General features: G+C 73.1%; 55 protein-coding genes (1 of these 55 cut by a window edge). 21 read left to right on the top strand and 34 right to left on the bottom strand.

Annotation, left to right across the window (positions count from 1 at the left end; genetic code table 11):
- Positions 1-797: 797 nt before the first annotated feature.
- Entirely contained in the window at positions 798-2,630 is a 1,833-nt protein-coding gene (locus SNR22_RS15545; RefSeq protein WP_320067468.1) for a chromosome partitioning protein, read from the top strand.
- A 58-nt stretch (positions 2,631-2,688) separates the two neighbouring features.
- On the opposite strand, the gene SNR22_RS15540 is transcribed toward SNR22_RS15545, so the two are convergent.
- A complete protein-coding gene (locus SNR22_RS15540) occupies positions 2,689-3,117 on the bottom strand; it encodes a DUF3151 domain-containing protein (RefSeq protein ID WP_320067284.1) in 429 nt (142 codons plus the stop codon).
- A gap of 280 nt (positions 3,118-3,397) precedes the next feature.
- Here SNR22_RS15540 and SNR22_RS15535 point away from each other — a divergent pair, with 280 nt between their 5' ends.
- A complete protein-coding gene (locus SNR22_RS15535; protein ID WP_320067283.1) occupies positions 3,398-4,606 on the top strand; it encodes a hypothetical protein in 1,209 nt (402 codons plus the stop codon).
- A gap of 63 nt (positions 4,607-4,669) precedes the next feature.
- Here SNR22_RS15535 and fbaA read toward each other — a convergent pair whose 3' ends face one another.
- A complete protein-coding gene (fbaA, locus tag SNR22_RS15530; protein ID WP_320067282.1) occupies positions 4,670-5,692 on the bottom strand; it encodes a class II fructose-bisphosphate aldolase in 1,023 nt (340 codons plus the stop codon).
- A gap of 177 nt (positions 5,693-5,869) precedes the next feature.
- A complete protein-coding gene (locus tag SNR22_RS15525) occupies positions 5,870-6,253 on the bottom strand; it encodes a phage holin family protein (RefSeq protein WP_320067281.1) in 384 nt (127 codons plus the stop codon).
- A 132-nt stretch (positions 6,254-6,385) separates the two neighbouring features.
- Between SNR22_RS15525 and SNR22_RS15520 the strand changes: the two genes are divergently transcribed.
- Complete coding sequence (locus tag SNR22_RS15520) at positions 6,386-6,598, top strand: hypothetical protein (RefSeq protein ID WP_320067280.1); 213 nt, start codon at positions 6,386-6,388, stop codon at positions 6,596-6,598.
- Between the two features lie 42 nt (positions 6,599-6,640).
- On the opposite strand, the gene SNR22_RS15515 is transcribed toward SNR22_RS15520, so the two are convergent.
- Positions 6,641-7,708, bottom strand: coding sequence for an LCP family protein (locus tag SNR22_RS15515; RefSeq protein ID WP_320067279.1), 1,068 nt, complete (start codon positions 7,706-7,708; stop codon positions 6,641-6,643).
- Positions 7,705-8,187, bottom strand: coding sequence for a SigE family RNA polymerase sigma factor (locus SNR22_RS15510; protein WP_320067278.1), 483 nt, complete (start codon positions 8,185-8,187; stop codon positions 7,705-7,707). The genes SNR22_RS15515 and SNR22_RS15510 overlap by 4 nt, the downstream gene beginning before the upstream one ends.
- 411 nt (positions 8,188-8,598) lie before the next feature.
- On the opposite strand from SNR22_RS15510, the gene SNR22_RS15505 reads away from it, so the two are divergent.
- The 3 genes from SNR22_RS15505 to SNR22_RS15495 all read left to right on the top strand — a co-directional run bounded on the left by SNR22_RS15505 (position 8,599) and on the right by SNR22_RS15495 (position 13,599).
- Positions 8,599-10,083 (top strand): 3' terminal RNA ribose 2'-O-methyltransferase Hen1, encoded by a 1,485-nt coding sequence (locus SNR22_RS15505; protein ID WP_320067277.1) that lies wholly within the window; start codon positions 8,599-8,601, stop codon positions 10,081-10,083.
- Complete coding sequence (locus SNR22_RS15500) at positions 10,080-12,602, top strand: polynucleotide kinase-phosphatase (protein ID WP_320067276.1); 2,523 nt, start codon at positions 10,080-10,082, stop codon at positions 12,600-12,602. Before SNR22_RS15505 ends, SNR22_RS15500 begins: the two co-directional genes overlap by 4 nt.
- 97 nt (positions 12,603-12,699) lie before the next feature.
- On the top strand, positions 12,700-13,599 hold the full coding sequence (locus tag SNR22_RS15495) for a DedA family protein (RefSeq protein WP_320067275.1): 900 nt from the start codon (positions 12,700-12,702) through the stop codon (positions 13,597-13,599).
- A 206-nt stretch (positions 13,600-13,805) separates the two neighbouring features.
- On the opposite strand, the gene SNR22_RS15490 is transcribed toward SNR22_RS15495, so the two are convergent.
- From SNR22_RS15490 to SNR22_RS15420, 15 genes are all read right to left on the bottom strand, one after another.
- Positions 13,806-14,183, bottom strand: coding sequence for a metalloregulator ArsR/SmtB family transcription factor (locus tag SNR22_RS15490; RefSeq protein ID WP_320067274.1), 378 nt, complete (start codon positions 14,181-14,183; stop codon positions 13,806-13,808).
- A 57-nt stretch (positions 14,184-14,240) separates the two neighbouring features.
- Positions 14,241-14,780: an orotate phosphoribosyltransferase gene (gene pyrE, locus SNR22_RS15485; RefSeq protein WP_320067273.1), complete on the bottom strand. Its 540-nt coding sequence runs from the start codon at positions 14,778-14,780 to the stop codon at positions 14,241-14,243.
- Between the two features lie 169 nt (positions 14,781-14,949).
- Complete coding sequence (locus SNR22_RS15480) at positions 14,950-15,771, bottom strand: SDR family NAD(P)-dependent oxidoreductase (protein WP_413775643.1); 822 nt, start codon at positions 15,769-15,771, stop codon at positions 14,950-14,952.
- Positions 15,768-16,391 (bottom strand): hypothetical protein, encoded by a 624-nt coding sequence (locus SNR22_RS15475; RefSeq protein ID WP_320067271.1) that lies wholly within the window; start codon positions 16,389-16,391, stop codon positions 15,768-15,770. Before SNR22_RS15475 ends, SNR22_RS15480 begins: the two co-directional genes overlap by 4 nt.
- Positions 16,392-16,520: 129 nt before the next feature.
- A complete protein-coding gene (locus SNR22_RS15470) occupies positions 16,521-17,465 on the bottom strand; it encodes a hypothetical protein (protein ID WP_320067270.1) in 945 nt (314 codons plus the stop codon).
- Between the two features lie 116 nt (positions 17,466-17,581).
- Entirely contained in the window at positions 17,582-19,174 is a 1,593-nt protein-coding gene (locus SNR22_RS15465; RefSeq protein ID WP_320067269.1) for a polyamine aminopropyltransferase, read from the bottom strand.
- Positions 19,171-19,947, bottom strand: a complete 777-nt coding sequence (locus SNR22_RS15460) for a hypothetical protein (protein WP_320067268.1) — start codon at positions 19,945-19,947, stop codon at positions 19,171-19,173. Before SNR22_RS15460 ends, SNR22_RS15465 begins: the two co-directional genes overlap by 4 nt.
- Positions 19,947-20,369, bottom strand: a complete 423-nt coding sequence (locus SNR22_RS15455; protein WP_320067267.1) for a DUF350 domain-containing protein — start codon at positions 20,367-20,369, stop codon at positions 19,947-19,949. The genes SNR22_RS15460 and SNR22_RS15455 overlap by 1 nt, the downstream gene beginning before the upstream one ends.
- 34 nt (positions 20,370-20,403) lie before the next feature.
- Positions 20,404-20,835: a DUF4247 domain-containing protein gene (locus tag SNR22_RS15450; protein WP_320067266.1), complete on the bottom strand. Its 432-nt coding sequence runs from the start codon at positions 20,833-20,835 to the stop codon at positions 20,404-20,406.
- Complete coding sequence (locus SNR22_RS15445; protein ID WP_320067265.1) at positions 20,832-21,395, bottom strand: DUF2617 family protein; 564 nt, start codon at positions 21,393-21,395, stop codon at positions 20,832-20,834. Before SNR22_RS15445 ends, SNR22_RS15450 begins: the two co-directional genes overlap by 4 nt.
- A gap of 3 nt (positions 21,396-21,398) precedes the next feature.
- Positions 21,399-22,028: a DUF4178 domain-containing protein gene (locus SNR22_RS15440; protein ID WP_320067467.1), complete on the bottom strand. Its 630-nt coding sequence runs from the start codon at positions 22,026-22,028 to the stop codon at positions 21,399-21,401.
- Between the two features lie 83 nt (positions 22,029-22,111).
- Positions 22,112-22,498, bottom strand: coding sequence for a hypothetical protein (locus SNR22_RS15435; RefSeq protein WP_320067264.1), 387 nt, complete (start codon positions 22,496-22,498; stop codon positions 22,112-22,114).
- 84 nt (positions 22,499-22,582) lie between these two features.
- On the bottom strand, positions 22,583-25,174 hold the full coding sequence (gene clpB / locus SNR22_RS15430; protein WP_320067263.1) for an ATP-dependent chaperone ClpB: 2,592 nt from the start codon (positions 25,172-25,174) through the stop codon (positions 22,583-22,585).
- A 137-nt stretch (positions 25,175-25,311) separates the two neighbouring features.
- Positions 25,312-25,563 carry a hypothetical protein gene (locus SNR22_RS15425; RefSeq protein WP_320067262.1) on the bottom strand — a complete coding sequence of 84 codons (252 nt, stop codon included), beginning with the start codon at positions 25,561-25,563 and terminating at the stop codon, positions 25,312-25,314.
- Positions 25,560-25,934, bottom strand: coding sequence for a DivIVA domain-containing protein (locus SNR22_RS15420; protein ID WP_320067261.1), 375 nt, complete (start codon positions 25,932-25,934; stop codon positions 25,560-25,562). Before SNR22_RS15420 ends, SNR22_RS15425 begins: the two co-directional genes overlap by 4 nt.
- A gap of 307 nt (positions 25,935-26,241) precedes the next feature.
- Here SNR22_RS15420 and SNR22_RS15415 point away from each other — a divergent pair, with 307 nt between their 5' ends.
- Positions 26,242-26,460, top strand: a complete 219-nt coding sequence (locus SNR22_RS15415; RefSeq protein ID WP_320067260.1) for a winged helix-turn-helix domain-containing protein — start codon at positions 26,242-26,244, stop codon at positions 26,458-26,460.
- 90 nt (positions 26,461-26,550) lie between these two features.
- Here SNR22_RS15415 and SNR22_RS15410 read toward each other — a convergent pair whose 3' ends face one another.
- A complete protein-coding gene (locus SNR22_RS15410; RefSeq protein WP_320067259.1) occupies positions 26,551-27,648 on the bottom strand; it encodes a hypothetical protein in 1,098 nt (365 codons plus the stop codon).
- A gap of 32 nt (positions 27,649-27,680) precedes the next feature.
- Between SNR22_RS15410 and SNR22_RS15405 the strand changes: the two genes are divergently transcribed.
- The 3 genes from SNR22_RS15405 to SNR22_RS15395 all read left to right on the top strand — a co-directional run bounded on the left by SNR22_RS15405 (position 27,681) and on the right by SNR22_RS15395 (position 30,010).
- Entirely contained in the window at positions 27,681-28,181 is a 501-nt protein-coding gene (locus SNR22_RS15405) for a cation:proton antiporter regulatory subunit (RefSeq protein WP_320067258.1), read from the top strand.
- A gap of 7 nt (positions 28,182-28,188) precedes the next feature.
- A complete protein-coding gene (locus SNR22_RS15400; RefSeq protein ID WP_320067257.1) occupies positions 28,189-29,394 on the top strand; it encodes a cation:proton antiporter in 1,206 nt (401 codons plus the stop codon).
- A gap of 184 nt (positions 29,395-29,578) precedes the next feature.
- Positions 29,579-30,010 (top strand): hypothetical protein, encoded by a 432-nt coding sequence (locus SNR22_RS15395; RefSeq protein ID WP_320067256.1) that lies wholly within the window; start codon positions 29,579-29,581, stop codon positions 30,008-30,010.
- A gap of 70 nt (positions 30,011-30,080) precedes the next feature.
- Here the strand turns inward: SNR22_RS15395 and SNR22_RS15390 are convergent, their stop codons facing one another.
- The 5 genes from SNR22_RS15390 to dnaK form a co-directional block, all read right to left on the bottom strand.
- Positions 30,081-30,296, bottom strand: coding sequence for a hypothetical protein (locus SNR22_RS15390; protein WP_320067255.1), 216 nt, complete (start codon positions 30,294-30,296; stop codon positions 30,081-30,083).
- A 157-nt stretch (positions 30,297-30,453) separates the two neighbouring features.
- A complete protein-coding gene (locus tag SNR22_RS15385) occupies positions 30,454-30,888 on the bottom strand; it encodes a heat shock protein transcriptional repressor HspR (RefSeq protein ID WP_320067254.1) in 435 nt (144 codons plus the stop codon).
- A 32-nt stretch (positions 30,889-30,920) separates the two neighbouring features.
- Positions 30,921-32,111: a molecular chaperone DnaJ gene (dnaJ, locus tag SNR22_RS15380; RefSeq protein ID WP_320067253.1), complete on the bottom strand. Its 1,191-nt coding sequence runs from the start codon at positions 32,109-32,111 to the stop codon at positions 30,921-30,923.
- A gap of 79 nt (positions 32,112-32,190) precedes the next feature.
- Positions 32,191-32,958: a nucleotide exchange factor GrpE gene (gene grpE, locus SNR22_RS15375; RefSeq protein WP_320067252.1), complete on the bottom strand. Its 768-nt coding sequence runs from the start codon at positions 32,956-32,958 to the stop codon at positions 32,191-32,193.
- Positions 32,959-33,005: 47 nt separating this feature from the next.
- A complete protein-coding gene (dnaK, locus tag SNR22_RS15370) occupies positions 33,006-34,868 on the bottom strand; it encodes a molecular chaperone DnaK (protein WP_320067251.1) in 1,863 nt (620 codons plus the stop codon).
- Positions 34,869-35,064: 196 nt separating this feature from the next.
- On the opposite strand from dnaK, the gene SNR22_RS15365 reads away from it, so the two are divergent.
- From SNR22_RS15365 to SNR22_RS15355, 3 genes are read left to right on the top strand one after another with little or no spacing between them, the layout of a single operon-like run.
- A complete protein-coding gene (locus tag SNR22_RS15365; RefSeq protein WP_320067250.1) occupies positions 35,065-36,909 on the top strand; it encodes a GTPase domain-containing protein in 1,845 nt (614 codons plus the stop codon).
- The gene (locus SNR22_RS15360) at positions 36,906-38,597 is read left to right on the top strand and encodes a GTPase (protein WP_320067249.1); all 1,692 of its coding nucleotides are present in this window, start codon (positions 36,906-36,908) and stop codon (positions 38,595-38,597) included. Before SNR22_RS15365 ends, SNR22_RS15360 begins: the two co-directional genes overlap by 4 nt.
- A gap of 52 nt (positions 38,598-38,649) precedes the next feature.
- Positions 38,650-39,870, top strand: coding sequence for a hypothetical protein (locus tag SNR22_RS15355; RefSeq protein WP_320067248.1), 1,221 nt, complete (start codon positions 38,650-38,652; stop codon positions 39,868-39,870).
- Positions 39,871-39,955: 85 nt separating this feature from the next.
- Here SNR22_RS15355 and SNR22_RS15350 read toward each other — a convergent pair whose 3' ends face one another.
- Entirely contained in the window at positions 39,956-40,549 is a 594-nt protein-coding gene (locus SNR22_RS15350; protein ID WP_320067247.1) for a phosphoesterase PA-phosphatase, read from the bottom strand.
- 29 nt (positions 40,550-40,578) lie between these two features.
- Positions 40,579-41,301, bottom strand: a complete 723-nt coding sequence (locus SNR22_RS15345; protein ID WP_320067246.1) for a hypothetical protein — start codon at positions 41,299-41,301, stop codon at positions 40,579-40,581.
- Positions 41,302-41,796: 495 nt separating this feature from the next.
- Between SNR22_RS15345 and pdhA the strand changes: the two genes are divergently transcribed.
- The 6 genes from pdhA to SNR22_RS15315 all read left to right on the top strand — a co-directional run bounded on the left by pdhA (position 41,797) and on the right by SNR22_RS15315 (position 51,052).
- Positions 41,797-42,981, top strand: coding sequence for a pyruvate dehydrogenase (acetyl-transferring) E1 component subunit alpha (pdhA, locus tag SNR22_RS15340; protein ID WP_320067245.1), 1,185 nt, complete (start codon positions 41,797-41,799; stop codon positions 42,979-42,981).
- Complete coding sequence (locus tag SNR22_RS15335; protein WP_320067244.1) at positions 42,981-43,970, top strand: alpha-ketoacid dehydrogenase subunit beta; 990 nt, start codon at positions 42,981-42,983, stop codon at positions 43,968-43,970. Before pdhA ends, SNR22_RS15335 begins: the two co-directional genes overlap by 1 nt.
- Positions 43,971-43,975: 5 nt before the next feature.
- The gene (locus SNR22_RS15330; RefSeq protein WP_320067466.1) at positions 43,976-45,469 is read left to right on the top strand and encodes a dihydrolipoamide acetyltransferase family protein; all 1,494 of its coding nucleotides are present in this window, start codon (positions 43,976-43,978) and stop codon (positions 45,467-45,469) included.
- 225 nt (positions 45,470-45,694) lie between these two features.
- Positions 45,695-45,832 carry a hypothetical protein gene (locus SNR22_RS15325; RefSeq protein WP_242795666.1) on the top strand — a complete coding sequence of 46 codons (138 nt, stop codon included), beginning with the start codon at positions 45,695-45,697 and terminating at the stop codon, positions 45,830-45,832.
- Positions 45,833-46,173: 341 nt separating this feature from the next.
- Positions 46,174-49,116: a hypothetical protein gene (locus SNR22_RS15320; RefSeq protein ID WP_320067243.1), complete on the top strand. Its 2,943-nt coding sequence runs from the start codon at positions 46,174-46,176 to the stop codon at positions 49,114-49,116.
- A gap of 103 nt (positions 49,117-49,219) precedes the next feature.
- Positions 49,220-51,052, top strand: a complete 1,833-nt coding sequence (locus tag SNR22_RS15315) for an NHL domain-containing thioredoxin family protein (protein ID WP_320067242.1) — start codon at positions 49,220-49,222, stop codon at positions 51,050-51,052.
- A 63-nt stretch (positions 51,053-51,115) separates the two neighbouring features.
- On the opposite strand, the gene SNR22_RS15310 is transcribed toward SNR22_RS15315, so the two are convergent.
- Genes SNR22_RS15310 through SNR22_RS15300 form a run of 3 tightly spaced genes read right to left on the bottom strand, consistent with a single transcriptional unit; the run spans position 51,116 to position 53,368 of the window.
- The gene (locus tag SNR22_RS15310) at positions 51,116-51,865 is read right to left on the bottom strand and encodes a 5-oxoprolinase subunit PxpA (protein WP_320067241.1); all 750 of its coding nucleotides are present in this window, start codon (positions 51,863-51,865) and stop codon (positions 51,116-51,118) included.
- On the bottom strand, positions 51,849-52,859 hold the full coding sequence (locus SNR22_RS15305) for a biotin-dependent carboxyltransferase family protein (RefSeq protein ID WP_413775648.1): 1,011 nt from the start codon (positions 52,857-52,859) through the stop codon (positions 51,849-51,851). The genes SNR22_RS15310 and SNR22_RS15305 overlap by 17 nt, the downstream gene beginning before the upstream one ends.
- Positions 52,757-53,368, bottom strand: coding sequence for an allophanate hydrolase subunit 1 (locus SNR22_RS15300; protein ID WP_320067240.1), 612 nt, complete (start codon positions 53,366-53,368; stop codon positions 52,757-52,759). The genes SNR22_RS15305 and SNR22_RS15300 overlap by 103 nt, the downstream gene beginning before the upstream one ends.
- A 105-nt stretch (positions 53,369-53,473) precedes the next feature.
- Here SNR22_RS15300 and trhA point away from each other — a divergent pair, with 105 nt between their 5' ends.
- Positions 53,474-54,151: a PAQR family membrane homeostasis protein TrhA gene (trhA, locus tag SNR22_RS15295; protein WP_320067239.1), complete on the top strand. Its 678-nt coding sequence runs from the start codon at positions 53,474-53,476 to the stop codon at positions 54,149-54,151.
- Between the two features lie 193 nt (positions 54,152-54,344).
- Here the strand turns inward: trhA and SNR22_RS15290 are convergent, their stop codons facing one another.
- Positions 54,345-54,632 carry a DUF6458 family protein gene (locus tag SNR22_RS15290; RefSeq protein ID WP_320067238.1) on the bottom strand — a complete coding sequence of 96 codons (288 nt, stop codon included), beginning with the start codon at positions 54,630-54,632 and terminating at the stop codon, positions 54,345-54,347.
- A 116-nt stretch (positions 54,633-54,748) separates the two neighbouring features.
- On the opposite strand from SNR22_RS15290, the gene SNR22_RS15285 reads away from it, so the two are divergent.
- Complete coding sequence (locus SNR22_RS15285; RefSeq protein ID WP_320067237.1) at positions 54,749-55,297, top strand: SixA phosphatase family protein; 549 nt, start codon at positions 54,749-54,751, stop codon at positions 55,295-55,297.
- A gap of 302 nt (positions 55,298-55,599) precedes the next feature.
- Here SNR22_RS15285 and SNR22_RS15280 read toward each other — a convergent pair whose 3' ends face one another.
- Complete coding sequence (locus SNR22_RS15280; protein WP_320067236.1) at positions 55,600-55,869, bottom strand: DUF6458 family protein; 270 nt, start codon at positions 55,867-55,869, stop codon at positions 55,600-55,602.
- Between the two features lie 202 nt (positions 55,870-56,071).
- Positions 56,072-56,422 carry the 3' end of an acyl-CoA dehydrogenase gene (locus tag SNR22_RS15275; RefSeq protein ID WP_320067235.1) on the bottom strand. The gene runs 1,506 nt beyond the window's last position, so the window shows 351 of its 1,857 coding nt (coding positions 1,507-1,857); the start codon falls outside the window, past its right edge; its stop codon occupies positions 56,072-56,074.

Below are 56,422 nucleotides of genomic sequence, written 5' to 3'. Positions count from 1 at the left end.
GGGTCCACGTACCCGGCCAGCAACCGGCTACGGAGCGGGACATCGAGCCGCTCTGGCCGCCGGACCCGACCGATCCCGGGCCGGCCGGCTCCGGCCCGACATGGGCTGCGGGTGCGCCCCACCAGCCGATACCTCCGCAGGAGACATCCCTGCCACCGGCCCCCGGGCCGGGGCTGGGCGTCCAGAGCGCGTACCCGTCGTTGACCGCTTCGCCGGCCCCGCTACCGGGGTCGTGGCAGCAGGACACCTATCCGCCCGCCGACGGGCACCCCGCGGCCGGACCGAATGGCGCCTACCCTGCCGCCGCCGGCCCACCCAACGGGTACCCCGAGGCCGGGCGGCAAGGCGCTCATCCTGCCGCCGTCGGGCAGCAGGGCGGACCGGCCGGGGTCGACCAGGGGCACGACCGGAGCGCGCCGGGGCCCGACGGGTGGGCCGCGGCCGGGACGGGCGGGTGGACGCCGGACGGACCGGACGGGTGGGCACCCGACGGGTGGGCACCGAACGGGTGGGCACCGGTGCCGTCGGAGACGGCGTGGACGCCGCAGTCCGTGGGCGGCGCGCCGAATCCCCGGGCCGGGCAACAGCCGTCCGCGCCAGTAGATCTACACCTGCCCTTCACCCTGGACCAGGCCACCACCGCGCACCCGGCCCCGACCTCGCAGCCGGCCCCGACCGGCCGGTCGGTGGACCCAGCCGGGCCGACCCCGCAGCCGACACCCCCAACGACAGCCCCGCCGGCGGCAGTCCCACCGGTGGTCGGGCCGGCCTCCCCTCAGCCGACCGCCCCGAACGCGATGGTCGGACCGACAACGGTGACCGGCCCGAACCCGGTGACCGGCCCGACAACGGGCGGCGGCCCGACAACGGGCGGCGGCCCGACAACGGGCGGCGAACCGGACTCGGGCGGGAGTCCCGCCGACGGCGGGCCGACCGCGTCCACCGGCCCGATCCCGGGCGGCGGGCTGGGCGCACCGGGGTCGGGTGACTCCGGGTCGCCGCACGGGCCCGAGCGGGCGGCCCGAAGCGGGGCGGCGGCAGGACTGGCCGGGAAGAGCACCCACGGGTGGAACGGAACGGACGGCGAAACGGTGCCGGAGTCGCACGGCGGGGCACGGGGGGCGGCCGAGTCCCCGTGGGCCCTGCCACCGCGGCGTCCCAGCGCGGGCGCGCCGGAGCCGGCCCCGCAGGCGGGCGGCCCGCCAGGCGGCATCGACGCGGGCAGACCGGAGCCGGAGGCCGGCCAGGGTGCCGCGCCCGGTCCGGCAGGCACCGCAGCGCACCCGCCGGGGCCGTTCCCGCCGGTGATGAACTCGCCCGGGTCGCTGCCGCCGACCCCCTACCCATCCGCCACCAGTGGCACGCCGGCAGACCCGTACCCCGCCGGGCCCCCGGCGGCTGAACCGCGTGCGCCCGGACCCTCGGCGGGGTGGGGACCGGGACCGCAGCCCGGCCCGGCAGCCCCGCCAGGCGCAACCTGGCCCGCACAGCCCGGCCCGGCAGCCCCGCCGGACACAACCTGGCCGGGGCAGCCCGGCCCGGGGCAGCCCGGCCCGGGGCAGCCGAGCTGGTACCCCCAGGGGTGGCCCCCGCCCGGCCAGCAGCCGGTTGCCCCGGCGACGCATCCGCCGTACCAGGAGGCGGACGGGGTGACCCGGGTACCGTCCGGGTACCCGGACACGGGCTGGACGTCCGACCTCGGTACCGCGCCGACCGCCGAGGACTTCGCCCGCCGCCGGCAGGTGCGCCCGGCCGACCCGGTGGCGACGATGGGCGTACGGGCCGTGGTGAACAAAACGGGGCTGATCAAGCTCCCGCCGGGGCGGCACGAGCAGGAGTTACGCCGCGACATCGAGATGGTGCGCCGCAACTTCGGCGGGCTGCGCCAGGTAACCGTGGTCAACCCGAAGGGTGGCGCGGGCAAGACCGTGGCAATCCTGCTGCTCGCCATGACCTTCGGCCAGAAGCGCGGCGGGTACGTGCTGGCCTGGGACAACAACGAGACCCAGGGCACCCTCGGGATGCGCGCCCAGCAGGACTTCCACTCCCGTACGGTGCGCGACATGCTGCGTGACCTGGGCCAGTTCCAGGGCGCCCACGGGCGGGTGGGTGACCTGTCGCAGTACGTCCGCTCGCAGGGCGAGGGCATGTTCGACGTGCTCGCCTCGGACGAGTCGGCCACCGGCGGCGAGATGCTCACCGCGTCGGCGTTCGCCGAGATCCGGGAGGTGGTCAGCCGGTTCTACAAGTTGATCTTCGTGGACACCGGCAACAACGTCCGGGCACAGAACTGGCAGGCCTCGATGGACGCCACCGATCAGCTCGTGGTGACCATGTCGGCGCGCAACGACTCGGCGGAGACGGCCGCACGGATGCTCGACCACCTGGAGCAGAGCGGCCGACACCGGCTGGTCCGGCAGGCGGTGACGGTGGTGTCCATGCCGCCGTCCCGCAAGGAGATCGACCTGCCGGCCATCCAGGAACACTTCGCGGCCCGGACCCGGGCGGTGCTGCTGGCGCCGTACGAGCGGTTGATCGACACCGGCGAGCCGATCCGGTACGGAGGGCTCTCCTCGGCCACCCGGGACGCCTGGCTGAAGATCGCCGCCTCGGTCGCCGAAGGGCTCTGAGCCGCTGCGCCGGCCGGCCCGACAGTAGTCGGACCGGCCGTCGCAGCGGCTCGGAAGATCAGGCGCTGGCCAGGGCGTCCCCGGCGGCCGGGTCGCAGTCACGCAGGAACTGGGCGCAGCGGGCCGCCTCGTCCGCCTCGCCGATCTCGCCAGCAGCCCGGGAAAGCACGTACAGGCAGCGCAGGAAGCCCTGGTTGGGCGCGTGCGACCAGGGCACCGGCCCGTGCCCCTTCCAGCCGCTGCGGCGCAACTGGTCGAGGCCCCGGTGGTAACCGGTCCGTGCGTACGCGTACGCCGGGACGACCTGACCGGCATCCAGGGCTCGGCTCGCGAGCATGCCCCAGCCGGCACTGTAGGTCGGGAAATGGGCCGCGACCTCGGCGTACGCCTCGTCGGTGCCGGCCTCGATGGCGGCAGCGAGCGTGGCGTCGGCCTCGTCGTGCGCCGGCAGGAGGGTGGCCGGCGGCTCAGGCAACAGGTTCTGCATCGTCCCATTCAACCCGCTTCGCTCAGCGCCGCGCGAGGGGGTCGGCAAACCGGGCTGGCCGAACGGTGGAGGCATTGGTCACGCCCGTGGCCACGGGGGCAGGACCCGCGGCCCATGCCGCCGGAAGACATCTTCCACTACAACTATTGGTCCGGAGCCTCCCCAGGAACCGGTTATGCAGGAGCCCGGTGGCCTCGCCACCGGGCTCCTGTCGTCCGGGGCCGTCCACCCCGGCCCCGGACGGGTTTGGCGGGTTGCTTCGGGCGGGCAGGATGAGCTGGTGCCGACTCCACCTCCTGCGGACGTCATCTCCCCGCACGACACCATCGCCACTGAAATCGAAACCCGAAGCGCCTTCGAACAGCGGTTGACCACCGGGACCCTGGCCGGACTGACCGTTCAGGGTCTGCGCCTCGACGTCGACCCGATCCCCGACCTCACCGGGACGGAGGTGACCGGCACCCTCTTCGTCGGCTGCCGCTTCGCCTCCCGCGAGGTCGGTGCGGACCTGGTCCGACGCGGCGCGAACGTGGTGCCGCCCTTTTCCGGGCTGCCGTACCCGACCCAACCGTCGCACCTCTACACCCCGGAGGAGCTGGCCGCAGGCTTCGCCGAGGGCGGCTTCGCGACCATGTACGACAGCCGGGTGTACGCGCACTTCCGGGCGCACGGCGGCGCACTGCCGGACGTCAAGGAGGCGCTCGGCCAGCGGCTGCACGACCACGGTGTGGACAATGCGCTCGTCGACGCCACCCGCGCCTGGCTGGCCGAACACGGCCCACAGTCGGTGGTGGGCGTGATGGGCGGGCACGCTGTGCGGCGGGGCAGCGCGCCGTACCGGATGGCGGCGGTGCTGGGCTGGGAGCTGGCCCGGGCCGACCGGCTGGTGGTGACCGGCGGCGGCCCCGGTGTGATGGAGGCGGCCAACCTGGGCGCGTACCTGTCGACCCGGTCGGCCGAGGAGTTGACCGCGGCGATCGACCTGCTCGCGACCGCACCGGACTTCACCGACCACGAGCGCTACACGGCCGTCGCGCTGGAGGTCCGCAGCCGGTACGGGGTGCCGTCGGCCGTGCCCACGCAGCGCGGTGCCGACCCGGGCTGGGCGCGCGCCGGCGGGCTGGCCATCCCCACCTGGCTGTACGGCCACGAGCCGGCGAACCTCTTCGCCGGGCGGATCGCCAAGTACTTCTCGAACGCCATCCGGGAGGACACCATCCTGCGGCTGGCCCGGGGCGGCATCGTGTTCGCACCCGGGCGGGCCGGCACGGTGCAGGAGGTCTTCCAGGCGGCGACGAAGACCTACTACGGCACGGACGGCGCCAGTGGCGCGTACGTCTTCCTGGACCGGGCCTACTGGACGACCGAGCTGCCGGTCGAGGCGCTGCTGCGCCCGCTGCTCTCCGCCTCGCCGTTCGGAGACCTCTCCGCGACGGTGCACCTGACCGACGACGTGCGGGAGGCGGTCCGGGTGCTGACCGCCGGCTGACCCCCTGGAGACGACGACGGCCGGCCCCTCCCGGGGTGCCGGCCGTCGTTCACGCAGCGGGTGTTACTTCATCTTCGTGCCGGTGGAGCGCAGGTGCTCGCAGGCCTCGACGACGCGGGCGGAGAGCCCCGCCTCGGCGAGCTTGCCCCAGGCGCGCGGGTCGTACAGCTTCTTGTTGCCGACCTCGCCGTCGACCTTCAGCACGCCGTCGTAGTTGCGGAGCATGTGATCGGCGACCGGCCGGGTGAAGGCGTACTGGGTGTCGGTGTCGATGTTCATCTTCACCACGCCGTAGTCCAGCGCCTCGCGGATCTCCTCCAGCAGGGAGCCGGAGCCACCGTGGAAGACCAGGCTGAGCGGCTTGTCCTTGCTGTACTTGGCGCCGACCGCCTGCTGGATCTGGTTGAGGATCTCCGGGCGGAGCTTGACGTTGCCCGGCTTGTAGACGCCGTGCACGTTGCCGAAGGTCAGCGCCGCCATGTAGCGGCCCTTCTCACCCAGGCCGAGGGCCTCGACCATGGCCAGGCCATCATCGACGGTGGTGTAGAGCTTGTCGTTGATGGCGTTCTCGACGCCATCCTCCTCGCCGCCGACGACGCCGACCTCGATCTCCAGGACGATCTTGGCCTCGGCGGCCCGGTCCAGCAGCTCGGACGCGATCTGCAGGTTCTCCGCCACCGGCACGGCCGAGCCGTCCCACATGTGCGACTGGAACAGCGGATCCTGGCCGGCGGCGACCCGCTCCTTGGAGATCTGCATCAGGGGCCGGACGAACTTGTCCAGCTTGTCCTTCGGGCAGTGGTCGGTGTGCAGGGCAATGTTGACCGGGTACTTCTTGGCGACCTCTTGGGCGAACGCGGCGAACGCCACCGCACCGGTGACCATGTCCTTCACGGACGGGCCGGAGAGGTACTCCGCGCCGCCGGTGGAGACCTGGATGATGCCGTCACTCTCGGCGTCGGCGAAGCCCTTCAGCGCCGCGTTCAGCGTCTGCGAGGAGGTCACGTTGATCGCGGGGTACGCGTACCGGCCCGCCTTGGCGCGGTCCAGCATCTCCGCGTAGGCCTCGGGGGAAGCGATGGGCATATCGAAACGCTCCTTACTTACCGCTGTCGGCCGTACTGGCCGCTGTCTTCCGTGGTGCGCCGGACCGCACTGTCCTCCGTCGGAAGTATCCCGTAAGAGGCGACCACGGGCGCAACCGACCCTTGACCCGCCCGGCCTCGGGCCGCTGACCGGAGCGTCGCGCGCCCCACCGCCGCATCACCGGCCCTCCCACCGGTCCGGCACGGCGATGCTGATCAGCCAGCTCACCACCGCCATCACGATGGCGCCCCAGAAGGCGGCCCAGAAGCCGTCCACCCGGAACGGCAGGTCCGCCTGGCGGGCGATCCAGTCGGTCAGCATGAACAGCAGCGCGTTGACCACCAGCGCGAACAGCCCCAGGGTCAGCAGGTAGAAGACGCAGCCCACCACCTTGATCACCGGCTTGAGCACGGCGTTGACCACGCCGAAGATCAGCGCCACCACCACCAGAGTGAGCGCGGTGTTGCCGCCGTACTGGCCGCCCACCTCGACGCCGGGCACGATCAGGGTGGTGAGCCACAACGCGATCGCGGTGATCGCCAACCGAATCAGAAAGCCCACGGCCCCATCCTGGCACCGCCGGCCGGGACCGGAGGGGCGATTCCGTCGACTCGGCTTCTCCCCGCCTTCGGGCGGGCACCCCGGTCAGCCCGTACGGTGTGGGTAGTTCTCCACCGTGATCAGGGAGGGACGATGACTCAGCCCGACGAGGACTTCGCTCCGAGCGACCACCTCGCTCCGGAGGAGCGGGACCCGGAGGCGCCCCCTGCCGACGTCGTGGAGCAGGCCACCTCGACCGATCCGGCCGACGGCGAGGCGGAGCCGAGCCGGGGCCTGGAGGTCGACGACTGGGACGCCATCGAGCAGGCCCGGGTGGTCGCGCCCGACGAGGACGACTACCGCTGAGCCCGTTCCGCCGGGCGGCGGGTGGGTGTCCACCGCCCGGCGTCAGCGCGGGCCGGTGACCCGCTCGGGGTACGCCGCGACCCACGCCGCGAGGCGGTCCTCGCGCAGCGCGGCGAGCAACTCCGGGGCGGCGGCCGGGTCCGGCTCGTAGCGGTGGGCCGAGGCGTCGACCAGCACGGCCGGCAGGTTGAGGCCGACCACCTCGGCGGACCTCAACCGGGGCACGAGGGCCAGCAGGTCGAGCAGCGAGCCGCTCGCCGAGTTGAGGGTGAGGTGCGGGCCGATGTCGGCGGCCAGCCGGGACAGCCGCACCGGGTCGTGCAGAACGCCCCGCTCGTCAACCCGACGCACCAGGGCGGCGGCGAATCGCTGGGCGTTGCGGTCCCGGTCCAGACCGTCGTCGGCAAGGGTGCGCCGCTGCCGGAGCAGGTCCACCGAGGCGGTGCCGTCCAGGTGCTGGCAGCCAGCCGGGTACGTCCGGCTGGTCTGGATCGAGCGCACCTCGGTCGGCAGGCAGAGCTCCACCCCGCCCACCGCGTCGGTGACCTTCCGCAGCACGGGATAGGTCAGCACCGCGCCCGCGTCGACGCGTACCCCGGTCAACCGGACCACGACCTGCGAGGTGAGGTGGTAGCCCGCGCCGAGGTCGGGCTGTCGCCCCTCCCCGCGGCTCCCGAAGGCGAAGGCGGCGTTGATCTTGTCGCTGCCGTGGCCGGGGACCGCCACCTTCAGATCGCGCGGAATCGAGAGCAGGTAGAGCCGGCTGCGGTCGGCCGGCACGTGCACCAGCAGGATCGAGTCGGCCATCGGGGGCTGCGGTCCGCTGGAGTCCACGCCGAGAAGCAGCAGGTTCATCCCCCCGGAGGGTCCCCCACCGGTCGGGTCGCCGACGAGTTCGGCCTGCCCCGGGGCCTGCGCCGAGGTGACGACCTGAGCCGAGCCGAGCCCAGTGACCGCCAGCAGGGCCAGGGTCGCCCCGCCGAGCGCGGTGCGCCGCCGCCGACGGCGACGGACGGCGGCGAGCCGGTCGATGGCGGCCCGCAGCGGGCCGGTCGCCGGGGTCAGCGGTTCGTGCCGGGCGAACGCGGCACGCAGGTCGTCCTCGATCATGAGCAGGCCTCCACGTATTCGGCCCGGAGCGTGGCCAGGGCGCGAGAGATGGACGAACGGACGGTGCCGACCGCGCAGCCGAGGATCTCGGCGATCTCCGCGTCGGGCAGGTCCTCGTAGTAGCGCAGCACCAGGGTGGCGCGCTGCCGCCGCGGCAGGCGGCTCAGCCAGGTCCAGACCTGGTCCCGATCCACCGCGGTCTGCGCGTGGTCGGTGGAGACCGGAACGTCGTCGGTCTCGGCGCGCAGCAGCACCCGGCGCACCCACGAGCCGCGTCGCCAGTCGACGTACTGGTTGGTGAGCATCCGGCGCACGTACCGCTCCGGGGAGTCGGCCCGCGCCACCCGCCGCCAGTTCAACTGGGCCCGCACCATGGTCTCCTGCACCAGGTCCTGCGCCTGGTGCGGGTCGCCGGTCAGCATGATCGCGTACCGCAGCAGGGCGGTCAGCCGCGAATCGGCGAACTCCTCGTACGTCACTGCACCTCCCGGTGTCCTGCCCTGATGACGGGATCCGGACCGCTGAACGTTGCGGTAGACGGGTTCAGCCTTTCGGCTCGATCGGTCGAAGGCCGACCGAAAGGGACACCAGTGGTCTTCGAGAAGTCCCTAGGATCAGCACCACCGCCGTCGGGGTTCCCCGACAACTGCTCGTTGCGACTGGGCACCCGTACGTACCTGTGCCGCTCGGGCATGCTCGGCCTGCTGCTCGTCGCCGGCACCGGCGGCTACCTGGTGACCAGGCGCCGGCGGGCCCGGTTCGTCGCCTGACCGACCCCGCATCACCGGCGCCCCGTCGAGCCCGCCCCGGGCCGGCGGAGCGCCGTCGTGGACGACGGGTCGGACATAAACGGGACGACGCAAGATCGGAAGCCCTGACACCATAGGCGCGTGCTGCTCACCCTGACCACCACCCACCGGCCGGCGACCGACCTCGGGTACCTGCTGGTCAAGCACCCCGACCGGGTGCACTCCTTCGAGCTGCCCGTCGGTGCCGCACACGTGGTCTACCCCGAGGCGAGCGAGCAGCGATGCACCGTCGCCCTGCTGGTCGACGTGGACCCGCTGCGGCTGGCCGGCGGGCGCGGCAAAGGCCGGGGCCGCAGCCAGCCGGCCGCCCCGGACACCTTCACCCTCGGCCAGTACGTCAACGACCGGCCGTACGCCGCGTCCAGCCTGCTCTCCTCCGCGCTGGCCAAGGTGTTCCGGTCCGCCCTGCGCGGCGAGTCCCGGGACCGGCCCGAGCTGGCCGCCGCCGCGATCCCGCTGGAGGTGCGGGTGCCGGTGCTTCGTTGCCGGGGCGGGGCCGACCTGGCCGACCGGATGTTCGCCCCGCTGGGCTGGGCGGTGACGGCCACCCCGATCCCGCTCGACGAGGCGTACCCGCAGTGGGGCGACAGCTGGTACGTCGACCTGACGCTGACCGGCACGCTGCGACTCGCCGACGCCCTGAACCACCTGTACGTGCTGCTGCCGGTGCTCGACGACGCGAAGCACTACTGGGTGGCCCCCGACGAGATCGACAAACTGCTCCGGGCGGGGGCTGGCTGGCTGGCCGGGCACCCGGAGCGGTCCACCATCACCCGCCGCTACCTCGCCCACCGCCGCGCCCTGGCCGGGGAGGCCCTGACCCGGCTCGCCGAGCAGCGGCTGGCCGACGAGCCGCCCGTCGACAGCGTGGCCGAGTCCGACGGCGAGGAGACCCCGAGCCGGCCGTCGCTGGCGGCGCGCCGCCGGGAGGCGGTGCTCGCCGCCCTCGCCGCGAGCGGGGCGACCCGGGTGCTCGACCTCGGCTGCGGTCCCGGCGCGCTGCTCTCTGCCCTGGTCGGCGACCGCCGGTACACGGAGATCGTCGGCACCGATGTGTCCGCCCGGGCACTGACGTTGGCCGAGCGCCGGCTGCGGCTGGACCGGCTGCCGGAGCGGCAGCGGGACCGGATCCGGCTGTGGCAGTCCGCGCTGACCTATCGGGACGACCGGCTGCGCGGATATGACGCGGCGGTGCTCATGGAGGTCGTCGAGCACGTCGACCCGCCGCGCCTACCGGCGCTGGAGGACGCCGTGTTCGGCCACGCCCGGCCGGGCACCGTCGTGGTGACCACGCCGAACGTCGAGCACAACGTCCGCTACGAGGGGCTGACACCGGGCCGGTTCCGGCACCCGGACCACCGCTTCGAGTGGACCCGGGCCGAGTTCGCCGCCTGGGTCGACCGGGTCGCCGCCACGCATGGCTACACCGCGACGATCGACGGAATCGGCGACGACGACCCGGAGGTCGGCCCGCCCACCCAGCTCGCCGTGTTCCGCACCGCTGAAACGACGAAGACCGACGAGACAACGAAGACCGACGAGACGACGAAGGAGGAGACCCGATGATCGACATTCCCGAGCTGGCCCTGGTGGCGCTGGTCGGCGTCTCCGGTTCCGGCAAGTCCACCTTCGCCCGGCGGCACTTCGCCCCGAGCCAGGTGCTCTCCTCCGACGCCTTCCGGGCGCTGGTCGCCGACGACGAGAACGACCAGTCGGCGTCGACGGACGCGTTCAACGCGCTGCACCACGTCGCCGGCCTCCGGCTTCGGCGCGGCCGGCTCACCGTCGTGGACGCCACGAACCTCCAGCCGCACGCCCGCGCCGGGTTGGTCCGGGTGGCCCGGGAACACGACGTGCTGCCGGTCGCGATCGCGCTGGACGTGCCGGAGGCCATCGCCTGGGAACGCACGCAGGCCCGCGCCGACCGCGCCTTCGGCCGGCCGGTGCTGTCCCGGATGCAACGGGACCTGCGCCGGTCGTACGGGCTGCTCGCCCGGGAGGGCTTCCGCAGGGTGCACGTGCTGCGGGGCGTCGAGGAGATCGACGCGGCGGAGATCCGGTACGAAAAGCTGTTCAACGACCGGCGGGAGCTGACCGGGCCGTTCGACATCGTCGGCGACATCCACGGCTGCCGCGAGGAACTGGAGGCGCTGCTGCTCCGGCTGGACTACGGCCTGCGCCGCGACGACGCGGGCCGCTCGGTGGACGCGGCGCACCCGGCTGGTCGTACCGCTGTCTTCGTGGGTGACCTGGTGGACCGCGGCCCGGACTCCCCCGGGGTGCTGCGCCTGGTGATGGGCATGGTGGCGGCCGGCCACGCGATCTGCGTGCCGGGCAACCACGAGCAGAAGCTGTTGCGCAAGCTGCGCGGCCGGGACGTGCGGCTCACCCACGGCCTGGCCGAGACGATGGCCCAGTTGGAGGCGGAGCCGGCGGAGTTCGTCGCGGAGGTCGCGGCGTTCATCGACGGCCTGGTCAGCCACTTCGTGTTCGACGGCGGTCGGCTGGTGGTCGCGCACGCCGGGCTGAAGGAGGAGTACCACGGCCGCGCGTCGGGCCGGGTGCGGTCGTTCGCGCTGTACGGGGAGACGACCGGCGAGACCGACGAGTACGGCCTGCCGGTGCGCTACCCGTGGGCGCGCGACTACCGGGGCTCGGCCATGGTCGTGTACGGGCACACGCCCACCCCGGTGCCGGAGTGGGTGAACAACACGATCTGCGTCGACACCGGCTGCGTGTTCGGCGGGAAGCTGACCGCACTGCGGTACCCGGAGAAGGAGTTGGTCTCCGTCGACGCGGTGCGGGAGTGGTACGCGCCGGCCCGCCCGCTGGTAGCGCCCGCCCCGGCCCGCCCCGACACGGTGCTGGACCTGCGCGACGTCGCCGGCCGCCGGCACATCGAGCACGCGTACGGGACGCTGACCGTGCCGGCGGAGAACGCCGCCGCCGCGTTGGAGGTGATGAGCCGGTTCGCGGTCGACCCGCACTGGCTGACCTGGCTGCCGCCGACGATGGCGCCCTGCTCGACGTCGACCGTCGAGGGGTTCCTGGAGCACCCGGCGCAGGCGTTCGCCGACTTCCGGTCGGCCGGCGTCGACCGGGTGGTCTGCGAGGAGAAGCACATGGGCTCGCGGGCCGTGGTGCTGGTCTGCCGCGACCCGGACGGCGGCCCGTTCGGGCCGGGCGGCGGGGTGGTGCACACCCGCACCGGCCGCCCGTTCTTCGGCCACCCGTCAGACGGCGAGCTGCTGGACCGGGTCCGGGCGGCAGTGACCGCGGCGGAACTCTGGGCGGAGTTGGACACCGACTGGCTGCTGCTGGACTGCGAGTTGCTGCCCTGGTCGGCGAAGGCCGACGGGCTGATCCGGGAGCAGTACGCGAGCGTGGGTGCGGCCGGCCGGGCCGTCCTGCCGGCGGTGCTGGCCACCCTGGACGCGGCGGTCGGGCGGGGTCTGCCGGTCGACGGGCTGCGGGAACGGATGGCTGCCCGCCGGGCGGAGGTGGAGGCGTACTCGGCGGCGTACCGGGCGTACGTGGGGCCGACCGACGGGCTGCGCGGGGTGACCCTCGCGCCGTTCGCGGTGCTCGCCTCGGCGGGGGCCAGCCACGCCGACCGGGACCACGGCTGGCACCTCGACCTGGCTGACCGGCTCTGCGCCGCTGACCCGGAGTTCTTCACCGCCACCCGGCGGCGGGTCGTCGACCTGGCCGACGTCACGGCCAAGACCGACGCCACCGACTGGTGGCTGGCGCTGACCGCCGACGGCGGTGAGGGCATGGTGGTGAAGCCGTACGGAGGGCCGGCCGCACGTTCGCCGCGCGGCTCGCTGCTCCAGCCAGGGATCAAGTGTCGGGGCCGGGAGTACCTGCGGATCATCTACGGCCCGGGGTACACCGAGTCGGAGCAGCTCGCCGCGCTGCGCCGGCGGTCCTTGGGCCGCAAGCGGGGGCTGGCACTGCGCGAGCACGCGCTCGGCCTGGCCGCCCTGGACGCGCTGGCTGCGGACGCCCCGCTCTGGCGCCGTCACCAGTTGGTCTTCGCGATCCTGGCGTGCGAGTCCGAGCCGGTCGACCCCCGCCTGTGACGGTCGCCGAAAGGCCGACCGGGGGCGCGGCCCGGCACCGCCCCGGGTGGATCGGGGCGGTCCCGGGCCGGTGCGGCACCGGGGTTCGGTAGCCTGTGTGGCCGTGGACACAGCAGAGAAGGCACGGGCGGTCTCCGAGACCGTCGCCCTGAATCCGCTCGATCCGAAGGATCTGCTGCAGACCTTCGGGCTGATCGGCGTCTGGGTGATCTTGTTTGCCGAGACGGGCCTGCTCGTCGGCTTCTTCTTCCCGGGCGACTCGCTGCTGTTCCTGGCCGGCGTCGCCTCGTCGCCGGTCGCGGACGCGATCTTCGGCGACGGTACCCGGCTCTCCCTGGTCGGGCTCCTGATCGGCGGGCCGATCTGCGCGATCGGCGGCGCCCAGCTCGGGCACTGGCTCGGCTCGCGGTACGGCCGGCGGATGTTCGAGCGCCCCAACTCCCGGCTGTTCAAGCGGGAGTACGTGGAGAAGGCGGAGTACTACTTCCAGAAGTTCGGCCCGGCCAAGGCCGTGGTGCTGGCCCGGTTCATCCCGATCGTCCGCACGTTCCTCAACCCGGTGGCCGGGGCGCTCGGCATGCCGGCCAAGCAGTTCCTGCTCTGGAACATCGTCGGCGCGGTCCTCTGGGTGGACGGCATCCTGCTGATCGGGTACCTGCTCGCCGAGCAGATCTACAACGCGATCGGCGACAAGATCGACCGGTACATCCTGCCGGTGGTCGCGCTGATCATCCTGATCTCGGTGCTGCCGATCTTCTTCGAGTTCCTCCGCGACCGACGTGCCCGTAAGCGTGGCGAGGTGATGACCGCGGTGGCGGCGGCCAGCGCCGTCGGCGCGGTGGAGGCCGTCCGGGACGCCATCGAGCACCACCGTCACCCCCATGACCACGACCGGACGCCGCAGCAGCCGTACGGGCAGCAGCAGGCGTCGCAACACCCGCAGCAGCAGCCGTCGCACGGTGGCGGGCAGTGGCCGGAGCAGGGCCAGGGCCGCTGACGGCGAGGGCCGCCAATACGTACGCCGATGGCCGGTCCCGCAGCACGGGACCGGCCATCGGAAAAGGCCGTGACGAATCGACGGCGGACGAATCACCGAGGCAACTGCCGATGACGCGGACAAGCGTCACCGTCCGGTGGTGGCGCCACCCCTGATACGCCACCCGATGCCAACCCGTAAACGGGACGGCCCGGAACAGAACCTCGTCAGCGAGCCTTCTTGGTGGCCCGCTTACGCGGCGGGGTGAGCAGATCCGCGATCGTTGCGATCGCGGCCGGCACCAGCCGGTAGTACGCCCAGACACCGCGCTTCTCCCGCTCCAGCAAGCCGGCCTCGGTGAGGATACGCAGGTGGTGGCTGACCGTCGGCTGGGAGAGGCCGAGCGGTGCGGTCAAATCGCACACGCACGCCTCACCCTCGGGCGCCGATTGGATCAGGCTGAGCAGCCGCAGCCGAGCGGGGTCCGCGAGGGCCTTGAGGACCCCCGCAAGCCGCTCGGCGTCGGCACGTTCGATCGGCTCGCCGGCAAGCGGCGAGATCTGAGGCATGGTCATATCAGCCAACGCAGTTCCCACGAATTCCATCCTTCCACCAGCAGCATCGATCCGCCTGCATATCAGCAGATCCGAATCGGCAAACTTTTAGGCCACAAGGCCGAGGTCAGCCAACGTATAGGCCGCCCGATACGACAGTCCGGCGGCTCGCACCGCGTCGCCAGCGCCACGATCAACAATAACCGCCACACCCACTACTTCGGCCCCTGCCTCGCGCAGTGCTTCCACCGCAGTCAGCACGCTGCCACCGGTCGTGGACGTATCCTCGACCGCCAGCACCCGTCGTCCGGCAACGTCCGGCCCCTCGATGCGACGTTGCAGACCATGAGCCTTACCCGCTTTGCGGACGACGAAAGCATCGAGCGAGCGATCGGTCGTCGACGCGGCGTGCAACATGGAGAGGGCGACGGGGTCGGCGCCCAGGGTCAGGCCGCCGACAGCGTCGTACTCCCAGTCGGAGGTCAAGTCGAGCAGCACTCGACCGACCAGAGGTGCGGCCTGGTGATGGAGCGTGACACGTCGCAGATCGACGTACCAGTCCGCCTCCCGGCCCGAGGAGAGCACCACCCGCCCGTGGACCACAGCCAGGTCAGTGATGAATTTACGCAGGTCGTCGTGGTCCCCCATGCCGATAGAGGTTACTGCGCAACTCTGGGAGCCGTGTGCGCGGCCCACCCCGGTCAGCCCTGCGGGCGACCGATGGTTGGCGATGTTCGGCTACTCTGTGCGATCGTCGCCGCCATGCCGGGCCGGAGAAACTCCCCGCCGCCGCCACTGGCGGACGCTGGGCCGCAGGTCAGCCGAGGCGGGGCTCGTCGCGGCCGCGGGTGTCCCGGGCGAACCGGCGCAGCAGGCCCCGGGGCGCGTGCCGGACTGCGGCGACGGCCAGCCTGTAGCGCCGTGACGGAACGCTCACGGAACGACCTTTCCGCAGGTCACGTAGGGCTTCGTCGACCACCTGCTCGACCCGCAGCCACATCAGGCGGGGGGTGCCGGACATGTCGATGCCGAGCCGCTCGTGGGCACCGGTGCGGGTGTAGCCGGGACACAGGGCCATGACCTGCACCCCGCGGGGGCGGGTGGTCAGGTCCACGGACTCGCTGAACGCCGTGACCCATGCCTTGCTCGCCGGGTAGGTCGAACCCGGCATCACCGGGCCGAAGCCCGCAACCGAAGAGACATTTATCACTGCCCCATGAGCCCGGTCGGTCATCGGCCCGACGGCGGCGAGGGTCAACCGCAGCACGGCGTGCACGTTCAGCCGCAGCAGGCGGGACTCGTCGGAGACCGAGGAACGTAGGAAGGGCTGGTTGAGGCTGATCCCGGCGTTGTTGACCAGCAGCTCGACGGGGCTGCCCGCGGTCAGCCGGCGCTCCACGGCGGCGCAACCGTCGTCGGTGGATAGATCCGCCGGGACGACCTCGACCGGGTGGCCGTACCGGCCCGTCAGCTCGGCGGCGACCGCCGCCAGCCGGGCGGCGTCGCGGGCCACCAGCACGAGGGCCCAGCCGTCGGCGGCCAGCCGTCGGGCGAACTCCGCGCCGATCCCGGCGGTCGCGCCGGTGACCAGCGCACGGCGCTCGACGGGGGCCTGCTCTGCGGTCACGGGTGTCCTCATCGGGGTGGGTACGGGGGCACGGCTGACGCGGGGCGGGGCGGGGCCGGCGGGCGACGGGGCCGGCGGAACCACCCGTTGGCGGCCGGCAGGGCCAGCAACGCGGTTACCACAAGGTAACCGAGCAACTGGCCGACGGAAAGGGCTGCGTTGACCGGAATCCACCAGGACGGGTAGGCGTCGCCGACCAGGCCGAGCAGTTCGGCGGCGGGCCGGTCGTTCTGGGGCAGCCGCAGCGGCACGGCCCGCTGGCCGACCAGCACCACGAGCCCGCAGCAGCCGAGGACCAGACCCAGTCCGGCAACCACCCACGTCGCCACCCGGGCCCCGCTCCGGCCGGCCAGCAGGCCGAACGCCAGGCCGACCAGCACGACGCCGACCAGCACGGTCAGCACCGCCGACAGCCCCACCGCGACCCGCAGCAGGGTGACCAGGTCGGCGACCTCCCCGGGGTCGGTGGTGCTGCCGGCCGCCGCTGCCCGGAACCGGTCGACGGTGCCGCCGAGGGTGACCAGGCCGGCGACCGCGTAGGCCAGCGCACCGACTGCCATCAACACCAGCACCGCCGCCGCCAGCCCCACCGTCACGGGGCGACGAGCCGGCACCTCATCGGGGTACGACACGACAGATCCCTCCGGTAGGCGTCCGGTTGGAACCTACTCGGAGGGATCGTCGATGTCGCCGTTATCGGGTGTGCCCCGCGCCGGCGTCGTCCATCGATCGGCCGGCGCGTCGGCGCCCCGGTGCGGTGCTCAGTTCGTCGAGCCCGAATCCGACGACGAGGAGCCGCCTGAATCGCCGCCCGAGGAGCCGCCTGAATCGCCGCCGCCGCCGGTGGACGGCCCGGGGTCCGCCGACTGCCCCGGCCCCGACTGGCCCGGCGGGTCGTACGACGAACCCGGGGTGGGCTGGTCCGGGTAGGGGGTCGACTGGTCCGGTGCGGACGAGCCGGGGGTCGCGTGCGGGGCAGCCGGGTGGCCGGGCTGGCCGCTGCCGTGCGGGTACCCCGGGTCCTGCGGGTATCCCGGCTGCTGCGGGTATCCCGCTTGCTGCGGGTAGCCCGGGTTCTGCGGGTAGCCCGGGTTCTGCGGGTAGGCGGCACCCGGGACCGGGGGCTCCCAGCCCTGCTGCGGCTTGCGGAAGAACGCGTTCGCCGCCGGCAGGGCCAGCAGGATCAGCGCGGCCAGCAGGGCGAGCGCCGCGACGACGGTGAGCAGGGTGCTGACCGGGTTCAGCCAGGAGGGCAACTCCTCCTCCAGCCGGCGCTGGAGCTCCTCGGGGCTGGGCCCGTCCGTGGTGGTCCCGCCCGTGCCGACCAAGCCGCCGGCAAGGCTGCTGAGCAGGTTGCCGCCGCTGCAACAGAGCAGGATTCCGCCGAGCACCCAGGTGGTGATCCGGGCACCGTTACGGCCCCGGTTGTTCAGGAAGGCCAGCACCACCAGGCCGAGGGCGAACAGCATCACGAGAACGGCCCCGCCGATGCCGACCGCGAAGGTGAAGCCCGCCATTGCATCGGCCATCTCGGCGTCGGTGCCGGCGTACGCGTCCCGCAGCACGTCGCGGGTGGTGCCGATGGTGGCCAGCGTCAGGATCAACTGGATCACCTGGACTGCGGCAACGAGCATCAGCAGGTAGCTGGAGGCGGTAACGACGGCCGGACGTGTCCGGGCCGGTGGTGGGCTGTGAGGGTTGACCACGATGGTCCCTTCCCTAGGTCGGGGCCCACACCGTATCCAGTACGGGCCAGGCGGGCACGTCAGGTGGCGTGAGGGCGCGCCGGGCGAGGCCCGGCGTACCGGCCCGCCGCCGGTGCTCAGTAGCCGCGCCACTCGGCGCGGGCGTACTCCAGCACCCGGGGCTGCAACAGGGTGGAGGCGGGGACCTCGAGGCGGCCCCGGTCGGCGGGGAAGTTCCCGGCCGACGCAAGCGTCCCGGCGCTCAGGAAGCGCAGCGGGGGCGCGGTGGCGGGCAGCGCCAGCGGGGGCGGGGCGGCCCCGGACGCGGCGAGCAGGAACCCCCAGTCGCCGAAGCTGGGCACGTCCACGTGGTACGGCGTAGTGGCGAAGCCGGCCTCCCGCACCGACGCCTCGATCGACCAGTACGACCGGGGCGCGAAGTACGGCGAGCCGGCCTGCACCACCAGCCGACCGCTGTCGGCGAGCACCGACCGGACCAGCGCGTAGAACTCGACGGTGTAGAGCTTGGCGGTGGCCGTCTCGTCCGGGTCGGGCAAATCGGCGACCACCACGTCGAACCGCTCGGCGGCGGTACGCAGCCAACCGAACGCGTCGACGTTGACCACCCGCACCCGGGGGTCGGCGAACGCGTCGCCGTTGAGCAGGCGCAGTTGCGGCTCGCTTCGCGCCAGCCTCACCACCGCCGGGTCGAGGTCGACCACGGTCACCCGCCGCACGTCGGGGTAGCGCAGGATCTCCCGCACCGCGAGCCCGTCCCCGGCGCCGAGCACCAGCACCTCACCGCGCGGGCCGTTCAGCGCCGGATGCACCAGCGCCTCGTGGTAGCGGTACTCGTCGACGGAGCTGAACTGGAGGTCACCGTTGAGGAACAGCCGCAGGTCGGTGTCGGCGTGGCCGACCTCCCGCACCGAGCGGGTCAGCACGATCTCCTGGTAGCGGCTGCGCTCCGCGTGCACCACCGGGTCCCGGTAGAGCTGCTGGCGGGCGGTCACCTCGAAGTCTCCGACGGTGATCCACGCGTACCCGAGGCAGAGCGCGACCACGACGGAGCCGGCGGCCACCACGGCCCGCGCCCGGCGGCCCAGGTCGGCGCGGAACACCGTGCAGACCAACGCAACGCCGGCCACCGCGTTCACCGCGCCGACCACCAGCGCACCCCTGAGCTGGCCGAATACCGGCATCAGCAGGAACGGGAAGGCGAGCCCGCCGAGCAGCGCCCCGACGTAGTCGGCGGCGAACAGGTCGGCCACCGCGCTGCCGGCCGCCTGCTCCCGGATGCGTTGCAGCATGACCATCAGCAGCGGGATCTCCGCGCCGATCAGCAGCCCGAGCACGAACGCGGTGCCGACCAGCGCCGGACCGTACAGGTCCAGCCAGGCGAAGGCGGCATAGAGGCCGAGCACCGACAGGCCACCGAGCAGGGCGAGGAGCAGCTCGACCACGGCGAACGCGGCGGCGGCCCAGGGCTGCAACGGCTTGGCGGCGAGCGCGCCGACGCCCATCGCGAAGACCATCACCCCGAGCACGATCGACGTCTGCCCGACGGTGTCGCCGATCAGGTAGCTGCCGAGCGCGACCAGGGCCAGCTCGTACACCAGCCCGCAGGCGGCGCAGACGAAGACCGCGACCAGCACCGCCGTGCGGGCCAGCCGCCGGCGCGGCGGGGCGGCCTGGCCGTCGTCGACCGCCGGCGGCGCCTCGGTGGTCACGACTTCCCCTGGGAACGCCCGGCGAAGGCCGCCCGCTGCCGGCCGCGCTGCACGAAGCCGACGGTGAAGAACAGCCCGGCGACCAGCAGCAGCCCGGCGAGGGCGAGCAGCCAGCCCCAGCGATCCCGCCAGAAGTCGCTGCCGGCGTCGGGAAGCGGGGCTACCTGGGCGGCCGGGTCGACGCTCGGCGGGGCGACCGGTGGGGCCACGCCGGCCTCGGCGACCAGCAGCGGCAGGGCCACGGCGGCCCGGCAGACCGCCCAGCCGGGGTCGTCGACGAAGACGTCGGAGTCCAGCCCGAACCGTTGCAGGCCGTTCTCCACCGCGTACAGGTCGGCGCGGTCGATGTCGGCCGAGCCCGCCACGTCGACGGTCGCGCTGTCGTTGCTCTCGCTGCTTTCCGAGGTGTAGCTCACCTCGGCCCGCACCTCCACCCAACGCGGGCAGCGCGGGTTGTCGCTCACCGCCACCCCGTCGCCGAGGTTCGACCCGACGTTCAGCATGCTGCCGTAGTACGCCCCCAGCCGCCAGCCGTAGCAGATGCCCTGGCTGGCGGCGGCCTGCGCGAGGATCGGCACGGTGCCGGCCCGGTCGTCGGCCGTCGGCGGGGGCACATCGGTGCTGTTCGAGTCGCTGTTGGCCACCCCGATCCCGATGCAGCCGGCGACCACCACGAGGGTCACCAGCCCGACGATCCAGCCGCCGGCCGTGGAGAGCTGCTTCGTCGCCGGCTGCCCCGGCCGTCCGCCAACCGGATGTTTACCGGAGGCCATCAGATGATGGCGGCGGCGATGATCGAGCCGGTGGCGAGGTGCACCACGGCCGACACCCAGACCGCGGGGTGCGGCTCCGGGTCGACCAACAGCTCACCCAGCCTGCCCGGCGTCACCGCGTCGAGCAGCACGAACGCGGCGGCCATGATGACCAGGCCGACGATCCCGTACGCCGTCGCACCGACCAGGCCGATGACGAAGTCGTCCTCGCTGGCCACGATGGCCGCTACCACGATGATGCCGACGCCGAGCAGGTTGGAGGAGAGCAGCAGCGCGGCGTTGCGGTTGCGCTCGGTCCAGATCAGTTCGTGAAGCTTGCCGGGGGTGGCCACGTCGACCAGCCCGTAGCCGACGCCCATCAGGACGACGCCGACCACGCCGTAGGCGAGGGTGACCAGCAAATCGATGACGAGGTTCTGCACAAAAGGCTCCAGGTTGAGGGGGTCGGTCGTCGGGCTACTTGCCGGCGCCGGGGCCGCCACCCCGGACGGTGCTGCCGCGTCCCCAGCCCCAGTACGACCCGACGGTCGAGTGGTAGCGGGGGTAGGCGGTGGTCATGCGTTCGAGCAGGATCACCGAGCCTGCGGCAATCGGCAGGATCACCACCGAATCGTCGTCGTAGCGCAGGTAGACGCCGCTGCCATCGACGTACTCGTCGGCCGGCTTCCACGCGTCGGTCAGGTCGTCGGCGACCTGGCTCGGCGGCTTCGACGAGGTGTACGCGACCGCGTTCCCGCCGATGTCCCGGCTGGCCGTCCGGGTGTACTTGTCTTCCACGTAGCCGCGCGGAGAGAAGTTGCCGAAGAAGATCGCGAAGGCGGCGACCAGCGCGCCGATCACGGCTACCGCCGCACCCACCACGAACCAGGGCCGGTACGTCTTCTTCACAGGGCCACCTCCGCTCGCGACTGCGGGGCTCGCAAACCCGGCTCACTCCTCACGCTCACAGTTGCCACCACCGTCTCGGTCAGGACCAGTTCGCTGGTCTGGGGGTAGGCGTGCCAGGTGCGCCAGGCAACCGTCCCGGCCGGCGGATCCGACCGAACCGCGAGGGCGGTCACCGCGTCCACGTCGCCGGGGAAGACCCCGACGAGGGCGTACGGGTCGCCGGCCAGCGCGGCGCGGAGCGCGGCGACGCGGTCGCTGAGCTCCGTTCCCGTCGGCCGCAGCACCGTGGCGGTGAACCGGTAGCCGTTCGCCTCGTCCAGCCGTGTGGCGGGCAGTTCGGGCTGGCGGCCGGGCAGGCAGGCCACGGTCTCGGTCAGCTCGGTGCCCGCCGCGCGGAGCACCACCTGGTGGGAGGCGCCGAGCAGCCGTAGCCGCAGCCGGACGCCGGTGGGCAGTTCGAGGTCGAGCACGTGCAGCGCGGGGCGTTCCGCGTCACCGAGGGCGAGGCTGAGGTCGGCGGCGCTGGTGTCGACGTACGGGGTGTCGAGGGTGACCAGCACGGGTCAGCTCACCTTCCCCGGCCCGGCCTGCGGGTAGATCATCACTTCGGAGCGGTGCAGCAGGTCGCCCCGGGCCACCTCCCACGAGGCGTTTCCGTACGCCTCGAAGGAGAGCCGGAGGGTGCCCGGCCCCCGGTAGTCGTGGTATCGCATGGCCCCGGACGGGTCGAGCCCGGTGGTGCCGGTGCCGCTGAACAGCGCGTGCCCGGACTCCTTGCTGGTGTACCGGTGGCCGTCGAGGTCGATGGTCCGCGCGCCCGGGGTGAGGGTGAGCGCCGGGTCCGTCGTCCAGAACACCAGCGCCAGGTCGGGGTCCTCCTCGACGGAGAGCCAGAGCTGGCCACCCCCGGCGTCGTCGAGCAGGTGCTCCGACCAGGTCCAGCTGCCCTCCTTGAGCAACAGCGAGCCGCGCACCATGTACGAGGTCCCGCGGACCTCGACGATGTCGCCAGGGCTCAGCCGGCGTGGGTCGCCACGCAACGCGTCGGCGTCCCGGTCGCGGAACGGGTCCGCCGGGCGGGCATGCCCGGCCGGTCGGGTTCTGGCCCGCCGGGTCACCACCACGGCGACCACGATTCCGGCCACCGCGACGAGGCAGCCCGCCGCCGCCAGATATGCCACCGACTGGTGCATTCCGATCGCCTCCCCAGGTGCGTCGGCGGTGACGGTAACAACCCCGCGCACGTGGGGAAACCTGCAGAACGCTGAGTTGAGAGTCAGCTACCGGGCGTGCCGGGGGCGGCGAGCTGATCGGCGGCGTACACGCCCAGTTTCGTCCGGCCCATGACGCAGCCGGCGAAGGTAACGAACTCGGCTGCCTCGCCGCGCAGCGACTCCCAGGCCGCGCGGGCCGCCGCCGGGTCAGCCCGGTCAAGCAGGGTCGCCGCGTACGCCCGGCCGGCCGGCGAGCCGTGTGCCAGCAGCCAGTCGACCTTCCGCCGGGCCTGTTCCGGGTGCGCGTCGAGCTGCCGCTCGACCTCCCGGTACGCCTCGGTCTGCGGCAGCACCGTGCCGGCGATGCCCACTCCGCCGAAGGCGAGGGTGTCGGCCTTCGCCAACTCCTTCACCGCCGCGTCGAGTTCCTTGTTCCCGCGTCCGAACATGCCCTCTCCTTACTTTGAAGGAAGGGCCCCCGGTTAACGCAAAACGGTGCACAGGGGCCCTTCCTAGCCTCTGGGCGGCGGCCGTCAGCCCGCGGTGACCGTCAGGCCGTCCTTGCCGTCGGCCAGGTCGACCTTCACGGTGTCACCGTCGCGCACCGTGCCCGAGAGCAGCGCCCGGGCAAGCTGGTCGCCGATGGCGGACTGCACCAGCCGGCGCAGCGGGCGGGCACCGTAGATCGGGTCGTACCCGTACTCGGCCAGCCAGCCCCGGGCCGCCTCGGTGGTCTCCAGTCCGAGCCGACGGTCGGCCAGCCGCCGCCGCATCCGTTCCAACTGGATGTCGACGATGGCCCGCAGGTCGTCCCCCGCGAGCGAGGCGAAGACCACGATGTCGTCGAGCCGGTTGAGGAACTCCGGCTTGAAGTGCGACCGGACCACCGCCAGGACGCCCTCACGGCGCTGCTCCTCGGCCAGCGTCAGGTCGCCGATCACCGACGACCCGAGGTTGGAGGTGAGGACCAGGATCGCGTTGCGGAAGTCCACGGTACGGCCCTGGCCGTCGGTGAGCCGGCCGTCGTCGAGCACCTGGAGCAGCACGTCGAAGACGTCCGGGTGGGCCTTCTCCACCTCGTCGAGCAGGATCACCGAGTACGGCCGGCGACGGACCGCCTCGGTGAGCTGACCACCCTCGGAGTAGCCGACGTACCCGGGCGGGGCGCCGAGCAGGCGGGCGACGGAGTGCTTCTCGCCGTACTCGCTCATGTCGATGCGGACCATGGCCCGCTCGTCGTCGAAGAGGAACTCGGCGAGCGCCTTGGCCAGCTCGGTCTTGCCGACGCCGGTGGGGCCGAGGAACAGGAAGCTGCCGGTCGGGCGGTCCGGGTCGGCGATGCCGGCCCGGGCGCGGCGGACCGCGTCGGAAACCGCGCCGACCGCCTCGGTCTGGCCGACCACCCGGGAGCCGAGCGACTCCTCCATCCGGAGCAGCTTGGCGGTCTCGCCCTCCAGCAGCCGGCCGGCGGGGATGCCGGTCCAGGCGGCGACCACGGCGGCGATGTCGTCCGCGCCGACTTCCTCCTTGAGCATCGCGCCGTCGGCCTGGAGCCGGGCCAGTTCCTCCTCCGCCTTCGCCAGGTCGACCTTGAGCTCCGGGATCCGGCCGTAGCGCAGCTCGGCGGCCCGCTCCAGCTCGCCGTCGCGCTCGGCCCGCTCGGCCTCTCCGCCGAGCCGCTCCAGCTCCTCCTTGGCCGTGGAGAGCTTGGTGATGTGGCTCTTCTCCGTCTGCCAGCGCTCGGAGAGCGCGGTGAGCTGCTCGCGCTTGTCGGCCAACTCCTTGCGCAGCCGCTCCAGCCGCTCGGCGGAGGCGGGGTCCGGCTCCTTGGCCAGCGCCATCTCCTCGATCTCCAGCCGGCGTACCGCTCGCTCGATCTCGTCCACCTCGACCGGCCGGGAGTCGATCTCCATGCGCAGCCGGGACGCGGACTCGTCAACCAGGTCGATGGCCTTGTCCGGCAGGAACCGGTCGGTGATGTAGCGGTCGGAGAGGGAAGCGGCGGCGACCAGGGCGGCGTCGGTGATCCGGACGCCGTGGTGCACCTCGTAGCGCTCCTTGAGCCCGCGCAGGATGCCGATGGTGTCCTCGATGGTCGGCTCGCCGACCAGCACCGGCTGGAAACGACGCTCCAACGCCGGGTCCTTCTCGATGTGCTCGCGGTACTCGTCGAGGGTGGTCGCGCCGACCATCCGCAGCTCGCCCCGGGCCAGCATCGGCTTGAGCATGTTGCCGGCATCCATCGAGCCCTCGCCCTTGCCGGCGCCGACGACGGTGTGCAGCTCGTCGAGGAAGGTGATGACCTGGCCGTTGGAGTTCTTGATCTCCTCCAGCACGGACTTCAACCGCTCCTCGAACTGGCCCCGGTACTGGGCGCCGGCGACCATCGCGCCGAGGTCGAGCGAGATCAGCTTCTTGCCCCGCAGCGACTCGGGCACGTCGCCGGCCACGATCCGCTGGGCCAGGCCCTCGACGATCGCGGTCTTGCCGACGCCGGGCTCGCCGATCAGCACCGGGTTGTTCTTGGTACGCCGGGACAGCACCTGGATCACCCGGCGGATCTCGGAGTCCCGGCCGATCACCGGGTCGATCTTGCCGTCCCGTGCGCTGGCGGTCAGGTCGACGCCGAACTTGGCCAGGGCCTGGTAGGTCTGCTCGGGGTCGACGGTGGTAACCCGCCGGTCCCCGCCCCGGACGATCGGGAAGGCGGCGACCAGGTTCTCCTCGGTCGCGCCGGCGTTCTTCAGCGCGCCGGCGACCACGCCGCCAACCCGGGCCAGGCCGGCGAGCAGGTGCTCGGTCGAGGTGTATTCGTCGCCCAGCGGCCGGGCGATCTGCTCGGCGGCGCCGATGGCGTTGACGAACTCGCGGGCCAGCGTGGGCTCGACGAGGCTGGAACCCCGGGCCGCCGGCAGGGCGTCCACCGCGCGCTGGGCGGCCCGGCGCAGCTCGGCGGGGTCGGCCCCGGCGGCGCGCAGCAGGCCGGCGGCGGTCGACCCCGCGGTGTCCAGCAGTGACAGCAGCAGATGCCAGGGCTCCACAGTGGCGTGACCGCGCTGGTTCGCCAGCGCGACGGCACCGGTGATGCTCTCGCGGCTCTTGGTGGTAAGACGTTCCGTGTTCATGGGCTCCCCCGGGATCGGCGTGTCCACTAGGAAGGACACAACCAGAGTTGAGCCTATTCCGCTCAACCTTGGGGGTGTGACCTGAGTCACCAATCGGGGTGACCCGAGCCGAGGGGCGGGCGTGGACGCAACCCCGATCAGCGGGGCACCCGGGCGGCGCAGGGCGTCTCGTGGTCGGCGCGCAGCACGCAGCGCCGCCCGCCGTCGAGCCGACGGTCGCAGAACACGCGGTGGCGTACCCCCTGGTTGTCCTCGGTCGAGACGGTCGTCTCGCCGGGGTCGACGCGGGTGACGATGGCCAGCGACCGGACGGCGGTGCGGGCCAGAATCTTGGCGCGGGCCAGGTCGGCCGCCGTCACCGGCAGGTGAATGACGTACCGGCTGCTCACGGCCGCCGGGCCAGGTCGCGCGCGGCGGGTGCCTGGCGGGACTGCCACTCCCGCAACGCCGTCTTGATCCAGGCGACCTCCTCGCGGCTGCGCGCCGAGGCGGCGTAGGCGGCGGCCAGGTCGGCGGCGACCCGGTCGAGGAACTCGGCAACCTCCACCGGGTCCGCGCCGCGCCGGCGCAGCGTGAAGGTCCGGCTCCGCACCTGCCAGGGCCGAAGCGGAAGGCACGACCACGAGCGGTACGCGCTGACCGGCGGCCGGTTGCGCGGACCGCGCCCGACGGTCCGGGCGGTCCCGGAGGGCTGGCCGGGCGCCGGGCCCGGCCCGGCGAACCAGCGGCTGAACAGGGATCGCAGGAGTGCACGCACCACAGGCTTGTCCTTTCCTCGACGACTCGGTGTGCGCGGTGCCGGAAGGGGCGATCGGCCGACACACCGTCGACCGACCGCCCGGCCCTGCCAGCACAGCCGCCAAGCCGTACGCAAACAGGGCCACCGGGGAGGTGGGAACGGTCAACCGGGGATGCCGTCCCGCCCCGTCGAGCGCCCCAAGTGCCATCCGGGGGCGTTCAACAGCAACCTACAATCGGTACCAGTTGTAGGTCAATGACCAACCCCCAATTGCTTGAGGTTGGAGGTCGCGTCGTGATCGAATGGGCATGCCATCCGGGGAGTGTGCATGCCCAAGCAGCAGTACCAAGTGCTCGCAGACGAGCTACGAAACAAGATCGAATCAGGCGAGTGGCCGCTCGGCACGAAGCTGCCAAGTCGGTCGCAACTCTGCAAGGACTACGGCGTGTCCGACACCGTGGTCGGGAAGGCCATGATGATCCTCCGAGCGACCGGGCTGACCGAGACCCTCGAAGGAGTAGGCGTGTTCGTGGCGGAGAAGCAGTAGCTCGGAGCAACATCGAGCCCGACAGCCACACGGGGCAGCTCTGTAGCGGGCGGAACAGGGCCGGCCCGGCCGTGCCACCCGACCGGCAGGTCAGGTCGGCTCCAGCACCACCCGCACCCAGTGGCGGCCACCGACCGTCCCCGTGGCCAGGAGCACCTCGTCAGGGGTGCGGCCCATCACCGTGCCGTCGTCGAGCAGGGTCAGGTAGTGCTCGGGGCCGAGCGGCCAGTCGAGCCGGTCGTACCAGCCATCGGCGACGACGCCCACGCCGTCCGGGCCGCTGACGGCGAACCGCCCGGTGGTCAGGGGCACCGCCGAGAGCGCCCGCGCGGGGTGTCCCCCGGCGGGTAACGGTATCCACCGGCCCAGGTATCGCCAGAAGGTGGGAAAGCTCGTCCGGTCCGGCGGCCATCCGACCAGCCGCGCCTCGCCGTCCGGCCCGACCATCGGCCGCAGCACCCCGACCTCGCCGCCGGACGCCGGCACCGCCGTCCGCTGCCAGCTCCGCCCGCCGTCGGGCGAGATCGCCGCGTACGGTTTCCCGCCGTTGACGCCTGCCGCCACCAGCAGGCCGCGGGTCTCGACGAGGCCCTGCAGCCCGGGCACCGGCGGCTGGGCGGGCAGGGGCGTCATCCGCTGCCCCTGCCAGCGAACCGCCCGGCCGGTGGCCTCGTCGATCTGGAACCGGCCCTGGGCGGCCTGCCATGCGGCGGGGGCCCGTTCCCCGACGGTGTGCGCGAACGTGACGCCGCCGTCGGTGGAGACGTACCAGTCGTGGGGGTCGGCGAAGATCGCCAGCACGCCCGGGACGACGTAGAGCTGCGGGTTCGCGGAGAGCGAGGGCGGATGTCGGAGTTGCCGCCAGGTGCGCCCGCCGTCGACGGTGGAGTAGAGCAGCGCCGGGCAACTCCGGTCCACCGGCGGGCCGCAGCCGCTGAACTGGGCGTACCCGCGCTCGGCGGAGACGAACTCGACGTACGGCGCCTCGTACCGCCGGCCGACGGCGACCCGGACGTGGCGTACCTCGACATCAGCGGCCGGGGTCGGCGGCGCCGGCTCGGTCTCGGCCGGCCGGGGCGACGCGGTCATCCGGTCCGGCGGCCGGCGGCGGACATCGCCGATCGAACAGCCCGCCAGCAGCGGTACGAGCAGCAGCGCCAGCCCGCTGCGCGTCACCTGACCAGTCATCGACCGCCATCCCAGCCTGTAGCCTTACCGCCGTGCGAGTACGTGTCGAACAGACTGCCCTACCCGGGATCGGAATGCGTCACGATCTGGTGACGGAATCCGGCCGCCGGCTCGGCGTCGTTTCCCACCGAAATGGCCGCCGAGACCTCGTCCTTTATGACCCGGATGATCCCGATGCCTGCCAGTCAGACATACCCCTCACCGACGACGAGGCGGAGGCGCTGGCCGACATCCTCGGTGCGTCGCTGATGCTCGGCCAGCTCGCCGGGCTGCGCGAGCAGGCGGCCGGGCTGCTCACCGAGCAGGTCGTCATTCCGGCTGGCTCGAAGTACGTCAACAAGCGGCTCGGTGACACCAAGGCACGCACCAAGACGAGCGCCTCCATCGTCGCGGTGCTGCGCCACGGCGAGGTAATCGTCTCGCCGGACCCGACCTTCCGATTCGAGGCCGGTGACGTGGTGGTCGTGGTCGGGACCCGCAAGGGCCTCGACGGCGTGACAGCCATCCTCGCCGACAACGAGCCGGACGGCTGAGCCGCGGATGCACGAAACCACGACGCTGCTCATCGAGGTCGGTGCGCTGCTCTTCCTGCTTGGGCTGCTGGGGCGGCTCGGGCGGCGGATCGGCCTCTCCCCCATTCCGCTCTACCTGCTCGCCGGGCTCGTCTTCGGGCACGGCGGCGTGCTTCCGCTGGCCGCCAGCGAGGAGTTCTTCGCCGTCGGCGCCGAGATCGGCGTGATCCTGCTGCTGGTCATGTTGGGCCTGGAATACTCGGCCGGCGAACTGGTCGGCAACCTGCGCTCGGCGGCACCCGCCGGCCTGATCGACGCGGTCCTCAACGCCGTGCCCGGCGCGGCGTTCGCCTTCATGCTCGGCTGGGACTGGGTGGCCGCCCTCGTGCTCGGCGGCATCACCTGGGTCTCCTCGTCCGGCGTGATCGCCAAGGTGCTGGCCGACCTGGGCCGGCTCGGTAACCGGGAGACGCCGGTGATCCTCTCGGTGCTGGTCATCGAGGACCTGGCGATGGCGCTCTACCTTCCGCTGCTCACCGCGGTGCTGGCCGGCAGCGGCCTGCTCGGCGGCGGCATCGCACTCAGCGTCGCGGTCGGCACCGTCGTGCTGGTGCTCGTGGTGGCGATCCGGTACGGCCATCTGATCTCCACGGCCCTGTCGGCAAAAGACCCGGAGGCGCTGCTGCTCGGCGTGCTCGGGCTGACCCTGCTGGTCTCCGGCATCGCGGCGAAGCTTCAGGTGTCGGCGGCGGTCGGCGCGTTCCTCGTCGGCATCGCCCTGTCCGGACCGGTGGCGCACCACGCCACCGAGATGCTCTCCCCGTTGCGGGACCTCTTCGCCGCCGTCTTCTTCGTCTTCTTCGGACTGGTGACCGACCCTCGGGACATCCCGCCCGTGCTGCTGCCGGCGCTCGCGCTGGCCGTGGTGACGATGGGCACCAAGACGCTCACCGGGTACCTGGCCGCGAGGCGGGTCGGGATCGCCGAGCCCGGCCGTTGGCGAGCCGGGCTGGCCCTGGTGCCACGCGGTGAGTTCTCCATCGTCATCGCCGGGCTCGCCGTCGCCGCCGGCAGCGTCGAGCCGAAACTGGCCGCGTTGGCCACGGCGTACGTGCTGCTCACCGTGGTGACCGGGCCGATGCTGGCCCGCCTGCCGGACTTCGCCTGGTTCAAGGTGTGGTTGCGCCAGCGGGCCGTCCAACAGCGCGTGAAACCGCTGGTCAGCACCGACTGATTAGCGCCACCGGCATCGTATTCGGGCCGGGTCGACCGGCCGGTCGATCCGGCCCGGCCCATCAGTTGCCGAATTGGTGTCACAGCCCCATGGCGCTGGTCAGCGGCCCGGGTTACCGTTCGGCCAGCAGCCAGGATCCTCGGGTGGCCGGTCCTCCCCGCGGACGCGAGCGGAAGATTGGCCGGTGAGCGTGCAGGAGTCGACGTTCCACGGCTTCACCAACCCCGTCGACCCCTCCCCGGCGGAGTTGCGGGCGTGGGCCTACCAACCGGCCTCGGTGCCGCTGACCTCGATGCCCCCGGACTGGGACCTGCTGCTCGCCGGGGACCATCTGGTGCAGACGCTCTTCGAGCTGGCAATGGACCGGGCCTGCCCGGCCCGCCGGTTCGCCCTGCACTGCCTCTACATCTACGCCGCCGACGGCATCCGGACGGCCTTCCGCGCCCACCCGAAGCGGCGCTTCCGAAAACTCGTGGAGCAGGCGGAACGGACCGGCGACGAGCTGATGCGGAACTGGGCGCACAACGGCCGCGTGCTGCTGGCCCGCCCGGACCTCTTCGTCTACCGCGACTGGTGCGAGGGCGGCCTGGTTCGGGAGAACCGCCGCATCGGCTGACCCGACGGGCGGGAACGGCGAACGGGCCGGGTTCCCCCGTGGAACCCGGCCCGCACGTTCCGAGCGGCCGTCAGGCGGGTGGCCCGCCGCGCTCTCCTTGCCGCGCGTCCCGCTCGGTGCGCCCCTGGTCGCCGCCGTGGTCGGACTGGTCGGCGAACCGACCCTTCCTGATCTTGTCGGTGAACCGGCTCTCGGTGATCGTGTTGAACTTCTCGCGGGCAGACTTCGCGACGTGGTCGAGCCGTTCCTCCGCGTGCTGCGCTATCTTCCTGGCCGGTTCCGACATGGCTCCCCCTCGCCGACGCGGTCGATCCAGTGATGCGCTCGGCCCGTATTGTGCTGATTGGACCTGATTTAGAGGTTAACGGAACCAGCCCGGCCCGCGCCGGGATACCCGGGAAGCGGACCGGGCCGTCAAGCGGGCCGGGAGAGGGGGACGGCGGTCAGCGGTCGCGGCGGGGACGCCAGACCACCAGAGCCGTGGAGACGCGGCTGGTGGGCACCAGGTCACGGCCCGGGAACCGGGCCAGCGACTCCAGCTCCGCCACCCGGCGGTACGCGGCGTCGAGCTCCGCCTCCAGCCGGGCGATCCGCTGCTGCGCCTGCTCGAGCAGGCGTTCCTGGCCGATGATCCGCTTGACCCCGGCCAGGTTGACCCCCTCGTCCTGGCTGAGCCGCTGCACCTCGCGCAGCAGCACCACGTCCCGGATGCTGTAGCGGCGCCCGCCGCCGGCCGCCCGCCCGGCCTGTACCAGGCCGAGCCGGTCGTACTGACGCAGCGTCTGGGGATGCATCCCCGCCATCCGTGCCGCCACCGAGATCATCAGGACCTTGGCCTCGTAGGCAGGGTCATCCGAGCCGATGAACTCCACCGACATCCCCGCTCACCTCCGTACGCACTCCAGCTGGATCAACTGAACCGACGCACCTTGGCGTCGAGGTGTTCCCGGGCGGCCGGCGGGGTCTGCTCGGCGAACGCCTCCAGCGCCGCCCGCGCCTCGTCGGTCACCCGTGCCGGCACCACCACGTCGAGCATGACCAGCAGGTCGCCGGCCTGGCCGTCCCGGCGTACCACGCCCTTGCCTCGGGCCCGCAGCACCCGGCCGCCCGGGGTTCCCGGTGGCACCCGCAGGGTCACCGTGCCGTCGAGCGTGGGAACCCGCAGGTCCGTGCCGAGCACGGCCTCCGGGAAGGTGATCGGCACGGTCAGCGTCAGGTCGTCCCCGGTACGCCCGAACAACTCGTCCGGGCGGACCTTCACCTGCACGAAAAGGTCCCCGGCCGGACCGCCGCGCTCACCCGGCTCGCCGCGCCCGGCCAGCCGGATCCGCTGCCCGTCGGCCACCCCGGCGGGGAAGCGGACGTTCAGCGTGCGAGCCTTGGTGACCCCGCCCGTGCCGTGGCACTCCGGGCACTTCTCCTCGACGACTGTGCCCACGCCCTGGCAGTTGCGGCACGGCTCGGAGAAGCTGAACGACCCCTGGTTGCGGTTGGTCAGCCCGACGCCGTGGCAGACCGGGCAGGTCACCGGCTGGGTGCCGGGCTTCGCCCCGCTGCCGTGACAGGTGTCGCAGACCCCGGGCGCACGCAGGGTCAGCGGGAGGGTCACCCCGCGGACCGCGTCGCCGAAGTCGAGCACCACCTCGGTCTCGATGTCCCGGCCCTTGGCCGGGCCACGAGGACGGGACGGGCCGCCGGTTGCCCCGCCACCCGAGAACATCGAACTGAACAGGTCCTGGAAGCCGGCACCGCCGCCGAAACGCCGGTCACCGCCGCCGGCCCCGCCGCCGAACAGGTCGGAGGGGTCGAACGACTGCCCGCCCGGCCCGCCCGCACCCCGGGCGTTGCGCCGGAACGCGCCCGAGCCGAACAGGGAGCGCATCTCGTCGTACTCGCGGCGCTTGGCTTCGTCGCCGAGTACCCCGTACGCCTCGGAGACGGCCTTGAACCGCTCCTCGGCCTGCGGTTCGCCGGGGTTGTGGTCCGGGTGTGACTCCCGAGCCAGCTTCCGGTACGACTTCTTGATCTCGTCCGAGGAGGCGGACTTCTGCACGCCAAGCGTGGCGTAGTAGTCCTTCTCGATCCAGTCCTTGGAACTCACCGATCCACCCCCTTCCACGGGACGCACCCTGGTCGTCCCGCCCGCCCGGTGCGGGCGGGCGGGACGATGCGGGTCGGCACTACTCCGGGTCGGCGACCGCGACCATGGCCGGCCGCAGCAGCCGCTCGCCGAGTTGGTAGCCCCGACGCATGACCTGCACGCAGGTCGGCTCGGTCACGTCGGCGGAGGTCTGGTGGGCCACCGCCTCGTGCCGGGTCGGGTCGAACGGATCGCCCTGCTCGCCGAAGGCGGACAGGTTGAACTTGCCGAGCGCGGTGGTGAGCTGTTCGGCCACCGCGCCGAACGGGCCCACCAGGTCGCCGTGCTCGCGTGCCCGGTCCAGGTCATCCAGGATCGGTAGCAGCGCGGCGAGCACCGAGCCGGTGGCCTGCTCCTGGACCAGGCTGCGGTCCCGGTCCACCCGCTTGCGGTAGTTGGCGTACTCCGCCGACACCCGCTTGACGTCCCGGGTCCGCTCGTCGAGCTCGGCCCGCAGCGCCTCCAGCTCAGCGCCGAGCGGCGCGCCGGTGGCCGGGGCACCGCCGTCGACGGGCTGGGCCGGGGCGTCCACCACGGGAGGACCCTCGGGCGTCGGCCCGTCCACGGCGTTGGCCTCGACCTCGATCTCGTCGACAATCACCTCGGCGTCGGCGACCAGCCCCTCCGCCGGAACGTCCGCCCCGGCGTCGGCGGCCGCGGGCTCCTCCGACTTGTCCGACTTGCCGATCTTGCGGTTGTCACGGATGACGACCCGCGGCTGCTCGCCGGCGGCCTGCCCCGCGGTCGCGGAGCCACCCGGCGTCGACCCGGTGGAGCCCGGGTCGGCGGCTCCTGGCTTCTCCGTCATGCGGTTACCTCATCCCTCTGCCGTGAGTGTGTGTCCGAGGCGGATCGTCACTTCTTGTCCTTGTCCTCGTCCACGATCTCCGCGTCGACCACGTCGTCGGCGCCGCCGGCCTGCGGGCCGCCGGTCGCACCGGCGCCCGCGCCGGCCGCACCCGGCTGCTGCTCACCCTGCTCGGCCTGCTGCGAGTAGAGCAGCGAGCCGGCTTGCTGGGAGACCTGCGCGAGCCGCTCGTGGGCCGCCTTGATCTTCTCGATGTCCTGGCCGCCGAGCGCGCCGCGCAGCTCACCGAGGGCCTCGTTGATCTGCTCCCGGCTCTCGCCGGGCAGCTTGTCGCCGCTCTCGGCGAGGAACTTCTCGGTCTGCCACTGGAGCGCCTCGGCCAGGTTGCGGGTCTCGGCCTCCTCGCGACGACGCTTGTCGTCGTCGGCGTGCTCCTCGGCGTCCCGGCGCATCCGCTCGATGTCGTCCTTCGGCAGCGAGGAGCCGCCGGTGATCATCATCTTCTGTTCCTTGCCGGTGCCCAGGTCCTTGGCGTGCACGTTCACGATGCCGTTGGCGTCGATGTCGAACGTGACCTCGACCTGCGGCACGCCGCGCGGCGCCGGCGGGAGGCCGGTCAGCTCGAAGGTGCCGAGCTTCTTGTTGTAGGCCGCGATCTCCCGCTCACCCTGGAACACCTGGATCAGCACCGACGGCTGGTTGTCGTCCGCCGTGGTGAAGACCTCGGAGCGCTTGGTCGGGATGGTGGTGTTGCGCTCGATGAGCTTGGTGAAGATGCCGCCCTTGGTCTCGATGCCCAGGCTCAGCGGGGTCACGTCGAGCAGCAGGACGTCCTTGACCTCACCCTTGAGCACGCCGGCCTGGAGGGCTGCGCCGACGGCGACGACCTCGTCCGGGTTGACGCCCTTGTTCGGGTCGCGGCCGGTGAGCTGCTTGACCAGGTCGGTGACGGCCGGCATCCGGGTCGAGCCGCCGACGAGGATCACGTGGTCGACACCGGAGATCTTGATCCCGGCGTCCTTCACGGCCTGCTCGAACGGGCCCTTGCAGCGGTCCAGCAGGTCCTGCGTCATCCGCTGGAACTCGGCGCGGCTGAGCGTCACGTCCAGGTGCAGCGGGCCGGCCGCGCCGGCGGTGATGTAGGGCAGGTTGATGTTGCTGGTGGTGGCCGCCGACAGCTCGATCTTGGCCTTCTCGGCCGCCTCGCGGAGCCGCTGGAGAGCCATCTTGTCCTGGGCCAGGTCGATGCCGTGCTCGCCCCGGAAGGTCTTCACCAGGTGGTCGATGATCCGCTGGTCCCAGTCGTCGCCACCGAGCTGGTTGTCACCGCTGGTGGACTTCACCTCGACGACGCCCTCGGCCAACTCCAGCAGCGACACGTCGAAGGTGCCGCCGCCGAGGTCGAAGACCAGGACGGTCTGCTCCTGGGAGCCCTTGTCCAGCCCGTACGCCAGGGCGGCGGCGGTCGGCTCGTTGACGATCCGCAGCACGTTGAAGCCGGCGATCTCGCCGGCCTCCTTGGTGGCCTGGCGCTGGCTGTCGTTGAAGTAGGCCGGGACGGTGATCACCGCGTCGCTGATCTGCTCGCCCAGGTACGCCTCGGCGTCCCGCTTCAGCTTCATCAGCGTGCGGGCCGAGATCTCCTGCGGGGTGTACTTCTTGCCGTCGATGTCGACGGACCAGTTGGTGCCGACCTCCCGCTTGACCGAGCGGATCGTCCGATCCGGGTTGGTCACCGCCTGACGCTTGGCGACCTCGCCGACGAGCACCTCGCCGTTGCGGGCGAACGCGACGATCGACGGCGTCGTCCGCGATCCCTCAGCGTTGGCGATGACGGTGGGCTCACCGCCCTCGAGAACGCTCACGCAGGAGTTCGTCGTGCCGAGGTCGATACCGACCGCACGTGCCATCTTCGCTTCCTCGCTTCATTACGTTGGAACAGGTGACGGGCGCTGCCCGTCGCGCATTGGACAACAAGTTGAGTGAACTTGACTCAATAGTGCCACGCCCACGGCGATCGTCAAGTCGAGTTGAGTCGACTCGACGCAACTCACATTGGAGGGAGCCCGGTTGTCTTCAGTTGCATCGGTCGGGCACGCTTTAGCAGTGACGACGCACGGCGACCCCGCCATCCACACCGGTTCGCCCGCCGTCGCCGCCCGCACCGGCGGGGCAGAGACCGGCGAGGACCCGGCCGTCCCCTCGGACGACGGCCTGCCCGTCGCGCTCACCGGCCTGCGGGCCGCGATCGACGCGGCCCGGTTCCCGCTCGCCCTGCCCTCGGCCGAGCCCGCCCGCCAGGCCGGCGCGGGCCTCACCGCCCAGCTCGACGACTATTTGCTGCCTCGCCTGGCCCGGCTCGACGCGCCCCTGCTGGTGGTCGTCGGCGGCTCCACCGGTGCCGGCAAGTCGACCCTGGTCAACAGCCTGGTCCAGGCCCGGGTCAGCGCCGCCGGGGTGCTCCGGCCCACCACCCGCTCGCCGGTGCTCGTGTGCAACCCGACCGACTCCGGCTGGTTCCGCCAGGGCGAGCTCCTGCCCGGCCTCACCCGCACCAGCGAGCCGAGCGAGGACCCGGGCACCCTCCAACTGGTCACCGCCCCGGCGCTCCCCGCCGGCCTGGCCTTCCTCGACGCCCCGGACATCGACTCGGTGGTCGACGCCAACCGGGCGCTGGCCGGTCAACTCCTCGCCGCAGCCGACCTCTGGCTCTTCGTCACCACCGCCGCCCGGTACGCCGACGCGGTCCCCTGGGAACTGCTGCACACCGCCCGGGCCCGGGGCGTGGTGATCGCCATGGTGCTCGACCGGGTGCCGGCGGAGGCCACCGACGAGGTCGCCGCCCATCTGGCCGAGATGCTCGCCGCCCGGGGCCTCGGCGCGGCACCGCTGTTCGCCCTGCCCGAGACCTGGGTCGACGGGCAGGGCCTGCTGCCGGACAAGATCACCGCCCCGCTGAGCGCCTGGTTCGGCCGACTCGCCGCCGACGCCGGGGCGCGGGCCGCCGTCGTCCGGCAGACCCTGGACGGCGCGCTCGCCGCCCTGCACTCCTCGGTGGAAGGGCTGGCCGACGCCGCCGACGAACAGGCCGCCGCCGCCAACGCCCTCGACGAGCGGGTCCAGGCCGCGTACCGGGGGGCCGAGCGGACCGTCGAGCAGGGGCTGAAGGACGGCCGGCTGCTCCGCGGCGAGGTGCTCGCCCGCTGGCAGGAATTCGTCGGCACCGGCGAGTTCTTCCGCACCATGGAGGCGCGGATCGGCCGGTTGCGCGACCGGGTGGTGGCGGCGGTGACGGGCCGGCCCGCCCCCGCCACGGAGCTGCGCAACGCCATCGAGTCCCAGCTCGTCACGCTGCTGCGCGGGGTGGCCGCCGAGGCAGCCGAGAACGTGTACACCGGGTGGAAGGCGCACCCGGCCGGTGCGGCGCTGCTCGACCCGCCGCTGGCCCACCCGGGCGAGGACTTCCCCGACCGCGCCGAGCGGCTGGTGCGCGACTGGCAGCGCGGGGTGCTAGAGCTGGTCCGGGCCGAGGGCGGCGACAAGCGGTTCGTCGCCCGCACGGCCGCGTACGCGGTCAACGCCACCGGGCTGGCCGTGATGATCGCCGTGTTCGCCTCGACCGCCTTCATCCCGACCGGGCTGGAGGTGGCCACCGGGGCCGGCACGACCGTCGCCGCGCAGGCCGTGCTCCAGGCGATCTTCGGCGACCAGGCCGTGCGTACGCTGGCCAACCAGGCCCGGGACGACCTGCTGGCCCGGGTCCGGGAACTGCTCGACGCCGAGGCCGACCGGTTCCTCTCCCGAACGGCGGCGGCCCGGCCGACGACGGACGCCGGCGACGCGCTGCGGACCGCGGCCGACCGGGTGGAGGACGCCCGGCACCGCAGCGGCCTCACGGAGGCCGACGCGTCGGCCCTGCCGCCGGCGACACCCGAGGGCGAGGTCCGGTGACCAACATCGTGGGACGGGTACGCGAGGCGTTGCGGGGTGACCAGCGGGTCGACGCGGACGCGCTGATCGACCGCCTGGACGCGGTCCGCCGGTTCCTCGACGCGGTGGACGGGCACCTCCCCGACACCGCCCTGGTGCCCGCGCACACCCTGGTCGAACGGGCCGGCACCCGGCTGGCGCTCTCCCGCGACCACACCGTCGTCGCCCTCGCCGGCGCCACCGGCAGCGGCAAGTCGAGCCTGTTCAACGCGCTCGCCCGACTGACCCTCTCCACGGTCGGGGTGCGCCGCCCCACCACCGGGGTGGCGCACGCCTGCGTCTGGGGCCCGCTGGACGGGGCGAACCGGCTGCTCGACTGGGTCGGTGTGCTGCCCCGGCACCGGTTCGTCCGGGAGAGCGCGCTGGACGCCGACGACGAGTCCGCCCTGCACGGGCTGGTCCTGCTCGACCTGCCCGACTTCGACTCGGTGCAGCGGTCGCACCGACTGGAGGTGGACCGGCTGCTCGGCCTGGTCGACCTGGTGGTCTGGGTCGTCGACCCGCAGAAGTACGCCGACCGGCTGATCCACACCAGCTACCTGCGCGAGTTCCACCGGCACCGCGACGTGACGCTGGTGGTGCTCAACCAGGCCGACCGGCTGCCCCCTGCCGAGCTGCCCCGGGTGCTGGACGACCTGCGCCGGCTGCTCGACGCCGACGGGCTGGGCGGGGTGCCGCTGCTGGCCACCACCGCCGTCGACCCGTCCGGGATCGTCGAGCTGCGCGGCACGCTGGAACGTACGGTCGCCGACCGGCAGGCCGCGCTGCGTCGCCTCGCCGGTGACGTCGACACGGTTGTCGCCGGGCTGGCCGAGCTGGTCGCCGCCGAGTCACCCGCCGGCGGGCCGGACGAGGGGACCGTCGGGGCGCTGACCAGGGCGCTGGCCGGGGCGGCCGGCGTGCCGGCGGTGGCCGCTGCGGTCGAGGGGGCGTACCGGCACCGGGCCGTCGCGAACACCGGCTGGCCGCTGGTGCGGGGCTGGCGGCGGCTGCGCCCCGACCCGCTGCGCCGGCTGCACCTACCCGGCCCGGCCACCGGCGGCGGGGCCGAGGGCCCGGCGGAGAGCCTGGTCGCCGCGACCTCCGTACCCGATCCGACCGTCGCCCAGCGCTCGGCGCTGGGGCTGGCCGTGCGGGCGGTGGCGGACCGCGCCGGGGCCGGCCTCCCTGCCCCGTGGGCGACCGCCGTGACCTCCGCCGCCCGCTCGCGACTGGGCGACCTGCCGGATGCCCTGGACCGCGCCGTGGCGGGCACCGACCTCGGAATGGACCGCCGACCGCTCTGGTGGCGGTTCGTGGGCGGGGTGCAGTGGCTGGTCACGATCGCGGCCGTGGCGGGCCTCGGCTGGCTCGCCCTCGGCTACGCGCTGCGCGCCCTCGGCCTGCCCGCCCTGGAGTATCCCCGGGTCGGCGAGGCCCCGCTGCCCACCGTGCTGCTGCTCGGTGGCCTGCTCGCCGGGCTGCTGCTGGCGGCGCTGAGCCGCCCGGTGGTGCGGTGGTCGGCCCGCCGGGCCTGCCGTCGGGCCGAGCGTCGACTCACCGCCGGGGTGGACGCGGTCGGCCGGGAGTACGTGCTGACACCGGTCCGGGCGGTGCTCGACCGCTACGGGCTGGCGAGGCAGGCGTTACGCGACGCTGACGGCCGCTGACCGCCCTACTCCTTCACTGTCCGGCTCCCCCGCGCGGGCGTAGTGTCGATGCATGGCCACGCCCCAGACCCCCTACGACGCGGTGCTGCACGCCGCACGCGACGTGACCAGACTCGACACCGCCCTCGATGCCGAGATGCTCGGCGCAGCGCTGCTCGGCAGCGTCTACGCGGTCGCGGAGATCGACCGGGAGGGGGCGGTGCGGGAGTTCGTCGCCGGCTTCCTGGCCGCCACCGCCCGCCGCCGCACGGCCGCCGCCAAGACCATCCGCTCCGTCTTCGCCACGCTGGTGCCGGAGGCGGAGGGGGCGGCGAAGGTCCGTCCCGGCACCCAGGCACCCGCCTGGTCGGAGCAGCTCGGCCGGGTGCGCCTCACCGGCACCTGGTGCTACGGCGATGTGTACGGCGACCAGACCTCCTACCTGGCCACCTTCGCCTACGACGACGACACCGACGGCGGCCCGGAGCACGCGCTGGTGGCCCTGATCGACCACAACATCGGCATCGCCAAGGACGTCTTCGTCGGTGGCCCCGCCGGGCGGATCGTCGACCAGGTCCGGGAGATGGTCGACGGCGACGAGCTGACCTGGTTCCGGGAGGAGGACCCGGCCCGGATGCACGGCGAGGTCCGCCGGCACCTCGCGGTGACCGACGACCTCAGCGAGCTGCCCGCCGAGGGTTCGCTCGCCACCGATCGCGCGCTGGCCGGCGCGCGCCTGGCGCTGCTGCCCCCACCGGCGCGTCCCACCCGGGACGCCGCGCCGCTCTCCGGCGACGAGCGGACCGCACTGGTCCGGGCGTTCCTCGCCTCGCCCGAGGCGGCCCGATTCGACCTGGACCCGTCCGACGACGCGGGGCTGGCCTCGCTGCACTTCTGCCTCAGCCTGCTACTCGACCACGCCGCGAGCTTCCCCGACGCCGACGCGCTGCGGTGGAGCCCCACGGTGGCCGAGCTGTTCCTGCTCGACTGGGTGCACCGGCGGGCCGTGCTTGACATGGACGACGCCGCGATGCTCCCCCGGGTGCTGCGCGGCTGGGCGGCGTACGCGGCTCGGCGCAGGGCGCTACCGGGGGCGGCGGCGGCCCAGACCGACACCGCGATCGAGGAGATGATCCCCGAGTTCGCCCGGCTCTACTCGACCGGGGAGCGGCGCAGCCCGGCCACCGCGGCCGTGGCCCAGCTGATGGCCGACGGGGTGGACCCGGACGACCCGGTCGCCCTGGACGCCTGGATCGAGGCGAACCGGCACCGGCTCGCCGACGACGGCGCCTGACCCGGCGGGCTCAAGCGGCGGTCTCACACACCGGTCTCACGCGGCGGGGCGTGCCGGCCCGGGGTGGCCCCGTCGGCGGGGCGGATCAGTTGAGCGTGGCGAAGACGACGCCGGCGACCAGCCCGCCGACGGTGCCGCCGACCACCACCTGCGGCACCGTGTGGGCGCGCAGCCGCACCCTGGACCAGCCCGCCAGCACGGGCAGTGGCGCGGCGGCGAGCAGCGGGACGCCGAAGGTGAGCACCAGCACCACCACGGCCCCGGCGGCCACCGCCGTGTGAATCGACATCTTCCACCAGTGGCTCACCGTCACCGCCACGACCAGCCCCACCACCCCGGCGGCCACCAGGGCCAGCAGCGGACGGGGCGCGCCGAACGCCGCGAGCAGGGCCCACCCGGCGGCCACCGAGGCCAGCCCGAACAGCAACGGCAGCCGGCGCTGCTCACGCACGCCGACATGGTGGTCGGTGAGCCGCCCGCGCCGCACCCCACCGAGGATGTACGCGAACGGGATGCCGCTGGCGAAGACGGTGGCGAGCAGCCCCCAGGCCAGCCCGTGTACGCCGTCCCGGGCGCTGTGCCAGCCGATCGCCACGGTCAGCACGGTCACCAGGACGGCGGGGGCGGTCAGCTCGGTGACCAGCCGGGCGATCCGCAGGCCCGGCCCGGCCGGCGCCACCGGGTGCTCGGCGGGAAGGCCCGGTTCGCTCAGCGCCCCGTCCCCGGTGTCGCGGGCGGCTCGGCGCTGACCGTGAACGGCTCGGCGCTGACCGTGGGCAGCTCGGCGCTGACCGTGGGTTCGGTGCCGCCCGACGGGGCCGGCGCCTGGGTCGAGTCGGAGTGCGTCACCGTGGGTTCGGCCGGTGTCGGCGGCTCCGGCGTCTGAGGATCCGGCGTCGACGGGTCGGTCGGCGGGGGCGCCGGGGTCGGGTTCGGTGCCGGGGTCGGCGAGGGCGTCGCCGTGGGCGGGCGGGCGGCGGGGGGCGGGACCGGTGCCCGGGGTGGCGGGTGGCGTATGGCGTCCGGGTCGGACCGGTCGGGGTCGGCCGGGGCGGGGGCCAGCGGCGGGAGGCCGGGCCCCCACAGTCCGGCCGTCGGCACCACGATCACGCTCGGCCGGATGGACGGGATGACGGCCGGCTGGCCGATCGCCGGCACCGGGACGATCACCGGGCCGACGGACGGGGTCGGGATGAACGGGGTGCCGCCGTCCGGTAGCGCCGTGCTGCCCACGGTGGCCGACCCGGCGCTGATGGCGGCGAGGATCGGCATCGAGGCGGTGCCGGCGAGCAGTGCGACGGTGACGAGGTACCCCCGGGCGGGGCCCCCGGAGCCGGTGGCGCGATGCGCGCCGACGACCGGGCGGTAGCCGCCGCCCGTACGGTGCCGGCCGAGCAGCGGAGCGGTCGGACCCTCACCTGGCTGGGACACGCGCACTCCTCGTCGTCGATCAAGGCCACGGACGGCAGCACTTCCTGACAAAAGGACATAGCCCCACGAAACGCCCGCCCGGTGCCATCAGCTTGGACCAGTGACGGACAGTTCACCAGGAGATACCGCGTGTCGACACACAATTTGTCCGCCGCCGCCGGGGGCTCTCGATCTGCCCGCGACAAATACCGTGATTAGCCGCTAAGCCGACAGCGACCGGAAACCTGGGCGGGCGTACTGTGGGGCCGCTCACCTCCTCTGCGAATATGGACCACGACGGCAACGCAGCCACGGCCTCCGCGCACCCGCGGCAGGCGCGGTTGGGCCGGCGCTCCCGAACCGGGTTCGTCCCACGGATCCGGCTCACGCCGCGCGGCAACCTCCACCGGGGCCAGGCGCGGCCGCCAGGACCAGTCCGGCACCAGCCGGGCCGGCGCACGATTTGCGCGGACGGGTCACCCCCGAGGCCGGCGCAGACACGACAGGGAGAGACGGATGGCAAAGGGCGACCCCGGGGTCACCACCCGCGGCCGGCGGGCCGCACCCCGTTCCAAGCGAGCCGCAAAGGCTGCTGCCGGCAACCCGGAACTCGTACAGCTGCTCACGCCCTCCGGCGAGCGCGTCGAGAACGCGTTCGGCCCGGACGGAACGGAGTACCGCGTCGACTTCACCGACGAGGAGTACCGCGGGCTCTACCGCGACCTCGTGCTGGTCCGCAAGCTCGACGCCGAGGCGACCGCGTTGCAGCGGCAGGGCGAGCTGGGCCTATGGGCCAGCCTGCTGGGCCAGGAGGCGGCGCAGGTCGGCTCCGGCCGGGCGCTACGCAGCCAGGACATGGCCTTCCCGACGTACCGGGAGCACGGCGTCCTCTACTGCCGGGGCATCGACCCGATCATGCCGCTCGGCCTGTTCCGCGGCGTCGACCAGGGCGGCTGGGATCCGAACGAGTTCAAGTTCAACATGTACACGATCGTGATCGGGGCGCAGACCCTGCACGCGACCGGATACGCCATGGGCATCGCCATGGACGGCAAAACCGGCGGTGACGACGGCGAGGCGGTGATCGCCTACTTCGGCGACGGTGCGACGAGCCAGGGCGACGTGAACGAGTCGTTCGTGTGGGCCAGCGTCTTCAACAGCCCGCTGGTGTTCTTCTGCCAGAACAACCAGTACGCCATCTCCGAGCCGCTGGAGCGGCAGACCCGGGTCCCGCTCTACCAGCGGGCGGACGGCTTCGGCTTCCCCGGCGTCCGGGTGGACGGCAACGACGTGCTCGCCTCGTACGCGGTGACCCGGCACGCGCTGGACGCCGCGCGGCACGGCCAGGGCCCGAGCCTGATCGAGGCGTACACCTACCGGATGGGGGCGCACACCACCTCCGACGATCCGACTCGGTACCGGATCGCCAGTGAGGTCGAGGCCTGGCAGGCCAAGGACCCGATCGCCCGGATGAAGGCGTTCCTGACCCAGCAGCAGATCGTCGACGACAGCTTCTTCGCCGAGGTGGACGAGCAGGCCCGTGCCGAGTCGGTACACCTGCGCGAGCGGGTGCTCGCCATGCCCGACCCCGAGCCGGTGACGATGTTCGACCACGTCTACCCCCACGGGTCCCCCGAGCTCGACGAGCAGCGGGCGCAGTTCAGCCGCTACATGGAGTCCTTCGAGGGGAGCGCCCACTGATGGCCACGGAGATGCTCACCCTCGGCAAGGCGGTCAACGCCGGCCTGCGCCGGGCCCTGGAGGACGACCAGAAGGTCATTCTCATGGGCGAGGACATCGGCAAGCTCGGCGGCGTCTTCCGGGTCACCGACGGGCTTCAGAAGGACTTCGGCGACCAGCGGGTGATCGACACCCCGCTGGCCGAGTCCGGCATCATCGGCACCGCGGTCGGCCTGGCCATCCGCGGCTTCCGCCCGGTCTGCGAGATCCAGTTCGACGGCTTCGTCTACCCCGCGTACGACCAGATCGTGTCGCAGGTGGCGAAGATGCACTACCGCTCGCAGGGCAAGGTACGCATCCCGATGGTCATCCGGATCCCGTACGGCGGGGGCATCGGCGCGGTCGAACACCACTCGGAGTCACCGGAGGCATACTTCGCGCACACCGCCGGCCTGAAGGTGGTGACCTGCTCCAACCCGCAGGACGCGTACCTGATGATCCAGCAGGCGATCGCCTCGGACGATCCGATCGTCTTCCTGGAGCCGAAGCGGCGCTACTGGGAGAAGGGGCCGGTCGAGCTGGACGCCGCGCTGTCGGAGGCGTACCCGCTGCACTCCGCCCGGGTGGTGCGGCCCGGCGCGGACGCCACCGTGCTGGCGTACGGGCCGATGGTGCGAACCTGCCTGGAGGCGGCGACCGCCGCGGCCGAGGACGGCCGGGAGTTGGAGGTCATCGACCTGCGCACGCTCTCCCCACTGGACCTGACCGCCGCGTACGAGTCGGTGCGGCGCACCGGCCGCTGCGTGGTCGTGCACGAGGCCCCGGGCAACCTGGGCCTGGGCTCGGAGATCGCCGCCCGGATCACCGAGAAGTGCTTCTACTCCCTGGAGTCCCCGGTGCTGCGCGTCACCGGCTTCGACACCCCCTACCCGGCCTCCCGGGTGGAGGAGGAGTACCTGCCGGACCTCGACCGGGTGCTCGACGCCGTCGACCGCACCTTCGGTTGGTGACCGGCATGTCGCGAATCAAGGAATTCAACCTGCCCGACCTCGGTGAGGGCCTGGCCGAGGGCGAGATCCTCGCCTGGTTGGTCAAGGTGGGCGACACGATCGAGCTGAACCAGCCGATCGTCGAGGTGGAGACGGCCAAGGCCGCCGTCGAGATCCCGGCGAAGTGGGCCGGCCAGGTGCGGTCGATCTTCCACCCGGAGGGGAGCACGATCGAGGTCGGCACGCCGATCATCGCGATCGACACCGACCCGGGCGCGGGCCCGATCGAGGAGTCGACGACCGGCGCTCCCGACGCGGCGTTGCCCACCCCGTCGGCGGCCTCGCTGGCGGCGGTCGAGGTGGCCCCGAGCGAGGGTGCGGTCGAGCCGGGCCTGATCGGCGGCCCCGCCCCGGGCGGCCGCACCGCCGTCCTGGTCGGCTACGGCCCGCGCACCACGGCGGCGAAGCGCCGCCCGCGCAAGGCAGGCATCCCGGTGCAGGCCGCCTCCCCGGCCTCCCCTGCTCCGGTCCCAGCGGCCCCGGTCCAGGCGGCCCCGGTCCAGGCGGCCCCGGTCCAGGCGGCCCCGGCCGCGTCCTCGGTGAACGGCGCCGGGCGGACCGGCGGGCCGGTGCTGGCCAAGCCGCCGGTGCGCAAGCTTGCCAAGGACCTCGGCGTCGACCTGTCCACGCTGACCGGGTCGGGGCCTCTGGGCTCGGTCACCCGGGAGGATGTGCAGCTGGCAGCGAGCGGCCCCGCGACTGCGGCGGCCGAGCCGCTGACGGTGACAGCCCCGGCCACGATGGTCGCCGGCTTCGGCGCAGACCGCGAGCAGCGCATCCCCGTGAAGGGGGTACGCAAGCTAACCGCCGAGAACATGTCCCGCTCGGCGTTCACTGCCCCGCACGTGACGGAGTTCCTGACCGTCGACGTGACGCGGGCCATGAAGGCCCTGGACCGGCTTCGCGGCCGGCGGGAGTGGCGCGACGTGCGGGTCTCGCCGCTGCTGCTGGTGGCCAAGGCGGTGCTGCTGGCGGTCAAACGGCACCCGTTGGTCAACTCGACGTGGGCCGGCGACGAGATCGTGGTCAAGGACTACGTCAACCTGGGCATCGCGGCGGCCACCGGGCGCGGGCTGATCGTGCCGAACATCAAGGACGCCGGCCGGCTCTCGCTGCGCGAGTTGGCGGACGCCATGACCGGCCTGGTGCAGACGGCCAAGACCGGGAAGACCTCGCCGGCCGACATGTCCAACGGCACCCTGACGATCACCAACGTCGGCGTGTTCGGGGTGGACACCGGCACCCCGATCCTGCCCCCGGGCGAGTCGGCGATCCTGGCCTTCGGCGCGGTCCGCGAGATGCCCTGGGTGCACAAGGGCAAGGTCCGCCCGCGTCAGGTGACCACGCTGGGTCTCTCCTTCGACCACCGGATCATCGACGGTGAGCTCGGGTCGAAGTTCCTCCGCGACATCGGGGACTTCCTCTCCGACCCGGAGGCGGCGCTGCTCGCCTGGACCTGACCGGTCCACGACACCAGCAACGGCCGGTGTGCCACGGGTTAACGCCCGGCACACCGGCTGTTGCCATTTGGGGGAAGAAAGTGCCGGCCCAAGCCACCGTTGACCTACGATCCGTAGGCCGGTGTTCCAGCTCACCTAAGGATCGATGGATTTCCTGCTCGCGGTGCGCTTAAATAGAGCCAGACACCAGGGCTGACAACCGAATAGCCAGGAGGAGAGACCCAGATGAGCATGATCGAGCGAATCCGCACCCGCCGCGACGCGAACCGCCGTGCCCGCGCCATCGAGCACGCGCTGCGTTCCGCCAATTCGCCCGCGGTCCGTGACGAGCTTCTCGCCATCGCCCAGCGTCACATGAGCTGACGTCTCCTACCCTCCTCACCTCCCCAGTTCGACGACCCGCCCGGTGGACCCGGGCGGGTCGTCGGCGTTTCGGCCCGATTGACACCGGGATTCCGCCTCGGCGGCCCCGCCCGGTACGGTGGTGCTCGGTCGTCAACCGCCCGCCCGGACCCGTCGTGCCGATAGATGCTGCTCGACACCGTCCGGCGACGTGGAGTGACGACCGGTGCTCCCCGGATGCCGCGGGCGGCCACCGGATACGGTGCGGGGAGCCCCCACGGCCGGTACCGCCGGCGACGGCGGCACCCCCGCCGACGCACCGTCGGCATCGGCGGCCGACATGTGATGGAGGAGGCGCACCGATGACGTCCGAGGGCCCGCACCACCCCGGCCAAGAGCCGGACGAGGTGTCGCCGGGCACCGGCGCACCGGCGCCGTACGGCGTCGCCAACCCGGACCTGGGTTGGGCACCGCCGCCCCCCGCGACCCGGCCGAACCCGCCCGCTCCCGCCTGGGAGGCCCAGAGCGACCAGCCGGCCACCGCAGCATGGGGTGCCCCCGCAACACAGGACGCCCAACCACCGACCGCTGCGTGGGGCGCCGCCCCGCAGGGCGGCCAGCCGCCGGTCCCGGCCTGGGGCGCCTCCGCACCACAGGGTGACCAGCCGGCCACCGCAGCATGGAATGCGCCCGCAACGCGGGACGACCAGCCGCCCACCGCCGCGTGGGGTGCCCCCCCGCAGGACGGCCAGCCGCCCACCGCCGCGTGGGGTGCCACCGCAACGCGGGACGATCAGCCGGCGACCGCCGCGTGGGATGCCGCTCGGGTGCCGGGGCAGCAGCCGGAGCCGGCCCGGCCCGACGCGTGGGGTCCGCCGGCCGCCGCGCCGCAGCCCGCCTGGGGCCAGCACGACCAGCCCGCGGCGGGTTGGGAGCAGGACGACCAGCCCGGACCCGCCTGGGACCCGACCACACCGACCGACGGTCCGGCCCAGCCGTCCTGGGCCGGCCAGGCCGAGCAGCCACCGGCCGCGTGGGGCCAGCCCGCACCCGCCGCCCGGGGCGCCGCCCGTGTCCCTGTCCCTGGCCAGGGCACCCCACCCCAGGCCACCCCACCCCAGGCCAGCCCACCCCAGGACGCCTGGTCAGGCCAGGACGACCCCCACCGCTCCGGCGGCTGGAACGCTGGCGGCCAACAGGACGACGCCGGCCAGCAGGGTGACGATCCCGCCCGCCCGGGCGGCTGGGCACCCGCCGACCAGCCTGCCTTCGCCGGCCAGGCCGAGCAGGCGCAGGCCGCCTGGGGCCAGCCCGCACCCGCCGCCCGGGGCGCCGCCCGTGTCCCCGTCCCCGGCCAGGCCACCCCACCCCAGGACGCCTGGTCAGGCCAGGACGACCCCCACCGCTCCGGCGGCTGGAAGGCCGATTCCTCCCCGGCACAGCAGGACGACCCCAACCGCTCCGACGGCTGGAACGCCGGCGGCCAGCAGGACGACCCGTCCCGCTCCGGCGGCTGGGTCGCGACGAATGATCAGCCCGACGAACAGCCCCAGCAGAACGCCTGGGCCGGTACCGACGGGTCGGGCCAACCCGGCACGTGGGGCGCGGCTCCGGCGCCGCAGCAGCAGGAGGACCGGCCGGCCGGCCCGGCCTGGGCGTCGGCGGAGCCGACCTCGGCCCCGCCGGCACGAGCCACCGCCACCGTCGGCGCGGACGGACCGCACCCGTGGGGCACCCCGGTGGAGGGCCAGCAGCAGAGCCAGCAGTGGCCCGGGACGGACCGGCCCGAGCGGCCCGCCGCGCCGGAGCTGCCCCCCGTGCCGGAGGTCGAGCCGTGGGCACCGGGCGAGGCGTGGGGGCGTGCCGCCGAGGCGGAGCCCGCCGCACCCCCGTCGACCGGCAACGCCTGGGAGCCCGAGCGGTCGGAAGACCGGCCGCTGTACTCCCCGGCCCCCGGCCCGGGAATCTCGGCGGCCAACGCCGTCCCGCTGCCACCGCAGGAGCACCGGGTGCCCGGTGCCAGCCTGGCCGCCAGCCGGCCGACCGGCTTCGTGCCGCCGGCCCAGTTCGCTCCGGCCGCCGAGCCACCGGTGTCCGCCGAGCCGGCCGGGCGCGAGGGCGGGCCGTCGGCGTACGAGCCGGAGCCGGCAGGTGCCGACAACGGCTGGGGCCGTGTTGAGGAGTCGCAGTCGCCGGCCGGCCCGGTCGTACCCGTCCCCCGGGTCTCGCCGGAGGGCGGGCCGGCCGCCCGGGCCGCCGTACCCCTGCCCCAGGCCGAGGAGTCCGCGGCCGGTGCGGCGGGCAGCGTCTCGGCGAGCGCGTCCGTCCCGCTGAACAGCCGGGTGATGCCCCCGACGGACCAGGCCCTGCGGCCCGGCGGCACGCCCGCACCACAGCCCCGCGTGTACGGCCGGCCCGCCCAGCCGGAGCCGGCCGACGAGCCGGAGCAGGCGGAGGAGCACTCCTTCCACCCCGACCACAACCCGCCGCACCGCTTCGACGAGCCGGGCCAGCAGGGCCACTCCGACGAGCGCGGGTCCCAGGGCCGGTTCGACGAGCAGGCTCCCCAGGGCCGGTTCGACGAGCCCGGGCCTCAGCAGCGGTTCGACGACCGGGGGCCGCAGCGCTTCGACGAGCCCGCCCAGCAGCACGGGTACGGCGACGGGCCGGCCGCCGGGGCGGCGTCCGCTCCGGGGGCGTCCACCTTCCCGCCCGCCTTCCCGCCCGGCGTGCCGTCCTTCGTGGACCCCCCGGCCAGCAACCGCCCGGTGAACGGGGTCCGGCCGCACGACGGCGACCAGTTCGGCGGCCCGGCGGCCCCGGTCAGCGGCGGCACCACTGGGCAGGGCCCGATGCCGGGTCACGGCTCGAACCCGTTCGACGAACCAGCCTTCCCGCAGGGCCAGCAGTCCGGAACGTCCTGGGACGCGGAGCCGGAACAGGGCCGGTTCGACTCGTTCAAGCCGGACCCGGTCGAGCAGGAGACCGAGGCGCCGACGCCGAAGATCCGCAACGGGCGGGTGCTGGCCCTCGTGCTGGTGGCCGCCGTGCTGATCCTCGCGATCCCGCTCGGCCTGCTCATGCTGCTCGGCAAGGTCGGCGGCGACAAGACGTCCCCGTTCGACCCGCCGGTCGGCTCCTGCGTGAACGAGAAGGCGAAGGCGGTGGCCTGTGGCGAGGGCGCCTTCACCGTGGTATCGAAGGTCAACAAGAAGGCGGAGTGCGCCGATCTGACCCAGCCGTACGTCGATCTTCCCGGCAACGTGCCGAAGAAGGTGCTCTGCCTGAAGCCGTCCACCAAGTAGCGAACCGACGGGGGTGGGGCCCACGTGAAACCTGGTGGCACACCCCGAGTATGTTACGGGGTGTGGAGCCGACGGGGGCGTCCCCGTCGGGCAGACTGAGGGGATGAGCGCACGAGTACGGGCCCCCGAGTTGCGCGGACGGGGCTGGCTGAACACAGGTGGGCGGGACCTGAAGCTGTCCAACCTGCGGGGGAAGATCGTCGTAGCGGATTTCTGGACCTTCTGCTGTGTCAACTGCCTACACGTGCTCGACGAACTGCGCCCGCTGGAGGAGAAGTACGCCGACGTGCTGGTCGTCATCGGCGTCCACTCGCCGAAGTTCGAGCACGAGAAGGACCCGGACGCCCTCGCCGCCGCCGTCGAGCGGTACGGCGTGCACCACCCCGTCCTGGACGATCCCGAGCTGGACATGTGGCAGCAGTACGCGGCCCGGGCCTGGCCGACCCTCGCGGTGATCGACCCCGAGGGGTACGTGGTGGCCACCATGGCCGGCGAGGGCCACGCCGAGGGGCTGGCGCGGCTGATCGACGAGTTGGTCGCCACCCACGAGGCGAAGGGCACTCTGCACCGGGGCGACAGCCCGTACGTGCCACCGGGCGAACCGGAGACGACCCTGCGCTTTCCCGGCAAGGCCGTCCCGCTCAACGGTGGGAACCTGCTGGTCTCCGACTCGGCCCGGCACTCCCTGGTAGAGCTGGCACCCGACGGCGAGACCCTGGTCCGCCGGATCGGCTCGGGCGAGCGGGGGCGGGACGACGGTCCGGCGGGTGCCGCCGCGTTCTCCGAGCCACAGGGGTTGTGCCGGCTGCCGGAGCACGCGGCCGAGGTCGCCGGATACGACCTGGTCGTCGCGGACACCGTCAACCACCTGCTACGCGGCGTACGGCTGAGCACCGGCGAGGTGGTCACCGTCGCCGGCACCGGCCGGCAGTGGCGCTCGGTCGTGGACGACCACGCCCACGACGCGCTCTCGGTCGACCTCTCCTCCCCCTGGGACGTGGCCTGGTACGACGACCGGGTGATCGTCGCCATGGCCGGCATCCACCAGCTCTGGTGGTTCGACCCGATCCGCCGCACCGCCGGGATGTACGCCGGTACCACCGTCGAGGCGCTGCGCGACGGCCCGCTGGCCGAGGCGTGGATGGCGCAGCCGTCCGGCCTGTCGGTCTCGCCCGACGGCGTACGGCTGTGGATCGCCGACAGCGAGACCAGTGCGGTCCGGTACGTCGAGAACGGCGTCGTGGGCACCGCCGTCGGGCAGGGGCTGTTCGACTTCGGCCACGTCGACGGGCCGGCCGATCGGGCGCTGTTGCAGCACCCGCTGGGCGTGTGTGCACTGCCGGACGGCTCGGTGCTGGTCGCCGACACGTACAACGGGGCGGTCCGCCGCTTCGACCCGGGGATCGGTCAGGTGTCCACGGTCGCCGACGGGCTGGCCGAGCCGAGCGACCTGGTGCTGACCGCCGACGGCGGGGTGCTGGTGGTCGAGTCGGCCGCGCACCGGCTGACCCGGCTGGCTCCGGGCGCGCTGTCGGCCGCCGGGGCGAGCACCGTCGACGGCCCCCGGCACCGCACCGAACGCAAGCCGACGGAGGTGGCGGCCGGCGAGGTGACGCTGGACATCGTCTTCACCCCGGCCCCGGGGCAGAAGCTGGACGAGACGTACGGGCCGTCGACCCGGCTGGTGGTGTCGGCGTCCCCGCCGAAGCTGCTGCTGGACGGGGCGGGCACCGGCACGGAGTTGTCCCGCCGGCTGGTGGTCGACGGTGCCGTGGCCGGCGGGGTGCTTCAGGTGATTGCCCAGGCGGCGACGTGTGACGCCGACGTGGAGCACGCGGCCTGCCACCTGACCCGGCAGGACTGGGGGGTGCCGGTCCGGGTGGTCGAGGGCGGCGCCGCTCGGCTGCCGCTGGTCCTGCGCGGCCTGGACGCCTGAGCACCCGCCGCCGCTGGTCCGGTGCGCGGTTAGGGAAGGGCGAATGCATTAACGCCCTTCCTTTCACGCGAACGGGGTGAGCGTGACCCCCGCGTCGAGGAGCGCGGCGCGCACCAGAGCGGCGCACGCCACCGCGCCCGGGGTGTCGCCGTGCAGGCAGATCGAGTCGATCGGGCAGGGAATGACGCTGCCGTCGACCGCGACCACGGTCCGCTCGGTGGCCATCCGGACGGCCCGGGCGGCCACCTGCTCCGGGTCGGTGACCAGCGCGCCGTCGACCGTGCGGGGCACCAGCGCGCCGTTGGGCAGGTAGCCCCGGTCGGCAAAGCCCTCGGCGACCACCCGGATGCCCGCGCCGGTGGCGAGTTGGGCGAGCACCGAGCCGGGCAGGCAGAGCAGCGGCAGCTCGTCGTCGTAGTCCTTGACGGCGGCGACCAGCGCGGCGGCCTGCGCCTCGTCGGCCGCCGCCGCGTGGTAGAGCGCGCCGTGCGGCTTGAGGTAGCGGACCCGGGTGCGGAACGGCCGGCAGAACGCGTCGAGTGCGCCGAGTTGGTAGGTGGTCTCGTCGCGCAGCTCGGCGTAGGCGTACGCGATGTGCCGGCGGCCGAAGCCGGCGAGGTCGCGGTAGCCGACCTGGGCTCCGACGGCGACCCCGCGCTCGGCGGCGGCGGCGCAGACCCGGCGCATGGTGGATGGGTCGCCGCCGTGGAAGCCGCAGGCGACGTTGGCCGAGGTGATCAGGTCCAGCAGCGCCTCGTCGTCGCCGAGCCGCCAGATGCCGAATCCCTCGCCGAGGTCAGCGTTGAGGTCCATGGAACCTCACCGTAGTCCCTGGTCGGGCCTGCGCGAGCCCGGTCACGTCGTCCACCACTCCGACGACGGGGTACCCGCCGGTGGTGGGATGGTCGACGAGGAAGATCAACGGCTGGCCATCGGCGGGCACCTGTACCGCGCCGAGCACGATGCCCTCGCTGGGCAGCTCACCGGCGACCGCGCGGGGCAGCGGCGCGCCCGTCAGTCGCGTGCCCACCCGGTTACTCACGGCACTGATCGTGTACGCCGTGCCGAAGAGCAGGTCGAGCGTGTCCGGGGTGAACCAGTCGTCCCGGGGGCCGAGGCGCAGCCGGAGCCGCAGCTCGGTCGGCACCGGCCGCCCGACGGTCAGGTCGACGGGGGCGGGGTCGCCGGGCGGGTCGCCGAGCGGCAGGGTGTCGCCGTCGCGCAGCGGGGGCGGGCCGAGGCCCGCGAGGGTGTCGGTGGACCGGCTGCCGAGCACCGGCTCGACGGCGATCCCGCCGGCCACCGCGAGCCAGCTGCGCAGCCCCGACCGGGGCGGGCCGACCCGGACAACCGCTCCGGCCGGCACTGCCAGCGGCCGACCGACGTCGCCGGGCCGGTCGCCGACCCGGACGTCGACGTCCGCACCGGTGATCGCGACCGTGCCGGCGCGGGTCAGCCGCAGCACGCAGCCGGTCAGGGTGACCTCCAGGCCGGCGGCGGTCTCCGGGTTGCCGACCAGGCGGTTGGCCAGCCGCAGCGCCGCCGGGTCGAGCGCACCCGACCGGGGTACGCCCACATGCGCCCAGCCGGGCCGGCCCTGGTCCTGCACGGTGCTGAGCGCGCCGGCCCGGAGAACCTCCAGGACGCGGAGGGGGTGCCCGTGACCCGGGTTGAGCAGGCCGAGCCGCTGACCAGGCCGGCCGGTCACGCCGCCGCCAGCCGGACCCGGGTGCCGGGGTTGAGCCGGGCCGGTGGGTCGGCGCGTACGTCGAACAGGGTCAGATCGGTCCGTCCGACCAGCAGCCAGCCGCCCGGCGACGGCCCGGGATAGATCCCCGCGTACGGGCCGGCCAGGGCGACCGAGCCGGCCGGCACCCGGGGCCGGGGCGTGGCCAGTCGGGGCACCGCCCACCGCGCCGGCAGCCCGGTCAGGTACGCGAACCCGGGGACGAACCCGCAGAAGGCGACCCGGAACTCGGTGCCGGTGAGGCGGTGGATCACCTCGGGCACGCCCACCCCCCAGTGGCCGGCGACGACGGGCAGGTCCTCCCCGTCGTACGCGACGGGGACCTCGACCTCGTCGGCGGGCCCGGCCCGGTCGGGGGTCCGGGGCATCCAGCCGACGATGAGCGCGGCGGCCCGCTCGGGATCGGGCACCCCGTCGAGCAGCACCGTACGGGCGGCGGGGACGATCTCCACGGCCACCAGCTCGCCGGTTTCCCGGCGGTGCCACAGCTCGGCGCGCCAACCCTCCACCTGCTCGGAGTCGTCGCAGTCGAGCAGCAGGGCGTTCGTGCCGACGGGCCGGATCCGCATTCCGCCATGATCCCCGATCCGGCGGCGGGCGAGGGCGACGAATTCCTCAAACCCGCGACGGGTCGTACTACTTCAACGTAACCTACGGTGCCGTAACCTAGGGATGTGACGACCTCCGCACCGCTTCGACTCAAGCCGGTCGACATCGGTAAGCCCCGGATGCGCGGCTGGCTGCATGCCTACGCGTTCTTCGTCTCGCTCGTCTGCGGCATCGTGCTCTGCGCCGTCGCGGCCGGCCGGCCCGGCTGGGCCCCGCTGGTGAGCTGCCTGGTGTACAGCCTGACCGTGTGCGGGCTCTTCGGCACCAGCGCGCTCTATCACCGCCGGGTGTGGTCGGAGCGCGGCTACCAGATCATGCGCCGGATGGACCACTCGATGATCTTCATGTTCATCGCCGGCACCTACACGCCGTTCTGCATCCTGCTGCTGGGCACCCGGCACGCGACCATCATGCTCGCCCTGGTCTGGAGCGGCGCGCTGGGCGGCGTGGCGGTGAAACTGATCTGGCCACACGCGCCACGCTGGGTCTCCGCCCCCCTCTACCTGGCACTCGGCTGGGTGGCGGTGGCGATGCTGCCGCAGATCCTGCGCGAGGGCGGGGTCACCGCGCTGGTGCTGATCGCCATCGGCGGCGCGATCTACAGCGTCGGTGCGGTCTGCTACGCGCTACGCCGGCCCAACCCGTGGCCCACAGTCTTCGGTCACCACGAGTTCTTCCACGCCTGCACCCTGGTGGCCGCCGCCTGTCACCACATCGCGATCTACTTCGCCCTGTTCGCCTGAGCCCCGCAGCCCGGGCATGCCCCGAGGGCCCCGCGCCGTTGCGAGGCCCTCGGAAGTCTGTGTGTGCGGTTGCGCCGATCGCCATTCCCTCGGCCCATCGGCCCATCGATTGCGCCGGCCTATCGGTTGCCGGTCCATCGGTTGCCGGTCCGCCGGTTGTTGCGGTCGGGCGGTTGTTGCGGTCGGTCGGACGTCAGACCGTCCGACCCGGGCGGCGTACCTCGCGGTACTCCTGCACGACTGGCTCGCCCTGCACCGGCACGACCCGGTCGGCCACCACGCGATTGCCCTGCACCGGGGTGGTCACCACGGTCCGGCGGCCCCGGTTCCAGAAGTAGAGGGTGGTGAACAGGCTGACGATCCCAGCGAGCATCAGCACCCAGCCGACGACGCTGAGGTTCAGCCACCCCAGGTCGGCCTGTACGGCGAACGCGAAGATCGCACCCAGTGCGATGAGGAAGATGCTGGCACCAATGCCCATTGTGTCGCCTCCTTGGCTGTCAGCTGGCGCTACTACCCGCCGCGGGCCATTGATGAGGTTGCGGCACCCACCGACATACCCAGGCGCTTTGATCGTCAATCAGGCAAGCTCGGTCCATGACGGAACTCGGAGGCATGGACCGGACGCTGGTGCTGCTACGGCACGCCAAGGCGGAACCGCCGGGTGACGGCACGGACGCCGACCGACGACTGACCGCACAGGGGCACGCCGACGCAGCCGCCGCCGGTGCCTGGCTGGCCCGACACAGCCTGCTTCCCGACGTGGTGCTCTGCTCGACCGCGAGACGTACCCGACAGACCTGGCACGGGGTGGCGTCAGGCATGGCCGGCTCGCCGGACCAGACGGGGCCCGCCACCCCCGCGCCGCCGGTGCGCTACGAGCCGCCGGTGCGCTACGAGCCGGGCGCGTACGAGGCCGGGCCTGCGGGGCTGCTGACGCTGGTGCGGTCGGCCCCGCCGGAGGCTACGAAGGTGCTACTGGTCGCCCACAATCCGGGCATCTCGCTGCTCTCGGCATTCCTCGACCCACAGCGGGCAAACCAGGAGGGTCTGCGCACCACCGGCCTGGTGGTGCACCGCACCCGACTGCCGTGGGCCGAGCTCCGACACGCCGACCTAGCCACCCGCCACACCGCCCGCAGCTGAACTACCCACCCACCCCTCCCCCACCCAGCCCTCCCCCACCCAGCCCCCACCCACCCCCGGCCCACGCCTCCCCACCCCACCTGACCTCGGTGATCATGAAGTTATAGCCAAAGACACGCCGGCCGGACGGCAATAACTCCATGATCACCGAGCCGGGGGCGGGCCGGGGCGGGGGCGGGCGGTGGGGAGGGCGGGGCGGGGGCGGGGCGGGGGTGGGCGGTGGGGAGGTGGGCGGTGGGGAGGTGGGGGATGGTGGAGCAGGGGCCCCGGTGCGATCGGGGCCCCTGCTCGCACCGGGGCGCTCAGGACGGGGGTGCCGTGGGCGGCGGTGGGTCGGGCGGAGGCGGCATCATCGCGGTCGGATGCGACAGCCGGTTCTCCTCCACGATCAGGGTGCGCGCCCGCTTGCGCCGGTCCTGCCAGAACCAGAGCGTGGTGAGCAGCACGGCGAGGCCCGCCAGGATGAGCACCCAGCCGACCGCGCGCAGGTCCACCCACCAGACGTTCGCCCGGATGGCGAAGGTCAGGATCGCGCCGATGACGATCAGGAAAATTCCGCTACCAATGCCCATGTGCGCTGCACCCCCACGTGCGGTGGCTCTGGGCGTTCACTGACGACGTCCGCGCCACGGTTACCCGCCCGGACCGGCAACTACCCGGGACAGGCTCGGCGATAGCGGCAGAGGCCACCCGGACCGGCACGAACACGACAGCGGCCGGCGAGCAATTACGCTCACCGGCCGCCAGGTGTCGCCGTGGTGGTGCCTCAGCGACTCAGAATGCCTCCTCCGGGAGGTCCATCAGGTCGAGGTCGACGTTCTCGATGATCCGCCGGTCCGCGCCGATGCGCGGCAGCACCTCGCCGGCGAAGAACTTCGCCGCGGCCACCTTGCCGGTGTAGAACGCCTTGTCGGCGGCGGAGACCTCGCCGGCCAGGGCGCGCAGGGCGACGTCGGCCTGCCGCTGGAGCAGCCAGCCGACGACCAGGTCGCCGATCGCCAGCAGGAACCGGCGGCTGCCCAGGCCGACCTTGTGCAGCGTCCGGGGGTCGCCGGCCTGCGCCTCGCCCAGCCAGCCGGTCAGCACCCCGATCATGTTCTGGATCTCGGCGAGCGCCTTGCCGAG

This window comes from Micromonospora sp. RTGN7 (genome assembly GCF_033804645.1).
GTDB lineage: Bacteria > Actinomycetota > Actinomycetes > Mycobacteriales > Micromonosporaceae > Micromonospora.
Note: the sequence above shows the minus strand (reverse complement) of the source record. Positions and strands in the feature narration are given on the sequence as shown.

Excerpts from the sequence above, each read along its gene's own strand:
- SNR22_RS15490 (WP_320067274.1), bottom strand. The coding sequence starts at position 14,183 with ATGGAATTCGTGGGAACTGCGTTGGCTGATATGACCATGCCTCAGATC.
- SNR22_RS15435 (WP_320067264.1), bottom strand. The coding sequence starts at position 22,498 with ATGTTCGGACGCGGGAACAAGGAACTCGACGCGGCGGTGAAGGAGTTG.
- SNR22_RS15520 (WP_320067280.1), top strand. The coding sequence starts at position 6,386 with ATGACTCAGCCCGACGAGGACTTCGCTCCGAGCGACCACCTCGCTCCG.
- SNR22_RS15320 (WP_320067243.1), top strand. The coding sequence starts at position 46,174 with ATGACGTCCGAGGGCCCGCACCACCCCGGCCAAGAGCCGGACGAGGTG.
- SNR22_RS15325 (WP_242795666.1), top strand. The coding sequence starts at position 45,695 with ATGAGCATGATCGAGCGAATCCGCACCCGCCGCGACGCGAACCGCCGT.
- SNR22_RS15410 (WP_320067259.1), bottom strand. The coding sequence starts at position 27,648 with ATGACTGGTCAGGTGACGCGCAGCGGGCTGGCGCTGCTGCTCGTACCG.
- pdhA (WP_320067245.1), top strand. The coding sequence starts at position 41,797 with ATGGCAAAGGGCGACCCCGGGGTCACCACCCGCGGCCGGCGGGCCGCA.
- SNR22_RS15390 (WP_320067255.1), bottom strand. The coding sequence starts at position 30,296 with ATGTCGGAACCGGCCAGGAAGATAGCGCAGCACGCGGAGGAACGGCTC.
- SNR22_RS15355 (WP_320067248.1), top strand. The coding sequence starts at position 38,650 with ATGGCCACGCCCCAGACCCCCTACGACGCGGTGCTGCACGCCGCACGC.
- SNR22_RS15460 (WP_320067268.1), bottom strand. The coding sequence starts at position 19,947 with ATGGCCTCCGGTAAACATCCGGTTGGCGGACGGCCGGGGCAGCCGGCG.
- grpE (WP_320067252.1), bottom strand. The coding sequence starts at position 32,958 with ATGACGGAGAAGCCAGGAGCCGCCGACCCGGGCTCCACCGGGTCGACG.
- SNR22_RS15440 (WP_320067467.1), bottom strand. The coding sequence starts at position 22,028 with ATGCACCAGTCGGTGGCATATCTGGCGGCGGCGGGCTGCCTCGTCGCG.
- SNR22_RS15300 (WP_320067240.1), bottom strand. The coding sequence starts at position 53,368 with ATGCGGATCCGGCCCGTCGGCACGAACGCCCTGCTGCTCGACTGCGAC.
- clpB (WP_320067263.1), bottom strand. The coding sequence starts at position 25,174 with ATGAACACGGAACGTCTTACCACCAAGAGCCGCGAGAGCATCACCGGT.
- SNR22_RS15540 (WP_320067284.1), bottom strand. The coding sequence starts at position 3,117 with ATGCAGAACCTGTTGCCTGAGCCGCCGGCCACCCTCCTGCCGGCGCAC.
- SNR22_RS15335 (WP_320067244.1), top strand. The coding sequence starts at position 42,981 with ATGGCCACGGAGATGCTCACCCTCGGCAAGGCGGTCAACGCCGGCCTG.
- SNR22_RS15290 (WP_320067238.1), bottom strand. The coding sequence starts at position 54,632 with ATGGGCATTGGTGCCAGCATCTTCCTCATCGCACTGGGTGCGATCTTC.
- SNR22_RS15500 (WP_320067276.1), top strand. The coding sequence starts at position 10,080 with ATGATCGACATTCCCGAGCTGGCCCTGGTGGCGCTGGTCGGCGTCTCC.
- SNR22_RS15415 (WP_320067260.1), top strand. The coding sequence starts at position 26,242 with ATGCCCAAGCAGCAGTACCAAGTGCTCGCAGACGAGCTACGAAACAAG.
- SNR22_RS15315 (WP_320067242.1), top strand. The coding sequence starts at position 49,220 with ATGAGCGCACGAGTACGGGCCCCCGAGTTGCGCGGACGGGGCTGGCTG.
- SNR22_RS15280 (WP_320067236.1), bottom strand. The coding sequence starts at position 55,869 with ATGGGCATTGGTAGCGGAATTTTCCTGATCGTCATCGGCGCGATCCTG.
- fbaA (WP_320067282.1), bottom strand. The coding sequence starts at position 5,692 with ATGCCCATCGCTTCCCCCGAGGCCTACGCGGAGATGCTGGACCGCGCC.
- SNR22_RS15515 (WP_320067279.1), bottom strand. The coding sequence starts at position 7,708 with ATGATCGAGGACGACCTGCGTGCCGCGTTCGCCCGGCACGAACCGCTG.
- SNR22_RS15310 (WP_320067241.1), bottom strand. The coding sequence starts at position 51,865 with ATGGACCTCAACGCTGACCTCGGCGAGGGATTCGGCATCTGGCGGCTC.
- SNR22_RS15545 (WP_320067468.1), top strand. The coding sequence starts at position 798 with ATGGTCGGACCGACAACGGTGACCGGCCCGAACCCGGTGACCGGCCCG.
- SNR22_RS15400 (WP_320067257.1), top strand. The coding sequence starts at position 28,189 with ATGCACGAAACCACGACGCTGCTCATCGAGGTCGGTGCGCTGCTCTTC.
- SNR22_RS15330 (WP_320067466.1), top strand. The coding sequence starts at position 43,976 with ATGTCGCGAATCAAGGAATTCAACCTGCCCGACCTCGGTGAGGGCCTG.
- SNR22_RS15385 (WP_320067254.1), bottom strand. The coding sequence starts at position 30,888 with ATGTCGGTGGAGTTCATCGGCTCGGATGACCCTGCCTACGAGGCCAAG.
- pyrE (WP_320067273.1), bottom strand. The coding sequence starts at position 14,780 with ATGGGGGACCACGACGACCTGCGTAAATTCATCACTGACCTGGCTGTG.
- SNR22_RS15285 (WP_320067237.1), top strand. The coding sequence starts at position 54,749 with ATGACGGAACTCGGAGGCATGGACCGGACGCTGGTGCTGCTACGGCAC.
- SNR22_RS15480 (WP_413775643.1), bottom strand. The coding sequence starts at position 15,771 with ATGAGGACACCCGTGACCGCAGAGCAGGCCCCCGTCGAGCGCCGTGCG.
- dnaK (WP_320067251.1), bottom strand. The coding sequence starts at position 34,868 with ATGGCACGTGCGGTCGGTATCGACCTCGGCACGACGAACTCCTGCGTG.